Origin of the sequence: Salinimonas profundi, from assembly GCF_014750655.1 — a bacterium.
Classification (GTDB): Bacteria; Pseudomonadota; Gammaproteobacteria; order Enterobacterales; family Alteromonadaceae; genus Alteromonas; species Alteromonas profundi_A.
The window spans coordinates 1-57,671 of record NZ_JABBXD010000007.1 but is presented as its reverse complement, the minus strand read 5'-3'; the positions used below and the strand labels follow the sequence as shown (position 1 = coordinate 57,671).

53 protein-coding genes and 1 other RNA gene (1 of these 54 running past the window's edge) are annotated in these 57,671 nt (G+C 49.7%); 32 read left to right on the top strand and 22 right to left on the bottom strand.

Annotation, left to right across the window (positions count from 1 at the left end):
* From HHX48_RS12600 to HHX48_RS12585, 4 genes are all read left to right on the top strand, one after another.
* Positions 1-989, top strand: partial view of a TonB-dependent receptor family protein gene (locus HHX48_RS12600; RefSeq protein ID WP_191025639.1) — the 3' portion only. The gene continues 1,231 nt to the left of window position 1, outside the view; only the last 989 of its 2,220 coding nucleotides appear in the window; the start codon falls outside the window, past its left edge; the stop codon is at positions 987-989.
* Positions 990-1,007: 18 nt separating this feature from the next.
* Positions 1,008-2,018 carry a sterol desaturase family protein gene (locus HHX48_RS12595; RefSeq protein ID WP_191025637.1) on the top strand — a complete coding sequence of 337 codons (1,011 nt, stop codon included), beginning with the start codon at positions 1,008-1,010 and terminating at the stop codon, positions 2,016-2,018.
* A 252-nt stretch (positions 2,019-2,270) separates the two neighbouring features.
* On the top strand, positions 2,271-4,043 hold the full coding sequence (locus HHX48_RS12590) for a DUF5666 domain-containing protein (protein ID WP_191025635.1): 1,773 nt from the start codon (positions 2,271-2,273) through the stop codon (positions 4,041-4,043).
* Between the two features lie 159 nt (positions 4,044-4,202).
* A complete protein-coding gene (locus HHX48_RS12585) occupies positions 4,203-4,778 on the top strand; it encodes a manganese efflux pump MntP (RefSeq protein ID WP_191025633.1) in 576 nt (191 codons plus the stop codon).
* A gap of 41 nt (positions 4,779-4,819) precedes the next feature.
* Here HHX48_RS12585 and HHX48_RS12580 read toward each other — a convergent pair whose 3' ends face one another.
* A complete protein-coding gene (locus HHX48_RS12580) occupies positions 4,820-6,445 on the bottom strand; it encodes an endonuclease (RefSeq protein WP_191025631.1) in 1,626 nt (541 codons plus the stop codon).
* A 211-nt stretch (positions 6,446-6,656) separates the two neighbouring features.
* Between HHX48_RS12580 and HHX48_RS12575 the strand changes: the two genes are divergently transcribed.
* The 3 genes from HHX48_RS12575 to HHX48_RS12565 are packed head-to-tail and all read left to right on the top strand — an operon-like array spanning position 6,657 to position 10,833.
* Positions 6,657-7,316, top strand: coding sequence for an ABC transporter ATP-binding protein (locus tag HHX48_RS12575; RefSeq protein ID WP_191025629.1), 660 nt, complete (start codon positions 6,657-6,659; stop codon positions 7,314-7,316).
* Positions 7,313-9,772, top strand: coding sequence for an ABC transporter permease (locus HHX48_RS19085; protein WP_191025627.1), 2,460 nt, complete (start codon positions 7,313-7,315; stop codon positions 9,770-9,772). The genes HHX48_RS12575 and HHX48_RS19085 overlap by 4 nt, the downstream gene beginning before the upstream one ends.
* Positions 9,769-10,833, top strand: coding sequence for a lipocalin-like domain-containing protein (locus tag HHX48_RS12565; protein ID WP_191025625.1), 1,065 nt, complete (start codon positions 9,769-9,771; stop codon positions 10,831-10,833). The genes HHX48_RS19085 and HHX48_RS12565 overlap by 4 nt, the downstream gene beginning before the upstream one ends.
* Here the strand turns inward: HHX48_RS12565 and glsB are convergent.
* The 3 genes from glsB to HHX48_RS12550 all read right to left on the bottom strand — a co-directional run bounded on the left by glsB (position 10,827) and on the right by HHX48_RS12550 (position 14,675).
* Positions 10,827-11,735, bottom strand: coding sequence for a glutaminase B (glsB, locus tag HHX48_RS12560; protein ID WP_191025864.1), 909 nt, complete (start codon positions 11,733-11,735; stop codon positions 10,827-10,829). The genes HHX48_RS12565 and glsB overlap by 7 nt on opposite strands.
* 180 nt (positions 11,736-11,915) lie before the next feature.
* Positions 11,916-13,223 (bottom strand): short-chain fatty acid transporter, encoded by a 1,308-nt coding sequence (locus tag HHX48_RS12555; RefSeq protein WP_191025623.1) that lies wholly within the window; start codon positions 13,221-13,223, stop codon positions 11,916-11,918.
* A 174-nt stretch (positions 13,224-13,397) separates the two neighbouring features.
* Positions 13,398-14,675: a GGDEF domain-containing protein gene (locus HHX48_RS12550; protein ID WP_191025621.1), complete on the bottom strand. Its 1,278-nt coding sequence runs from the start codon at positions 14,673-14,675 to the stop codon at positions 13,398-13,400.
* 812 nt (positions 14,676-15,487) lie between these two features.
* On the opposite strand from HHX48_RS12550, the gene HHX48_RS19080 reads away from it, so the two are divergent.
* From HHX48_RS19080 to HHX48_RS12470, 16 genes are all read left to right on the top strand, one after another.
* Positions 15,488-16,354: a helix-turn-helix domain-containing protein gene (locus HHX48_RS19080; protein ID WP_191025619.1), complete on the top strand. Its 867-nt coding sequence runs from the start codon at positions 15,488-15,490 to the stop codon at positions 16,352-16,354.
* Between the two features lies 1 nt (position 16,355).
* The gene (locus tag HHX48_RS12540; protein ID WP_191025618.1) at positions 16,356-17,795 is read left to right on the top strand and encodes a L,D-transpeptidase family protein; all 1,440 of its coding nucleotides are present in this window, start codon (positions 16,356-16,358) and stop codon (positions 17,793-17,795) included.
* 131 nt (positions 17,796-17,926) lie between these two features.
* Positions 17,927-18,154: a Flp family type IVb pilin gene (locus HHX48_RS12535; RefSeq protein WP_191025616.1), complete on the top strand. Its 228-nt coding sequence runs from the start codon at positions 17,927-17,929 to the stop codon at positions 18,152-18,154.
* A 69-nt stretch (positions 18,155-18,223) separates the two neighbouring features.
* A complete protein-coding gene (locus tag HHX48_RS12530) occupies positions 18,224-18,760 on the top strand; it encodes an A24 family peptidase (RefSeq protein ID WP_191025614.1) in 537 nt (178 codons plus the stop codon).
* A 26-nt stretch (positions 18,761-18,786) separates the two neighbouring features.
* Complete coding sequence (locus HHX48_RS12525; protein ID WP_191025612.1) at positions 18,787-20,139, top strand: ATP-binding protein; 1,353 nt, start codon at positions 18,787-18,789, stop codon at positions 20,137-20,139.
* A gap of 10 nt (positions 20,140-20,149) precedes the next feature.
* Complete coding sequence (cpaB, locus tag HHX48_RS12520; protein WP_191025610.1) at positions 20,150-20,983, top strand: Flp pilus assembly protein CpaB; 834 nt, start codon at positions 20,150-20,152, stop codon at positions 20,981-20,983.
* Positions 20,980-22,470 (top strand): type II and III secretion system protein family protein, encoded by a 1,491-nt coding sequence (locus HHX48_RS12515; protein ID WP_191025608.1) that lies wholly within the window; start codon positions 20,980-20,982, stop codon positions 22,468-22,470. The genes cpaB and HHX48_RS12515 overlap by 4 nt, the downstream gene beginning before the upstream one ends.
* Positions 22,470-22,724 carry a hypothetical protein gene (locus HHX48_RS12510; RefSeq protein WP_191025606.1) on the top strand — a complete coding sequence of 85 codons (255 nt, stop codon included), beginning with the start codon at positions 22,470-22,472 and terminating at the stop codon, positions 22,722-22,724. Before HHX48_RS12515 ends, HHX48_RS12510 begins: the two co-directional genes overlap by 1 nt.
* Positions 22,725-22,733: 9 nt before the next feature.
* Positions 22,734-24,047, top strand: coding sequence for a TadE/TadG family type IV pilus assembly protein (locus HHX48_RS12505; RefSeq protein WP_191025603.1), 1,314 nt, complete (start codon positions 22,734-22,736; stop codon positions 24,045-24,047).
* On the top strand, positions 24,040-24,498 hold the full coding sequence (locus tag HHX48_RS12500) for a TadE family protein (RefSeq protein ID WP_191025601.1): 459 nt from the start codon (positions 24,040-24,042) through the stop codon (positions 24,496-24,498). Before HHX48_RS12505 ends, HHX48_RS12500 begins: the two co-directional genes overlap by 8 nt.
* Complete coding sequence (locus tag HHX48_RS12495) at positions 24,495-24,962, top strand: TadE/TadG family type IV pilus assembly protein (RefSeq protein ID WP_191025599.1); 468 nt, start codon at positions 24,495-24,497, stop codon at positions 24,960-24,962. Before HHX48_RS12500 ends, HHX48_RS12495 begins: the two co-directional genes overlap by 4 nt.
* Positions 24,963-24,993: 31 nt before the next feature.
* Complete coding sequence (locus HHX48_RS12490; RefSeq protein ID WP_191025597.1) at positions 24,994-26,223, top strand: AAA family ATPase; 1,230 nt, start codon at positions 24,994-24,996, stop codon at positions 26,221-26,223.
* Positions 26,223-27,542 carry a CpaF family protein gene (locus HHX48_RS12485; protein WP_191025595.1) on the top strand — a complete coding sequence of 440 codons (1,320 nt, stop codon included), beginning with the start codon at positions 26,223-26,225 and terminating at the stop codon, positions 27,540-27,542. Before HHX48_RS12490 ends, HHX48_RS12485 begins: the two co-directional genes overlap by 1 nt.
* Positions 27,543-27,552: 10 nt before the next feature.
* Complete coding sequence (locus tag HHX48_RS12480; protein WP_191025593.1) at positions 27,553-28,521, top strand: type II secretion system F family protein; 969 nt, start codon at positions 27,553-27,555, stop codon at positions 28,519-28,521.
* Between the two features lie 2 nt (positions 28,522-28,523).
* On the top strand, positions 28,524-29,498 hold the full coding sequence (locus HHX48_RS12475) for a type II secretion system F family protein (RefSeq protein WP_191025591.1): 975 nt from the start codon (positions 28,524-28,526) through the stop codon (positions 29,496-29,498).
* 14 nt (positions 29,499-29,512) lie between these two features.
* A complete protein-coding gene (locus HHX48_RS12470; protein WP_191025589.1) occupies positions 29,513-30,457 on the top strand; it encodes a tetratricopeptide repeat protein in 945 nt (314 codons plus the stop codon).
* 42 nt (positions 30,458-30,499) lie between these two features.
* Here the strand turns inward: HHX48_RS12470 and HHX48_RS12465 are convergent, their stop codons facing one another.
* Positions 30,500-31,486 carry a Solitary outer membrane autotransporter beta-barrel domain gene (locus HHX48_RS12465; protein ID WP_191025587.1) on the bottom strand — a complete coding sequence of 329 codons (987 nt, stop codon included), beginning with the start codon at positions 31,484-31,486 and terminating at the stop codon, positions 30,500-30,502.
* Between the two features lie 169 nt (positions 31,487-31,655).
* Between HHX48_RS12465 and HHX48_RS12460 the strand changes: the two genes are divergently transcribed.
* Positions 31,656-32,213 carry a hypothetical protein gene (locus HHX48_RS12460; RefSeq protein ID WP_191025585.1) on the top strand — a complete coding sequence of 186 codons (558 nt, stop codon included), beginning with the start codon at positions 31,656-31,658 and terminating at the stop codon, positions 32,211-32,213.
* Positions 32,214-32,298: 85 nt separating this feature from the next.
* Here the strand turns inward: HHX48_RS12460 and dps are convergent, their stop codons facing one another.
* From dps to HHX48_RS12445, 3 genes are all read right to left on the bottom strand, one after another.
* On the bottom strand, positions 32,299-32,805 hold the full coding sequence (dps, locus tag HHX48_RS12455; RefSeq protein ID WP_191025583.1) for a DNA starvation/stationary phase protection protein Dps: 507 nt from the start codon (positions 32,803-32,805) through the stop codon (positions 32,299-32,301).
* A 243-nt stretch (positions 32,806-33,048) separates the two neighbouring features.
* Positions 33,049-33,609 carry a porin family protein gene (locus tag HHX48_RS12450; protein WP_191025581.1) on the bottom strand — a complete coding sequence of 187 codons (561 nt, stop codon included), beginning with the start codon at positions 33,607-33,609 and terminating at the stop codon, positions 33,049-33,051.
* Positions 33,610-33,932: 323 nt separating this feature from the next.
* Positions 33,933-34,586, bottom strand: a complete 654-nt coding sequence (locus HHX48_RS12445; protein WP_191025579.1) for a hypothetical protein — start codon at positions 34,584-34,586, stop codon at positions 33,933-33,935.
* Between the two features lie 498 nt (positions 34,587-35,084).
* On the opposite strand from HHX48_RS12445, the gene HHX48_RS12440 reads away from it, so the two are divergent.
* A complete protein-coding gene (locus HHX48_RS12440) occupies positions 35,085-35,663 on the top strand; it encodes a DUF5610 domain-containing protein (protein WP_191025577.1) in 579 nt (192 codons plus the stop codon).
* A 219-nt stretch (positions 35,664-35,882) separates the two neighbouring features.
* Here HHX48_RS12440 and gcvP read toward each other — a convergent pair whose 3' ends face one another.
* The 3 genes from gcvP to gcvT all read right to left on the bottom strand — a co-directional run bounded on the left by gcvP (position 35,883) and on the right by gcvT (position 40,370).
* Positions 35,883-38,780 (bottom strand): aminomethyl-transferring glycine dehydrogenase, encoded by a 2,898-nt coding sequence (gene gcvP / locus HHX48_RS12435; protein WP_191025575.1) that lies wholly within the window; start codon positions 38,778-38,780, stop codon positions 35,883-35,885.
* A 94-nt stretch (positions 38,781-38,874) separates the two neighbouring features.
* A complete protein-coding gene (gene gcvH / locus HHX48_RS12430; protein WP_191025573.1) occupies positions 38,875-39,264 on the bottom strand; it encodes a glycine cleavage system protein GcvH in 390 nt (129 codons plus the stop codon).
* A 26-nt stretch (positions 39,265-39,290) separates the two neighbouring features.
* Positions 39,291-40,370, bottom strand: a complete 1,080-nt coding sequence (gcvT, locus tag HHX48_RS12425) for a glycine cleavage system aminomethyltransferase GcvT (protein WP_191025571.1) — start codon at positions 40,368-40,370, stop codon at positions 39,291-39,293.
* 138 nt (positions 40,371-40,508) lie between these two features.
* Between gcvT and HHX48_RS12420 the strand changes: the two genes are divergently transcribed.
* The gene (locus tag HHX48_RS12420; RefSeq protein WP_191025569.1) at positions 40,509-41,363 is read left to right on the top strand and encodes a LysR family transcriptional regulator; all 855 of its coding nucleotides are present in this window, start codon (positions 40,509-40,511) and stop codon (positions 41,361-41,363) included.
* Here HHX48_RS12420 and HHX48_RS12415 read toward each other — a convergent pair.
* From HHX48_RS12415 to HHX48_RS12390, 6 genes are all read right to left on the bottom strand, one after another.
* The gene (locus HHX48_RS12415; protein ID WP_191025567.1) at positions 41,360-42,097 is read right to left on the bottom strand and encodes a tetratricopeptide repeat protein; all 738 of its coding nucleotides are present in this window, start codon (positions 42,095-42,097) and stop codon (positions 41,360-41,362) included. The two genes, HHX48_RS12420 and HHX48_RS12415, sit on opposite strands and share 4 nt — an antisense overlap.
* A gap of 17 nt (positions 42,098-42,114) precedes the next feature.
* Positions 42,115-43,416: a M24 family metallopeptidase gene (locus HHX48_RS12410; RefSeq protein WP_191025565.1), complete on the bottom strand. Its 1,302-nt coding sequence runs from the start codon at positions 43,414-43,416 to the stop codon at positions 42,115-42,117.
* Positions 43,417-43,483: 67 nt separating this feature from the next.
* Positions 43,484-44,656: an FAD-dependent monooxygenase gene (locus HHX48_RS12405; protein ID WP_191025563.1), complete on the bottom strand. Its 1,173-nt coding sequence runs from the start codon at positions 44,654-44,656 to the stop codon at positions 43,484-43,486.
* Positions 44,657-44,660: 4 nt separating this feature from the next.
* Positions 44,661-45,869 (bottom strand): 2-octaprenyl-6-methoxyphenyl hydroxylase, encoded by a 1,209-nt coding sequence (gene ubiH / locus HHX48_RS12400; protein ID WP_191025561.1) that lies wholly within the window; start codon positions 45,867-45,869, stop codon positions 44,661-44,663.
* Positions 45,870-45,872: 3 nt separating this feature from the next.
* Positions 45,873-47,180: a Xaa-Pro aminopeptidase gene (gene pepP / locus HHX48_RS12395; protein ID WP_191025559.1), complete on the bottom strand. Its 1,308-nt coding sequence runs from the start codon at positions 47,178-47,180 to the stop codon at positions 45,873-45,875.
* On the bottom strand, positions 47,181-47,747 hold the full coding sequence (locus tag HHX48_RS12390) for a UPF0149 family protein (RefSeq protein WP_191025557.1): 567 nt from the start codon (positions 47,745-47,747) through the stop codon (positions 47,181-47,183). It abuts the gene before it with no gap.
* 421 nt (positions 47,748-48,168) lie between these two features.
* On the opposite strand from HHX48_RS12390, the gene ssrS reads away from it, so the two are divergent.
* The 6 genes from ssrS to serA all read left to right on the top strand — a co-directional run bounded on the left by ssrS (position 48,169) and on the right by serA (position 53,013).
* Positions 48,169-48,352: non-coding RNA, 6S RNA (gene ssrS / locus HHX48_RS12385), on the top strand.
* Between the two features lie 22 nt (positions 48,353-48,374).
* Positions 48,375-49,268, top strand: coding sequence for a ribokinase (locus HHX48_RS12380; RefSeq protein ID WP_191025555.1), 894 nt, complete (start codon positions 48,375-48,377; stop codon positions 49,266-49,268).
* Positions 49,269-49,286: 18 nt separating this feature from the next.
* A complete protein-coding gene (locus HHX48_RS12375; protein WP_191025554.1) occupies positions 49,287-50,228 on the top strand; it encodes a nucleoside hydrolase in 942 nt (313 codons plus the stop codon).
* Positions 50,229-50,348: 120 nt separating this feature from the next.
* Positions 50,349-50,951, top strand: a complete 603-nt coding sequence (locus HHX48_RS12370; protein ID WP_191025553.1) for a 5-formyltetrahydrofolate cyclo-ligase — start codon at positions 50,349-50,351, stop codon at positions 50,949-50,951.
* A gap of 60 nt (positions 50,952-51,011) precedes the next feature.
* Positions 51,012-51,668, top strand: a complete 657-nt coding sequence (rpiA, locus tag HHX48_RS12365) for a ribose-5-phosphate isomerase RpiA (protein ID WP_191025552.1) — start codon at positions 51,012-51,014, stop codon at positions 51,666-51,668.
* 115 nt (positions 51,669-51,783) lie between these two features.
* Positions 51,784-53,013: a phosphoglycerate dehydrogenase gene (serA, locus tag HHX48_RS12360; RefSeq protein WP_191025551.1), complete on the top strand. Its 1,230-nt coding sequence runs from the start codon at positions 51,784-51,786 to the stop codon at positions 53,011-53,013.
* A 58-nt stretch (positions 53,014-53,071) separates the two neighbouring features.
* Here the strand turns inward: serA and HHX48_RS12355 are convergent, their stop codons facing one another.
* The 5 genes from HHX48_RS12355 to HHX48_RS12335 all read right to left on the bottom strand — a co-directional run bounded on the left by HHX48_RS12355 (position 53,072) and on the right by HHX48_RS12335 (position 56,747).
* Complete coding sequence (locus HHX48_RS12355) at positions 53,072-53,818, bottom strand: DUF481 domain-containing protein (protein WP_191025550.1); 747 nt, start codon at positions 53,816-53,818, stop codon at positions 53,072-53,074.
* A gap of 90 nt (positions 53,819-53,908) precedes the next feature.
* A complete protein-coding gene (locus tag HHX48_RS12350) occupies positions 53,909-54,724 on the bottom strand; it encodes a DUF481 domain-containing protein (RefSeq protein ID WP_191025549.1) in 816 nt (271 codons plus the stop codon).
* Between the two features lie 57 nt (positions 54,725-54,781).
* Positions 54,782-55,606, bottom strand: coding sequence for an HDOD domain-containing protein (locus tag HHX48_RS12345; RefSeq protein ID WP_191025548.1), 825 nt, complete (start codon positions 55,604-55,606; stop codon positions 54,782-54,784).
* A gap of 66 nt (positions 55,607-55,672) precedes the next feature.
* Positions 55,673-55,957, bottom strand: a complete 285-nt coding sequence (locus HHX48_RS12340; RefSeq protein ID WP_191025546.1) for a DUF1289 domain-containing protein — start codon at positions 55,955-55,957, stop codon at positions 55,673-55,675.
* Positions 55,958-56,036: 79 nt separating this feature from the next.
* On the bottom strand, positions 56,037-56,747 hold the full coding sequence (locus tag HHX48_RS12335; protein ID WP_191025545.1) for an SIMPL domain-containing protein: 711 nt from the start codon (positions 56,745-56,747) through the stop codon (positions 56,037-56,039).
* Positions 56,748-57,671: the final 924 nt, after the last annotated feature.

The window sequence follows — 57,671 nt, the reverse complement described above, 5'->3', positions numbered from 1 at the left end:
ATTATTTCATGCGTTCAGGCGAGCTTGAGCTTACCGGCGAGCCAACCCGGGCGACCACCACCAATACAGAACAAACTGATGCGTTCTCTGTCTATGCCAGCGACACCGTATCGTTTGGCGCCCTTGCCCTGACCGCCGCTATTCGCGGAGAGTTCATTGACGGCGAGTATCAGAACAGAGCACCGGGGTTTGCTCAGGACTTTCAGAATAAATCCACGCGGATATGGTTACCTGCAATCAGTGCGTTTTATCAGCTGACCGGCGAGCATGCCTTATTTGCCGGTTTTCATCAGGGATTTGTGCCCACCAGCCCTATTCAGTCAGCGTCTATTGATGTTGAGCAAAGTAACAACTTTGAAGCTGGCTGGCGCTTTATTCAGCCTGCGCAGCGTATCGAGCTGGTTGGCTTTTACAATGACTATTCAAACCTGATTGAGTCCTGTTCCATTTCAGCCGGATGTGATACCGATACCACGTTCCAGGCCGGGGATGTGGATGTTTACGGTGTTGAAGCGTCTTATCAGCGTCAGTGGCAGGTCATGAATAACTGGTCGTTACCACTTAATGTGACTTACACCCACACACAATCGGAATTTAATCAGACGTTTTATTCTGAATTTGCGCAGTGGGGATTTGTTGAAGAAGGCGCATCGGTGCCTTACTTGTCTGAGAACATGCTTTCAGTGAGTCTGGGACTGGTCAGCGATAAGGTTGATATCCATATTCTGACTTCGTATTCTGACAGTATGCCTGAGTCAGCCCAACAGGCGCTTACCGGCGACGTACGTGACAGCACGCTGGCAGGCAAGGAAACTGATGCATTATTGAACGTGGATGTTTCAGCCGGTTACCAGCTAACCCCACAAAGTCGGGTTTATGCCAAGGTTACCAATCTGCTGGATAACGAGGATATTGTCAGTCGCCGGCCGTACGGTGCGCGTCCGAATATGTCCCGCCAGTTTCAGCTTGGTGTTAAATACGCATTTTAAACGCTTAGGGAGCCAGTAATGACAGACCTGCTGCTGACAGAATTCGGACAAATGGCGAAAGCGGTTTTGGATCCGAATAGCAGGCTATTTGCTGGCTACCTGCTTGGTGCACTGCTAATTGGCGTGCTGGTAACAGCAGCGCAGTTTGGCCTGCGCGGACAACAGGGTGCTGTGAGACAGCTGTTTAATCGCAAGGTCTGGCTGCATCGCTCCGCACGGCTAGATTACCAGCTATATGTGATAAACCGCCTGGTCAGGGCGCTGTTATGGGCGCCGATTGTTCTGACCATGGTGCCTATCGCGCTGGGAATCAGCGATGCGCTGGAAAGTGCGTTCGGCTACCAGCCCCCTGTCTCTCAAAACAGCGCCATTGTGATCAGCGCGTTTACCCTGATACTGTTTCTTTTCGACGATTTCACCCGCTTTTTACTGCACTGGATGATGCACAAAATTCCGCTGTTATGGCATTTTCACAAGGTGCATCACTCCGCTCAGGTACTGACGCCGATGACCGTGTACCGCTCCCATCCTGTCGAGAGCTTTCTTTACGCAACACGGATGGCCGTTGCTCAGGGGTTTGCTGTGGGCATCAGTTATTATTTTTTCGGTACCGCGCTTTCCATGTTTGATATTCTGGGGGCCAATGCACTGGTATTCGCCTTTAACATGCTGGGAAGCAACCTGCGCCATTCCCATGTCAAATGGCGCTGGGGCAAGCTGGAGAAATGGTTTATCAGCCCGCTACAACACCAAATCCATCATAGTACCAACCCAAAACATTTTGATAAAAACTTTGGTACCGCTCTGGCTGTCTGGGACAGGCTGTTTGGCTCACTGGTGATATCTGAGCGGGCTATGCGCTTACGCTTTGGATTGGGCAGACGGGATAAAGGGCACTATAATGTTGTTCAGGCATATATGCGTCCATTTCAGGATATCAGCACTTCCGCCTGTCGCAAATTTACGCTAAAGCGCTCGACTGAGCATTCGTCGCCTTCCGTTAATACTGAATCTAATAACGTATACTGAGCAATACAGTCTGTTTTCTCCTGCTGCATAAAGGGACTGCCACCTCATTAGCCTCTTACTTAAGAAAATCTGCAAATTACATTAATCATAACTAATTAATTAAAACCGCTACTATTCAGACACATAGAGAATTCCTGAGATAATCTGGTTATACTTTCCTGTGCGCACTTATAGCTTGCTATACCGCTAAGTTATTGTTTCAAAATTGTAAACGCATACCCTTTACCTCACTGTAACAATGAGGTTTTGATTATGACGTTCGGAAAATCCCTGCTTGCACTGGCAATTGCCACTACACTGACAGCCTGCGGTGGGAGCGATTCAGGCTCTGAAAATACCGCCAGCGACACCCCCGACACTGCACCACCTGCTGAACAATCGCCGTCCGATGCGACTGTCGTTGAAGGCGTAGTGACCGGATTTGGCAGTGTGTATGTCAATGGCAAACGCTACGTGTCAGATGGTGCTGCTTTTACTATTTCAGGCAAAAGCGGGGCTCAGGAGTCCGGACTGAAAATGGGTATGGTGGTTCGCGTGCTGGCTACCCAGTCTGAGGATGGCACTGATCCTCAGGCAACAGAAATTGTTTATGAGGAAACGTTACAAGGCGAAGTCAGCGCCATTGATAATACCAATGCCCGGTTTACCGTTGCAGGTCAGAATGTCTATTTTGATGATTTGACTGAGTTTGATGAAATTGATGCGCAATCACTGAGTGTGGGAGACCGGGTTGAGATGAGCGGCTACGCTACCGAAGACGGCTTTTACGCGACCTTTGTAAAACTTGAAACCGAAGATTTGGGCGTGAAACTTACCGGGGCTGTCAGCAGTCTTGATACTGACCAGAAGACATTCATGGTTGGCCAGCAACTTATAGATTACAGCCAGGCCACCTTTGACGATATGGTAGTTGAAGATTTGGCAGATGGTCTGATGGTGAAAGTGGAAGGTGCGCTGAGTGACGATACGTCGGCGGCACTGATTGCAACTGAAATTGAAAACAACTCAGACGACGACAGAGATGATCTCGGTGAGATTGACGATGTCGATATCGCCGGTGTTGTTACCAGCTACGACGAAACTGCGGGCACCTTCAAGGTCAATCGCTATGACTTTGCACTTAGCGATGAAACAGAATTCGAAGACGGCGACCGCGCTGATTTTGCTCAGAACATCTGGGTAAATATCGAAGGCAGCCGGGTGGAAGAAAACTGGGTTGCAGAGAAAGTCGAGTTTAAAAAGCGTGACAGCAACACGAAAACTGAAGGCATGGTGACCAGTGTAGATACTGACTCACAGGCATTTGTTGTTAACGGGATCACCTTTGTAACCGATGGTGACACCCAGTACGAGGATGAATCTGAGCTGGAGGAACGTCGCTTTACCTTTGACGACATCCTGGTTAACGATTTACTCAAAATCGCTTCTAGGGAAGCGGATGACGGCACCGTTATAGCGCTTAAAGTGAAGCGCATTGATGAGGATGATCGCGAAGGAAAAATTAAAGGAAACGTCATGCAGGCAACAGCAGAAGGCATGACCGTTGCTGGCGTTCAGGTTAGCTTTACGCAAGATACCGAGTTTGAAAGTCGCGACGACATGACTCTGGAAGATTTCCTGACCTACGTAGAACAACATAACGCTGTACGCGTGAAAGTTGAGGGTGATTACAACGACACGAGCCTGGTAGCAGAAGACGTCAAGGTGATGCCGTCAAAAGGCAAATCGGGTAATGGTAGTGATGATGACGATAGTGATTCTGACGAAGCGGATAACACTGACGTATCAATGGAAGGTCAGGTAGAAGCTATTGGTGAGCAAACCATCACCGTCAATGGCTACGAGCTGCAATTTGATGAAAACAGTGAACTGGAAATCAATGACGAAACCGTTGATGCTCAGACCTTTATCGCTGCGCTTGAAGTCGGCACTGTGGTGGAGTTTGAAGGCACAGTTACCGGTGAAGGTGTTGTGTTGGTCGATGAGGCAGAAACCGAAACACAAGATGACACTGAAGCGGGCTAAGCTGCCCTGACGTAAGCAATACTGATAGACAGCGCAGTCAATATACTGCGCTGTTATTTTTCCATTCACCCGTCAAAATCACTGCTATATCCTCGCTACGCTTACGCAAATAATCACTTCTGTGCGACAATACCTCAAAATACTTACTATCACTTATTTATGAATTTTTTTGCTCTACTGGCCCTGGCGTTTGCCATGTCTGCCGATGCATTCGCTGCTTCGCTGGGTAAAGGCGCAACATTACAGCACCCGCGTATTCCCAATGCGCTTAAAACCGGATTAATTTTTGGCACCATTGAAGGGCTGACACCGATTATCGGTTGGTTGATAGGAACAGCGGGGGCTGTTTTCATTGAACAATGGGATCACTGGGTCGCCTTCACTCTACTGGGCGCGCTCGGGTTACACATGATCATCAATAGCCTGAAAGATGGTGACGATGACGATGACAGCGATTGTTCATCAGCAGTCACGCAGCATGCTATTGGCGCGACCATCTTTACTGCAATCGGCACCAGCATTGATGCGATGACCGTGGGCGTCAGCCTGGCGTTTGTCAGTGTGAACATTGTGCTTGCCGCTGTGTTAATTGGCCTGGCAACGGCAACCATGGTGACCATTGGCACGCTTGCCGGACACCGGCTGGGAAAATATATCGGCAATAAAGCGGAAGTGTTTGGTGGTGTAACATTGATGATCGTTGGCGCATCTATTCTCTATACGCACCTTTCCTGACACAAAAAACGCCTGCAAAATGCAGGCGCTCAGTAGGTTTATCAGTTACCCCAGATTTCACTGACCAGCTCAGGATGGTCAACAAATGGGTTGCGGTTCCCCTGGAAGCTGTAAGCAGCATCGTTTCGATCGCGTTCTGCCTGACTAACAGGATCCTGCGCATGCCATTGCTTAAGCATGGCCAGGAACCACGACTCAAATACCTGCGAGTCGGTTCCGTTTAGCACTGCATCACCGTATGCTGAGATCGTCTCCCAGTTAGCAATATTTGCTTCGTAACGGGTTGCCATATAAAAGTAGGCGCGTGCGACATCACCTTTAAACGCATCGATAGGCTCAAACACCGTCCCACTGTAGCCTAGCCCGGATATGGCATTGCCCAGCTTAGAACCGTTAGCAGATACATAGCTGGCACTGCCCACCTCACCATACGGAAAACTGCTGCGACGACCGTTAACATAACCATCTGTCGAGAACACATGGTGAACATCGGTATTCATGGGCGCTACCGCACCGCCAAACCAGCTGCGCGGAAACGCATGCTCACGATTGTAACAATCGCCCTCACCACTGTAAGTGCCGCACTGGTCTGCGCCAGCAGTGAAATTATACGGGTCATTTCCGGTCGGGTTTTCTGAATAAAAATCCAGAATACTGCCATCATTTTCATAGTACTTATCGTCGCCGTAGCTTTGATAGAATGTCCACAGGTCTGAGTAAGTCTGCGTGTTGTGACCACGGATAATATTGTAAAGCTCCGTTTTCAGTGCATACCCGGTCAATCCGTCCGCGCTACTGTAGTAGCCACTAAGATCTGAACCGCTACCGCCGGTACTGCCCACTGAAAATGATGTGACATCCTGTGCAACAAACTGCCCACCGCTGGCCAGGGTTTGGCCCCCAACCACCAGTGCGTATTGTCCGCTGCCATAACTGCAGCAGATCCCGTCACCATAACTGTCTGAGACCGTTAGCGTATAGTCTCCATCAGCCAGACACACAGCGGTATCTGTGGTGGTATTACTGGCATACCCGCTGCCACTGACGATTTGTTGTCCACCGCTATTTGAGATCTGCCAGCTGGTTTCGCTGCCGTAGTTATCTGTAGTCAGTGAAAACGTCCCGCTGTTTTGCGAACATCCGTCCCCGCCACTGCCGGTTGCAGCCGGGCTGAAATTATCAATATAGACGCGCTCTGCGCCATCAAAACCGGCTTGATCATAAAACCGAAGGCCAACTTCAATGGTTTTCGATGTCGATGCGGTGTAACTGTAAGACAGCTTTTGCCACTGACCAGTGAGCGTGTCGTCTGAATAGTTTTGATATCCATCCACATACAGTCTGGCCGCAAGATTGCCTTCGGTATGGTACACCCACACACTAAACTCATAATTCTTACCGGCTTCCACTGCAATACTCTGGCGAAAATCAGTATCACTTTGTGCACCGGTTAGTACGTCGATGGTGGCGGCAGCATTGCCCGAGTAGGTCAGGCTGTTACTCTGACTAACGGTGATCCCCGAATCAATTGTTGTCCAGCTGTCCGGACCACTGGCAGACCAGCTTTCAAAATCTGCATTGGCGATTTGCGCGCTGGCCGCTAAAGGCAGCAAACTTACTGCTGCAACCAATGGTCGCTTTACTGAAAATGTTAAAAGACGTTTCATAGCGCTTCCTGTTGTTATGCCAGTTCCAATGAAAATGGCGTTGTTGGTTATTTAGCAGCCAGTACCTTGGCACAGCTTTATGACAAAGATAATAAAAAGCACGTATAATTTTTTGCCCGATTGGTATATTTGTGCACACCTCTACTGGGCTTTGCGTTCATTTACCCCGTAGTCAGCACTGTGCCTGTAACTTCTTTATCGCGCTCAATTTATGATAAATATCAACGCAATCAGTAAGCGATATTCTCATGCCGATGCGCCGGTGCTCAATAATTTGAGCCTGACGGTCAGTGATGGTAATTCGGTAAGCATCCGGGGGGCATCGGGTTCGGGAAAGTCGACCCTGCTTTCGCTCATCGCCGGGTTTGAATCTCCTGATAGTGGCTCTATTACCATTGGCAGCCAGACACTGCCATTCTCATCGGAAAAAAATGCGGACATATTCCGACGCCGTGAACTGGGGGTCATTTTCCAAAGCTATAACCTGATTGAGTGTCTGAATGTCTGGGACAACATTGCTTTCACCTGTCGCCTGAAGGGCAACAGCGACGACAGTTACCAGCTTCATATCATGGCGTTGCTGGGGATTACTCACCTTAAAAATAAACCGGCGCATCAGTTATCAGGCGGTGAGCAACAGCGTGTGGCTATCAGCCGGGCGTTGGTACATAAACCCACACTGGTATTAGCTGATGAGCCGACCGGGAATCTGGATGAAGACACCAGCGACACCGTCTCTGACGCACTGTATTCGCTGTGCCGATCGCTTGATACCACACTGGTGGTCGTCACACACAGCGAGGATGTAGCACGAATGGCAACACAACAATGCTGGCTAAGGCACGGTCAGCTGCACAGTGAGCCGGCGTGATCAATCGTCTCAGGCTGGTGCTGATTACCCTGCTGAAGCTGGCCAGATTCAAACCCTGGGAGCCGGTACTGATTATCATCGCGCTACTGATTGCAACCGGCGGCGTATCCTCGGTCTGGCTTATCAATGAGGGGGCGCGACAGGGTGACATTGCTTCACAAACGCCTTCGGTGTTTGCCAATGCCCACATAACAGCGGCACACGACGATATCCCTCTTACCCGAAACGACTATGTCAGCCTGCGTCGAGCCGGATTTACTGAATGGATCGCGCTCAGTGAGGATACGCGCCCGCTGACATGTGCAGATGACTCAGGGGTGGGTAAACAGGTGGATGGTCTGGATATCATCGGTGCTGATACCCAGGTAGCCCAATCATGGCTTGTAACCAGTGAGCGTTATAGCGCATCGGAAGCAACTACCGGAATTGTCGCTTTTGCCTCACCGTCAACGGCAGCACGATACGCTTGTCCGGGTGGAATAATCAGAAAAACGGGCCACACCATCGCGTCTGTCAGGGCAGTAAACGGCCTGCCAGATGATGTACTGGTAGTGCCTATCAACGCATTTTACACCGGCCAGGTAACTCCCAAAACCCATCCGCTTACAGCACTTCTTGCCATTGAAAATATAGATCCTGAACGCCAGCAGGCAGTTAAGGCTGTGCTGCCCGAGCATCTGCAGCTGGAACAAGCTTCCACGACGCTAAGCAAGGGCAATTTGAGCGAGAGCTTTCGTCTGAATTTATGGGCGATGGGTGTGCTGATGGCAGTGGTAGCATTATTTATCGTATTGAATGCCATGCTACTGATGTATCGCTCCCGTCTGTCGGTCGCCGTGCGCTTGCGTCAGATGGGCGTCAGTGCCCGTCTGTTACAGGCGGCTTTACTGGCCGAGCTGGCGGTTTACTGCTTGATCAGCACACCAATAGGTGTCATTGCCGGTCTATACCTGACGCGTCAGCTAACGCCGGTATTGCAACAAACATTTTCAGCATTATTCGATTCTGCATTTATCAGTCCGGCACCATTTTTGGTACAGACCATCTCTGGTGCACTGCTTATCACCTTCGTTGCACTGAGTATCTTTTGTGTTATCACAGGGCGGCAACTTACGCGGGCCACCGCAACTGCATCGGTCCGTTTTTCTGAGTGGCCACTTAAATGGCGGATCGCTATAAGTGCAGCGATTGTTCTTGTGACCGGGCTACTGGTGTGGTTAGCCGATACCACACTGTCTGCACTTGTCAGCGTGGCGGCTGTATTACTGGGTGGCAGTGCGCTCATCATACTCTGGCTGCCACATTTAACCCGGCGTATCAGAGATCTTGTGCCCCCGCGTTATGTATTGCCAAATTATGTGGCGGCCAGCGCGATAACATTGTCAGGCAAAACCCGGCTGGCAGTATGTGCTTTTTTTATCGCGCTCAGTGCCAATATTGGCATGAATGTGATGACCGACAGTTTCAGACAGGCAACCGAAAGCTGGTTATCACAACGCTTATCTGCCCCGGCTTACCTGTACACAGAGCAATCCTACGAAAAGGTCGCCGCTACCCTGCCGGATGCGCAGGCGGTATTTCGGGGAACTACAAGTATGGCTTCGCGCAGGGTGACGGTCAGAAGCTTTCCGGGATCTGAAAGCGCGCGCCAAAGTCTGGCATTAGATGCGGTGATTAACAATGACCCCGAGCAGGCATGGCAGGACTTTACCCGGGGCAAAGCGGTATTTGTTAATCAGCAGTTTGCCTTAACATTTAACAAAAAGATTGCCGATACCATTGCCCTTGATGCGGTTTACCCTGGTGATAAATCGCGCGGCACCCCTAGCCTGGCGTCACAATCTTACCAGATAGCAGGTATCTACCCGGATTACGGTAACCCTGACACACAGGTACTGCTGCCGGTTTCACGCTTTGCCCCTGCTGAAGGATTTTCCGGTGTGGTTGCCCTGTACGATGAGACAGCGGCTTCTGAGGCAACGCTCTCTGCGCTGGGCGAGACGTATGACGCTTCAAAGTTGATTGCCCGTTCAATGCAAACCTTTGATCGGACCTTTGTGGTTACTGATGCGTTGAATATATCCACCTTGCTGGTCGCCGGTTTGTGTTTTGCCATTTCTGTCAGTGTGCTGATGATGGACCTGCGGCCACAACTGAGTGTGCTGCGGGCGCTGGGTGTGCATCAGTGGCAGATAAAACTTACGTTGCTGGCCCAGTACATGGTGTTTTGTTTACTAACGGCATTACTGGCGGTGCCTTTCGGCATTCTGCTGGCCTGGGTCTTTATCAGTCGGGTGAATCGCTATGCATTTTACTGGTATTATCCGATGGATATTACTTTGTCGGTATTAATGCAAAGTGTATTTATCAGTCTGGTCGTTGTGCTTTGTGTGTTGTTGTTACCGGTTGGCCGTATAAAAGCAAACGTAGATTTAAGGCAGGAGGCAGCAGTGTGAAAGCGGTGTTTTTTATCCTTATGTTGCTCGTTCTCATGGCCTGTTCAAAGGATAGCGAACGGACCAGCCTGTTTAGCGGCGCCGGCGAGAGCGCAGCGCGCGCACAGGTCACATCAAAAAATCCCGTCAGTTTGCCTGCCGATCATGCCAGCCACCCCGCCTACGAACTTGAATGGTGGTATTTAACCTTTGTTCTGAAAGATGCGCAGGAAAGGCCATATGGCGTTCAGTTTACCCTGTTTCGTTTTGGCACCGATTCAGGTTTTGTCAGCAACTGGTCCAACGCGCAACAGTGGATGGGTCATGCATCGTTACATTCTTTAAACGATCATGCGTTCGAGTCACGCTTTGCAGCAGGCGGTGTGGGTAATGCCGGCGTTGGTTCAGCGCCCTTTAGTGCCTGGATAGATGACTGGCAATGGCAAAGCGACAGCGATGCGCCCTTCCCGGCCACATTACGTTTTCGCATTAATCAGCACACTCAGCTTTCTTTAACAGTAAAAGATAACGGCCCCTATATCAGGCATGGCGATAATGGCGTGAGTGTAAAATCCAGAGATGGTAAGTTCAGATCCTACTATTACAGCCAGCCATTTTTAACGGCGACCGGCGCCATAACACATCAGGGGACGCAAAGGGCGGTGTCCGGTGAGGCCTGGTATGACCATGAGTGGACCAGTCAACTGGCTCGCCGGGAGGCGCTGGGCTGGGACTGGTTCTCTGTTCATTTTGACAATGGCGATAAACTCATGGCGTTTCAGATGCACGTTGATGACGCCGTACCTTATACCACCGGCACTTATATAAAGCATGATGGGACAGCCCGGACTCTGACCGACAGCGATCTAACCATTAGGCCTACCGGCTACGAAACCATCAACGAAAAGCCTGTCCCTGTAAATTGGCAGATCACCAGTCAGGCGCATGACATTAATATCTCTGTTTCGCCCTTCAAGTCAGGTCAGTGGAACCCGGGACAATTTGCATATTATGAGGGCCGGGTAACGGTATCAGGCACTCATAAAGGATCCGGTTTTATGGAGCTAACCGGCTATCAGTAAACTGACCATTTGATATGTTTGGTCAACGAGGTCAGCGCCGCTACACCCAGCGCCGAGTTACCCATATGATTGAGTGCCGGAGAAAAAACGCAGATGGAAAAACGCCCGGGTACCATTGCGATAATACCACCGCCTACCCCGCTTTTGCCTGGCAACCCTACCTGAAACGCAAAGCTTCCCGCCTCATTATACATACCGCTTGTTGCCAGCAGCGCATTGACCTGACTCGCTTGTTTGGGACTTAAAATCTGTTCTCCGGCACATTGCGAATATCCACGGTTGGCCAGAAAGCTCGCGCCACGGGCCAGATCAGCACAGGACATTTCAAGCGCACAGTTGTAAAAATAACTGTGCAAAACATCTTCCACTTCGTTTTCAAAATTATTGAATGCTTTCATCAAATAAGCCGTCGCGGCATTTCGCGCGCGATACTCAAACTCAGAATCAGCCACGATACGATTAGCATTAATTTCCGGGTTCCCCGACAAACGTCGAACAAAGTCGCGTACCGCGAGATGGGGCGAGGCGAAACGCGACTGATTCATGTCACTGATGACCAGCGCGCCGGCATTGATAAACGGATTTCTGGGAATACCATTTTCATACTCAAGCTGCACCAGAGAGTTGAAAGGTAAGCCCGACGGTTCGCACCCAACTCTGTCCCACAATCCGTCCCCGTAATGATTCATGGCAAGCACCAGATTAAATACCTTTGAGATACTTTGAATCGAAAAAGGGACTTCGGCATCACCAACGGTATATACATTTCCCTCATTATCACAAATAGCGATGCCAAATTGGCGCGGCTCCACACATGCCAGGGCAGGAATATAGTCTGCGACCTTGCCCTGTCCAAGCATGGGAAATACTTCCTGATAAATATTGTCCAGTAACGACTGCATCGTATCCGTCATACACCACCTGGCTTGCACAGCCCCTTTGTTAATTCAGTTTTAGTCAATGCACAGTAAATGCCGGTGCTGTATACGGTACCGGAGCAAAAAGTGTTTGATAGAGAAGGAATTAGAGAGGCCATATCAATATACGCCCCAGCCAGGATATTCCACAGTTGTCGCTTGCTATTACACCCACATCAAAACGGCACTGATGATGACCCCGGTGATTAACAGCTGGACCAGACAAAATCCCATGATATCGCGGGCTTTGAGTCCGGCAATAGCCAGCACCGGCAGTGCCCAGAATGGCTGAATTAGATTGGTCCAGGCATCTCCCCAGGCGACTGCCATGGCGACCCGGTTGATTTCAGCACCCAGATGCTGTGCGGCTGGCAGAATAACCGGTGCCTGAACCGCCCATTGCCCGCCGCCAGAAGGCACAAAAATATTTACAATACCGGCACTAATAAAACTCAGTACTGGCAAGGTCTCTGCGCTGGCAAAGCTGATCAGCCATTGTGACATACTTTGCGCCAGCCCGGACTGCACCATTACCGCCATTATGCCGGCATAAAAGGGAAACTGGATAACGATGCCTGCACCACCCTGGATGGCTTGTTGCAGGCTATGCAACAAGCGCCGCGGTGTACCATGTAACACGATGGCGCTAAACAGAAATAAAAAGTTCACAATATTGAGATTCAAACCACCACCATCGACAAAATAAAATGCCAGGTAGCTCAGCCCGGAAAAACCCACTAGTTGCGCAAGTATCATGCTGTTTTCAAGCTTGTCTGCCGGTCGCTCATTACTGGCGTCAGGCATGCCTGATTCCTGGATTTTTTGCGTGTCGACGTAAACACTGTCGCGCTCGTTAGGCAACATCAACCGGTTTACCAGCGGAATAGTCACAAATAAAACCGCCAGCAAAATCAGATTGAAGCTTGCAAAGATTGTATCGCTGGTACTGATTACGCCGATCTGTGAGGCGGTAAAATGGCCCTCGGTGGCAATGGTTAAAGGGACTGACCCCGCCAGCCCGCCATGCCATACCACAAAGCCGGAGTAAGCACTGGCTACCAGTAGACGATAATCAACCTGGATCCGTCGTGCCAGTGCTTTAGCAAACAGAGCGCCGACAACCAGACCAAACCCCCAGTTCAGCCAGCTGGCTGATAACGACACCAGGCTAACCAGAATAATGGCGCTCCCGGGCGTTCGGGCCAGTGATGCCAGTTTGTCCAAAATACCTTTCACCAGCGGTGTACTGGCGAGCATAAACCCGCTGACCAGCACCAACAGCATCTGCATTGAAAAGGTCAGCAGGCCCCAGAATCCTTCTCCCCATTGCATTATCACCGCATCGGGAGATTGTTGCTCCACCAGCATTGCAGCAAGAAAAACCACCAGCGTCAGAAGTAACACAAAGATATAAGGATCTGGCAGATAACGATCCACCAGTTTTACGAAGGGGCGTGCAGCAGCGTGTAGCATGAGGACGTCTTTTATCTTGTTATCAGTGTGTTAACCATAACGAAAACTGCACATAGCCGACAAGTAAAAGCGAAGCACGTCACACCAAATTATTGCTGTACCGGGATATTGCTGGTTCAACGGCTGTCACTGTATCTGTTAAACCATTTCAATCCCGGTCCGGGTTGCTGTTGATTACGACAGTGTCGAGCATACTTTATTGCGGCCTCTTTGCTTTGCCTGATAAAGATACTTGTCGGCACGGGATATGGCACTTTGCAAGTTGCTGCTGCGGCACTCTGTCACACCGAAGCTACAGGTAATGTTGATATCGGCGATGATTGATGCAGCAATTTGTTGACGAAACTTCTCCGCCAGCTGACTGGCGTCGCCCAGCATGGTGTGTGTGCAGATGATGAGAAACTCCTCACCGCCCATTCTGATCAGCAAATCGGAGTGCCGTATGGAGCCCTTAAGCATGTCGCACAATGCAACCAGCACCTCATCGCCTTTATCATGGCCATAACTATCGTTAATTTTTTTGAAATGATCGACATCAAAATAAATCAGGCTGTGGGTATCAGAGTTATCGATATCATTCAGCTTTAACATCAACATGGCGTGGGTCAGGCCGGCACGATTAAGCACACCAGTAAGGGGATCAGTCTTAGCGACTTCAGACAACTTTTGTTTTTCCACGTATAGCTGACTGTTTTCAGCATGCAACTTCAGGTTTTTTGCTTTGTGTGCTTTGGATGAACGGTACAGCCCAAGTAAAAGTCTTACAGAAAAATACGCGGTCACCAGAATCCAGCAGGCGATCACCATAAAATACATTTGCGTTTTACTGATGGCTTTGCCGGTCAGTGTGGCAGAGCGCAGGGTAATGGAAACGGGGCGGCTTTGCGTATTATCGCCGGTGGTTAAACGAAGCTTAGTCACATTTTTCAGGTTGACCTGTCCCTGCAGCGCATCGTCCGGAAACTGATAGATCCACCATGAAGGTACAAAAAAACTGGTTACAGGTATGGAATAGGATGACTTATCGGTCAGAACAGTCAGCGGATGCATATTCGCCCGCTCTCGTTCTTCAGGCTGAAACTCTTTATTCAGAAAGTAAACCAACAAGGTATCATTCACAGGCGTGGCATATTCAACATCAAGCTCAAGAGTTGTAAACCGGGTGATATCCACCCCCTGATTTCTGGTCGCAATATTCAGAGTGAAGCCGCAAAAAGCATGGGTAAAATCGTTATGGTTTACATTGCACTGTAACGCCACACGTTCGCCGTTCTTCGAAACCGTACCCGCGCTGGTGCCACCATTAATACGGTCGGAAAAAACCGTGGCTGACCGGCTGGCAGCGGGAACTAAGTCATGTTGGATATTCATGCCCACATGTTGCCACACCATCAGGGCAACCGTAGCCACGCCCAGCATAAGAAAAATGCTGGCTATATTTAATGAACGCATAATAATCAGTACTACTCCAGCTGATTATACTACCTGCGGCAGCTTATTTTTGGGTAATTCGAGGTTAAACGAATGTTTCAGGCTCACCGGCCATAGCATAAAGCCTAGTTCTTTTTCTTTATATTATCCGCTGATTATAAAATTTTTCTTAACGCACATAAATGTTTGTTCAGGCATTGCTGTTTTACTACACCAAAAGGATGAGGAAAAAAGGCAGCGGGTGAAAATTTTTACTAATCAAAACACGCGATTGGCAATCTTACCCCTCCTCTTTATCGACCAAAATTTGAGCTGAAATAGACTTGCCAGGTTTTAGCGTATTCGCACCTGAAATGGTAATAAACGCCGGAAAATTGAAAAATAATATTTGATCAACCGCCAAACCTGCACTAGTCTAATTTTTAACCACCCGAAAGATAAGAAAAAGTTTACGTTTAATCACTTTTTCGAAAAATCTGACAAAAAGCTAACCGCGTGGTTATCATCAAACTTTCATGCCTCTTTTATGCTTCAGGGCCTGAAATGTAAGCGTGCGCTAACGTTTTAGATAAATACAACCCGGAAGTGTCATAATTTTTTACAAGCTCAGGATGCACCCCGACGCCCAGTACTTTTATCCTAATGAAAAATAATGATAAAAACATATTGGTGCGAAACATGCTGTACAAATTTCGAACAATAACGAGTGACGGTCAGTCTTTGGTATCTTGTAGTAGAAAAAAGAGAATAATAATAAGAATAACATCGCGGCATTTTTCATGAGTACGGCTTGTCTGCTTACCGTCCATAATTGATAAGCTAAGGGTCTAGCTGTGAGCAAGAATAATTCACTACTAACGATCACCGGCACTCAGCCTGTACTGATAGAAGAAGTCAGTACCATGATTGACGCCTACCTTCCCGTGGAAACTTGCGGATTTTCAGAGTTTACCTTTGAAAACCAGAATGCATCGCCGGTAATGGCGTATGTCATGGGCGATTTAACCGCAAAGCACGCCTACAATCTGAACGTGTTAAAACAACAGGGGTGCCAGTATTTACTGGTGTTTGCAGAGCACCTGACTGTCCCGGCCATGTGTGATTTGTTGCGCTCACACGTAAGCGATGTGGTGCTCATCCCGCTAAGACTTTGTGATTGTGAGCGACTGCAGGACAGCATTTTGCCCCTGCTTGGGCAGGACGCCGCCAGGCTAAGTGTGCCAGCGCAAAGCCCCGCAGAAATGCTCACTACCCAGAATGTGATTAATTTTGAAGAAATTATCCAGCTTATTGAGCAACATTTCTGTGCCAAGCTGTCTTTGCAGCGTATTGCCAGAGAGCTGAATCTGAGCCCCAGTCGCATCAGTCACTTGTTTAAAGATGTCTGCGGTATGGGCTTCAGACACTATCTGACGTATCGTCGTCTGGAGGAAGCAGAAACGCTGCTCATTGATCCCAAAGCCAGTATTACCAGCGTGGCCTTCGGGCTGGGATTTTCCAGTCCGTCGCATTTTTGTCGGGCATTCAAAGAATCGTTCGGGCTGACACCGAAAGCTTATATGTCGGGAAACCGTCAGTTTCAGGTCGATGAACACTTCAATCGTTATCAGCATTTGCGACTGACGATTCTGCCAGAAATCAGCCGGCTTGCGGGACAGACAGTGCCGCCCTCGCGTATGCATCTCAAAAGCGTAGGCTGAAATGCGCCGGGGTGTCAGTGCATTGCTGATCGGTGTGCTGTTGATTATACCTTTTCAGGCTGCCAGCGACGAGAATTCCGACAAAACACACCAGGACTTGTGGTTTGACGCGCATCATAAACTCAATTTGTCCGGTGTTGAGCTGGTCAGCCTGTTAGCCGATCTGGGCATGCGCGACAGCGCGGTACTGTTGCCCATAGAGCAGACCAACCCAACTGCTACTTCACAACAGCTAACGCGGCAGTTGATGGCTATCAGCCAAATTAAAATCGGCCATCAAATTACCACCGCTTCGCTGTCAGCCGGGCAAATCATGCAGGCACATGCCAGCAACTCGCTGGCTGCGTTGATCGATAGTCAGCTCCCCCAGTTTACAGAAGTCGTGCAGTTAAGGCGGGCCATTGTCACTATGCGTCAGCGCGCCCTGCTCCCCTGGCCTCATATCGATGAACATTTCTCTCCACGTTTGGGACAGCGTCACCCTCAGGTTACCGCACTGATTACCATGCTAACCCGGTTGGGCGACTATTCTGACACGCACGCCAAATCAATGGGGTTTACCCCGGCGGTAAAACGAGCTTTGCAACGTTTTCAGGCGCGTCATGGCCTGGCTCAAAGCGGACGCCTTGATAAACCCACGCGGGAAAAGTTACGTTTCAGCCCATCCCAGCGCCTGGCAGTGCTTCAGGAAAATCTGCGGCGCTGGCTTTCACTGCCTGCTAAAGTCCCTGCGCAATATATTTTGGTGAATATTCCTGCCTATACATTGTATTACCGTGATAAGGGCAAGACTGTTTTCAGCATGCCCGTGGTGGTGGGACACCCGGATACGCCGACACCCATCATGCTGACAGAAATTGACAGGGTGACACTGAACCCGCAGTGGGTGCCCCCTGCCAGTATCGTACGCAATGAGTTGCTACCTCGACTGAACCGGGCTCCCCGCCTTATGCAGGCAGAAAATTTTTATTGGGTGGATCGCAATGATCGCCGCGTGGTCAAAGATATTATTAATACGCACCAGTCTGGCGAGACGCTGTATCAACGCAACTTGCTGGTGCAGGGACCGGGCCCGAGCAACGCACTGGGTAAATGGCGTTTTAATATTAAAAACAACGATGCTATTTATTTACACGACACCCCGGCTAAAGCCTTCTTCTCTGAGTCGCAGCGGGCCTTAAGTCATGGCTGCGTGCGCATCGCTGATCCGGAAAAACTGGCGCAGGTGCTGCTTAATCAACACCTGGATCTCACCGTCAGTGCAGATCAATCTCCAACCACCCGACACGTTCGCCTGTCACAGCCCGTCGCCACTTACCTGAGTTACCAGACGGTGCAAATTCGTGATGGCATCATCGAATGGCTGCCCGATATCTATCAAAAAGATGTTGCGCAATTACATACTATCATTGCGCAACGCGGTGACACATTTCGCAATTAGATATAACAACCCGCAATTTGGTGTAAGCCTTAACCGCCCCTTTCCCGCTAAGCTTTCTCTTACCAACTAATCAGAGGTTCAACACTCGTGATGATTGGGTGGATCACTCTTTTACACCTATGGAGAAAGGTATGAAAAACGCCAAAACGTTATTACAGGATTTTATTCAGGACGAGTCCGGCCTGACAGCCGTTGAATATGCGATTGCCGGTGGTCTGGTTGTCGGTGGCATGGTAACCGCGTTTGCCACATTGGGTGGCTCTGCTGAAGCGGGTATTGATGACTTATGTGAAGCAGTAAATGGTGTTGAGCCTACTGCGGGCTCTGGTGACTGCGTAGAGCCAGGTGGTGCAGGCTAAAACAATTTAAATTGCAAGCTCTGGTAAGGGGGCAACTTGCCCCCTTTCTCACTTAATAAGGAGACTGTCATGTTGTTGGTATTAACGCTGATATCCATCTGTTTCATCCTGGCCATCTTCTTTGACCTTACCACCATGAAAATTCCCAATAAGCTTTGTCTTGTGTTCATTGTAATCGGATTAGCCCTGAATATGGCGCTTACCGGTTGGCAGGGTCTGGGATACTCGCTTTTAGCAATTTGCCTGATGTTCGTACTTCTCTTTCCGTTATTTGCATTTCGGCTGCTTGGTGCAGGCGATGTCAAACTAATGATGGCAGTTGCCGCACTATCCGGACCAGCCATCGCCTTATGGTCCCTTGCCTGGGGTATCATTGCAGGCACTTTACTGGCCATTCTTCTTGGCGCACGCAAAGCCGGCCTGACGGGTGTCAGAAAGACCTTTACCCGTTACTGGCACTGCTTATACCTGCGGCGCTATTTCAAACCAGATTCTGACGAGCTGGCCTCTCAGCCCGTTCCCTATGCCCCCGCGCTGGCGGTGGGATTTGTCATTACCTGTTACCTCGATCCCGCGCTGCGAGGTGCCATCACCGCATTATTTTGATAACAACAAACCGGACAGGTGAGCCCATGTCATACCTACAGCAACAACACAATGGCAACGAATTTTCAGGAACGCAGGATACGGTGAGCGATTTATCCTTGTTTTCTGCTAATGCAGCGTCGTCTCAAACGCATAATTCCCCTGCCAGTCTGTTATCAAAGCCAACCACGGTCGAAGCAACAGGCTTACCGCCTACCCTGCTGATGGATCTGCTTATCAAACACCTGTACGTGCAACAGGTGGCTACACTGGAAAGTTTAAGTGAAAGCATACGGCTGCCGGGGCGTTTGCTGCAAACATTGCTGGCGGATGCCAAACAAATGATGTGGGTGGAAAATCGCTCTGCCACTAACCAGGCACGCTTCAGCTTAAGTGGATCTGGTAAAGCGCAGGCAGAAAAAGCGCTTCAGCACAGCGGCTATGTCGGCGCGGCGCCGGTACCGCTAAACGATTATCAGGCTATGGTGAATGCCCAAAGTCATCGTAATACACAGGTGACCAGTGGCCTGATGGCACTGAAGCTGGCCGGAGAGTCGTTTGAGAGCGATGCACTTGAGGCTATGGGAATGGCGTTGAACTCCACTAAACCGGTCTTGCTGTATGGCCTGCCCGGTACCGGTAAAAGTTATTTGTGCCGTCAGCTCATCAGGGTGTTTGACGATGAAATTTTTCAGCCGGTCGCAATCGAGGTGAATAATCAAATCATCCAGCTTTTTGATCCGCAGGTTCACCATGTAAGTCAGCGCACCAGCGATGCACCCGCCGATAGCCGTTATCAGAAAATTAAACGACCACTGATTGTCACCGGCGGCGAGCTGACCCTCGATATGCTTGAAATCAACTACGATACTACGCGCCAGCTATACAAAGCACCTTTGCAGATGAAAGCCAATAATGGCGTACTGCTGCTGGATGATTTGGGACGCCAGCAGGTCTCGCCCTCAGCGCTTTTTAATCGCTGGATTATTCCCCTTGAGGAACATAAGGATTATTTAAGTCTGACCAACGGTACCCACTTTGAAGTGCCCTTTGAACTGGTCATGCTGTTTTCCACTAACCTGAACCCGGCGGATCTGGTGGATGATGCTTTTTTACGCCGGCTCGGGTACAAAATTCAGATGCGCCCCCTCACCCGGGAAAAGTACAGCGCCTTATGGCACCGGGTCAGTAAAACATTCGGCCTTGACTGCGACCCGCAAACGCTGGACTACCTGGTTTCTCACTACCACCAGCCGGAATCCAAACCCTTTTTGCCCTGCTACCCCAGAGATTTACTCAGCATTGTTAAAGACGCTACGCGCTTTAACGAGCTGCCCCCCATCGTGACGCCTGAACTGCTTGATGATGCATGGCGCCACTATTTTGTGACCGCAATGTAAGGATAAGACGATGACAAAAAATACCTGGTTGTTCCTATTGCTGTCTGCGGTATTTGGTCTGGGCGCGGTATACCTGGCCAATAACTGGTTGTCAGATGCTACAGACCGCCCTGAAGCTAACTATGTTCAGGTGGTAGAGGCCGCACAAACGGTATCGGTGGGTACCATTTTAGAAGCGAAGCAGCTGCGCGTGCGCACCTACCCACAGGACCTGGTACCCAAGGAAACCTACACCGGCCTGGAGCAGGTCGTCGGTAAAGTTGCCAAAGAAACCCTGTATACAGGGGACTTTGTAAGGCCTGAGCGGGTTGCCGAGAAAGGTGAAGGCAGTTCATTGGCCAGCCTTATCGGTGAAAGTAAACGCGCACTGACCATACGCGTGAACGATGTGGTCGGCGTGGCGGGTTTTCTGTTGCCCGGCGATAAGGTCGATGTGCTCAATACCTTCAAACAAAAGGGCAAGTCCAACCGTGACACGGTAACCGAAGTGGTGCTGGCGAATGTAAAAATTCTGGCTATTGATCAAACCGCCCAAAATAACGAAAACCGGCCTCGTGTGGTACGTGCCGTTACCGTGGAAGTCACCCTGGAACAGGCAGAGGTACTAATGAATGCCCGCTCCCGAGGTGGATTACAGCTGGCACTGCGAAATCCTGTAGATGACAGCAAAGTGGAGCTGGCGCGATTCAGCGATCCGGTCGAAGAAGAAAAAGCTACAGTGGCTGCAGTACAGCCCGCACCAGTAGCTCCGGCACTGACTAAGCCTAAAGTTCATCTTATTCGCGGTATTGCAGAGGAAATCATTTCTGTTGAAGCAGACCAGGCCGGAGGTAGCCCACAATGAAACCGTTTCCTGACACCTACAAAGTCATTGTCGCCTTATCAATTGGTTTATTTATCTGGATGTTTGTCACCATGTCGCTGGCGCATGCCGGAGGACCGACCATGGATAAGCAGCGCATCGTGCACGTGCCTATCTTTAAATCCAAAAACCTGCAGTTAAACCGCAATGCAGAACGCGTTTCGGTGGGCAACCCCAACATTGCGGATATTCTGATTTTACGCCAGAAAGAGCTCTATGTGGTGGGTAAGAAACTGGGTACCACCAATGTGATGGTCTGGAATGAAGACGATGCATTAGTCGATGTAATCAACATTGAAATCACCCATGATCTGGTCAGCCTGCGGGAACGCTTACACACCTTTTTGCCTGAAGAGGATATCGAGGTGCATACCTCGCAAGGGCAGCTGGTATTAAGTGGAGAGACATCCTCACTGATACAAATGAACAAAGCTGTTGACCTGGCCAATGCCTATACCGAGTCAGCGGGCGGTGAAGAGGCTGGTAGTCAGGTGCTAAATCTTCTTAGTGTCGGCGGCGGTCATCAGGTGATGCTGGAAGTGGTGGTAGCGGAAATGAGTACCGAGGTTAGTCGCTCTTTTAATGTTGATATGAATGTACTGAGTATGTTTAACGACAACAACTGGGATGCCAGTCTCATTCGCGGTGCAGACTTCTACAACTTTGTGACGCAAGGTTCGCCCTATGAGTTTGCCAACGGGATTATCGGTGAATATATCGATGGCAATGTGTTTTTTAATGTCGCGCTGGATATTGCGAAAGAAAACGGTATGGCCAAAATTCTGGCTGAACCGAACCTCACAGCACTAAGCGGTCAGAAAGCCGAGTTTTTATCCGGCGGCGAGTTCCCTATTCCTGTTCCCAGAGAAGATGGTATTGCCATTCAGTTCCGTGAATTTGGTGTCGGGCTTGGGTTCGTGCCCACCGTGCTGGATAGCGGTAAAATCAATCTCAACCTGAAAGTGCTGGTCAGTGAGATCTCCAATGCGAATACCGTGGGCATTACGCCCCAGGGCACTAACAGCATGCTGGTTATCCCCTCCATTATTAAGCGCACCTCTGAAACTACCGTAGAGTTAGGCGATGGTCAGACGCTGGCCATCGGCGGACTGCTGTCAGATAACCTACGGGAAAATATCGAGCGTTTTCCCGGTTTAGGCGATATTCCCATTCTGGGTCAGCTATTTCGCAGCCAGCAATTTGTCAGCGGACAATCCGAGCTGGTGATCATGGTGACCCCTCGTCTGGTCCGTCCGTTCAACAAAGAAAATGTGACCCTGCCCACCGATGGCTTCGTGCCGGCCTCTGATTTGAAATTTTATCTGATGGGTGAACCCACCCAGTACATACCCGGCGCGGCGGGTCGCACTCAATACAATATGGAATCCCCCTACGATGTGCTGCCCGCTAACGGTGGTACTGACAGTCGCTACGGACACGATATCCGCCAGACAGAAGGAACCTTCTAATGCGCACATTACTTTTAATTGCGATCTCTGTTGTGTTTACAGGCTGCTCCCAGACGCCCCCGTATCAGCTGACCTACGCATCGCAGCAGATAAAATCGCTGCAGGTGCTGGATGCCGAGGCTGCGATTAATAACGACGGTATAACCCGCGAGCTCCAGGGAGATTACGGTAAGCATGCCGCTGAAAACTATCGTGACAGTATTTATGCCGGCAAAGAAGGTCGCGAGGTGAAAGCGCAGGGCGACGATAACTAAGGAACGATAATGACGATTCCCACATTGCATTACACAAACAAGCAACAGGGAAATGTACTGGTTCTGTTTTGCCTGGGCCTGCTGGCCATGCTGGGCACCGCGGCCATGGCACTGGATGGCGGACACCTGCTGCTCAATAAATCACGCCTTCAGTTGTTGGTCGACTCGGCGGCACTTAGCGGTGCAACCGAAATTGACCAGGGCGGCACCCATGATGATGCACGCGACGCAGTGGTAACGATTCTGCAGCAAAATCTGAATTTCGCTGAATTCAGTGAAATTGCTGACAGCCTTGACCTGTCAGCGGCTGATACGTTCAGTGATGCGGTCACCGAGCTGCTGACAGTTGAGTTTTCTGAACGTCCGGACCCGTTTTCGGCTACCAGTAGCGCCTCCGCCACCTACGTCAGAGTATCAATCAACAATATTCCGCTGGACAACTTTCTGGCGCAGGTGCTTGGGCTGGATAAACAAGTCGGTGCCGCGGCGGTAGCCGGGCCGAGCACTGCGCTGATTGAATGCTACAGCAACCTGGTCCCGATGGTGGTATGCGGGGCAAACAGTGATCCTGACGATAATTTCGGGCTGGAAATCGAACAGCTACAGCTTTTGAAAATCAGCTCCAACACCACCTCAGAAATAGGCCCTGGCAACTTTCAGCTTATCCGGTTAGATGGTGCATACGGTGCTGATGATGTCAGAAAAGCGCTGGCGGGTGAAAATTATAATGGCGAACAATGCTTTTCATCAGATCCCACCGAAGAGGACGGACAGATTGACACAGAACCAGGCAACTCTGTCGGGCCGGTGGCCCAAGGCCTGAATACGCGCATGGGCAGCTGGCAGGGCGGGCAGCTAAACGAAATCGATCATCCCCGGGATCTGAATAATTGCGAAGGCGCGCATATTCCCCTCAATGCAGAGGACGAGCTGGATACAACATCGCCCGAATACGCCAGCGCCTATCGCTATGCAGATTATCTCTCTGATACCCAGATGGCTGATTCCGGGCCGGGAAGTTGCAGTAATATTGATCATGATGGCGATATCGTATCGCCTAATCCGGCGAGGGTTGAACGGCGCGTGTTACAGCTGCTGGTAGGCGACTGTGATGGTGCAACAAACGGTGCCGATGAACTGGGATATCTGGGATCTGCCTGTTTCTTTTTAACCCAGGCGGTCATGCAAAAAGGTAACGAAGCCTACGTTATTGGCGAATATATCGAAGCCTGCAACAGTAAAGGCATTCCTTCCGGCGAAGCAGAAGACAACGCCGGACCCTACAAGCTGGTGCTCTACCATGCGGGGAGGACTGATGCGTAATCACAAGCCCATTTCAAAGCAAAAAGGCGTCGCCGCTGTGGAATTTACGATCATCGCGCCCTTTATGTTTCTACTGATATTTGCCACTGCCGAATTCGGGCGTTTGTTCTATCAGTACAATGCTCTGACCAACTCGGTGCGCCTGGGTGCGCGTTATATTGCCGATATTGCCATTAAAGATAATACCGGTAATTTCTCGCTAACGGATAATGATCGGGCCAAAGCAACCAACCTGATTGTCTCTGGCGATACCAATGGTCAGTCTGAGCTGTTGCCCGGTCTTAACCAGGCTATTTTTGACTACCAGTTAAATGGCGACTTTATTACCGTCACCGCCTCATACAACTGGACGCCTATCTTTTCCGACACGCTGTTCAGCTTGTCTGAAGACAATGCCATCTCTCTGGATTTTCCCATGGAAGTCTCCTACACGATAAGGGTATTGCCATGAGACGTCATCAGCAAGGGGTATACACCGTTGAGTTCGCTATTGTAGGTGCCGTCTTTTTCATGGTGCTGTTCGCTGTTTTTGAAGTGGGACGACTGTTCTTCACCTGGAATGTCGTCACAGAAGTCAGTCGTCGGGTCGCGCGGCTTGCTGTGGTTTGTGATTTCGACCAGGAAAATCAGCTGGTAGACGAAGACGCTGTGCTTTATGCAGTGGGCGATCTGGCCCCCCTGCTACCCAATTTTACCGCGGCGAATGTGTCTGTCAGTTATTTATCTGAAGAAGGCGCCGCTGCGCTGGCCTATGGCCAGGTTGAAATGGTACGTGCCGAAATTGTGAATTATCAACATCAGTTTTTAGTACCGGGGCTGGCACTGACGCTTAATTCGCCAAACTTCGCCTCTACCCTGCCCCGTGAAAGCCTGGGTGTGACCCGCTGGGGCTATACCGTCTGCGACGGCAATTAACCCCGGAAATATTATGGAAGAGGAAAACAGTATGAACGATCAAAGCGCCTCACATGTGATAGACCATCCGGCCAAGTCGTCCAAACCTGTCATCAGGCAACCACTGAAAACCCGCCTGCGTGTCCTGGTGGTTGACCCTCATGGCGAACTGGCCACCTTTACCGATAGTGCGCTGATTCAGGATCGCATGCTTGAGATTACCCAAAGCCCCTTTTTGCCTGCTGATTCCTCAGTGTTCCACCTTGCACTTCTTCACCTGGGTACGGATAAACATGAAAACAGTCAGTTGCTGGAAAAGCTTTCCAGCGCATTGCCCCACCGCATCATTGTGTGCCGGGATCTGACCAGCGACATCGCCAAGCTGGCTGTGCAGTTTAAAGTGGATGACTTACTCACATTATCAGACTTGCCCGACAGTATGTATCCGGCGCTCTCACTGGTTGCAGATGCTATTAGTGAAAACGTCACTATCGCGCCACAAACCACGATCATCAATGGTAAAGCCGGTTCCGGCGCCACGTTTATCACTTGTTGTATGAGTGAAATTTACGCTGAAATGCGCAATAAAGCACTGGCGCTGATTGATGCTGACTTTAATTATGGCTCGCTGGCGCACGGACTGCGTCTGAAAACCGACTATTCCATCGACAAAGCTATCAATGAGCTGGACAAGCTGGATGAAGCCGCAGTGCATTCTATGATGGCGCACAGAGACAATATTCACCTTATCGCAAACGCGCCGTTTTCCCGCCTCAAACCTGCGGCCAGAACCCCTGAACAACTGGATAAACTGTGCTGGAAGATTCGCCAGACATTTCCTGAAGTGCTGGTGGATATGTCCAAAGGACTTGAGTATCAGACGTTACCGCTACTGTCACAAAGCTCCACCATCTTCGTGGTAATGCAACTGAGCGTGGCCGGGCTTCGCGAAACACAAGCCATGCTCAAAGAGCTGAAGAATAACGTGGATATGCACGGCAAGCGTCTGGCGATTATCGTCAACCGCTATGTGGCGGGCAAAGGTGAAATTCAGCTGCCCGACGTAAAGTCGGTGCTTGGCGTCACGGATGTATTCACCATCAGTAATAATTTTGAACTGGCAAAGCTGCGTACCGATTTGGGCAAGCCGCTGGAGTCGTTGGCCAATCATAAACAGATTGAAAAAGAAGTACGCGCCATTGTGCACTTTGCCACCGGTAACACCATGGATACCAACAACAAAAAAGCCGGCTTTTTATCCCGCCTGCTAAGGAGCAAGTAATGGACGGTGAATCGCATTTTGTCGACCCTTATCAGCAGTTAACCACCGAGGATGTGGATACCAAACAGGAAATATTTAATGAGGTACTGAACCTGCTGGACCCCTCTATGCTTGAAACCATAGAGGAGGATATCGCCCGGCAGCAGATCACCGAGTGTTGTCGACGGTTGCTGGAGAATTACTCACGCCCCATCAACATGGCCACCCGGAAAATAATCACCCGGTTAGTGCTGGATGAAATCCTGGGGCTGGGCCCGCTGGAAGTACTGATGGCTGACCCCACCGTGTCAGATATTCTGGTGAACAACTACAACAATATTTATGTGGAGCGTGGCGGACGCCTGGAACGTGCCGCAGTACGGTTTTACGACAACCGGCATCTGATGAGCATTATCGATCGCATCGTATCGCGCATTGGCCGCCGGGTGGATGAATCATCCCCCATGGTCGATGCCCGTCTTGAGGATGGCAGCCGGGTCAATGCTATTATCCCGCCCCTTGCTCTGGACGGACCGTCCATGTCCATTCGGCGCTTTACAGTTGAAAAACTCAATGTCGAGCAGCTTATCAATTACGGGTCTATGACATCGGACATGGATGTACTGATTCGCGGCGCCGTAAAAGGCAAACTGAACGTGCTGATATCCGGCGGGACCGGCAGCGGCAAAACCACCCTGCTAAATATCCTTTCCGGCTACATTCCGGCAAGTGAGCGCATCATTACCATTGAAGACTCCGCGGAACTACAACTTCAGCAACCGCATACAGTACGCCTTGAAACCCGTCCGTCCAATATTGAGGGGCGCGGTGAGGTCACACAGCGCGACCTGGTAAAAAACTGTCTGCGCATGCGCCCTGACCGGATCGTGATCGGCGAGGTCCGCGGTGCTGAGGCTATCGATATGCTGGCGGCCATGAATACCGGCCATGAAGGCTCGTTAGCAACATTGCACGCTAACAGCCCCCGGGATGCCCTGGGCCGGCTTGAAAACATGATATGCATGGGTGGATTTGATATGCCTATCCGCAATATCCGGGCGCAGATTGCCTCGGCCATTGATCTGGTGGTGCAGACACAGCGGCTTGAGGATGGTAGCCGACGCATTATCAGTATTCAGGAAGTTACCGGCATGGAAGGCGAAACGATTACCATGTCAGAGTTATACAAATACGAACGGCACGGCATTGGCAGCAATAACGAAGTGATGGGTGCGTTTAAAGCGACCGGCGTGGTGCCACTGTTTCACCGCCAACTGGTGGCAAAGGGTATCGAGATGCCTCACCGCATCTTTGGTGTTGATGCGGATATCCGCTTATAGGGGTGCACTGATGAGTATTCAAATTATATTTTTAGGACTGGTATTTCTGGCGGTGGTACTGTTGTCTCAAATGCTGTTTGTGTCGGTAAACAGCCCCCAGCGCGCGGATAGCAAAGAGTTGAAGCGACAGCTTGATATTCTGGTCGAACAGGATAGTTACTTCCCCCGACAGCTCCTGCTCAATACCCGCTTAAATCAGCTTTCTGCATTTCGTCGATCACTGGAAAACATCCCCATTGTTAAGTCGTTCACGTTTAAACTGGAACTGAGCGGCTCGAAGATGCTGGGGCATGAGTTTCTGTTTATTGCTGTAATTGTCAGTACCGTACTGGCAGTGATTCTGTGGGTTCTTTCCCGTGATCTTCTGGTGTCTCTTGTTTGTTTCGGCGCTACGATGGCGGCATTCAACTTCAAACTGCAGCGTGACATTAATAAACGAATGGATCGCATTGAGGAGCAGTTTCCGGAAGCACTGGACGTGCTCAAAAGAGGACTCCAGGCAGGCTATTCGTTTAACGAAGCGTTGAAGCTGGTTTATGAAGAACTGGCCGGTGATTTAAGTAATGAGTTGAAACTGCTGTTTCAGCGCATCAATCTGGGCGCTGATCTTAAAGTGGCAATGCTTGCCTTCGTACGCCGCATTCCCAGTACCTCGGCCATGGCCTTTGCCAGTGCGGTAAATATTCAAAAAGAAACCGGCGGCAACCTGGCTGAAAACATCGAAAACCTGTCGGTGCTTATTCGTCAGCGCTTCCGGTTTCGCCGCAAAGTACGCACCTTGTCGGCAGAGGGTCGTCTGAGCGGATGGATCCTGGTGCTTTTACCTTTTGTTCTTTTTGCTGTGCTTTACCTGACAACCCCCTCATACGTGAGTGAACTGTTCACGACTGATTCCGGGCACGAGCTGCTCAAGTGGGGGCTGATCGGCATGCTTGCTGGCACGTTTTGGATTAAAAAATTACTGGAATTGGAGGCGTAACCATGGAATATCTTCGCGGACTCCTTTACTCATTCACCAGCAATGAAAATACGGTCACCATGGCCGTGCTGGGAATTGCATTGATGGCCGGCCTGATGCTGGCTATGGCGATGTTCTATTTGATCAGCGGCACCTACTCGCCCATTCGCAGACAGATTCAGCGTATGCGTTCGGTGAATGTTGAAGCGCCTGCTGAGCCTAATTATAAGCATTATCTTGAAAGCACACTGACCCGAGTGGGTGGCAGCTCTCTTTTTCAAAAAGCGCTGCAGAAAGACCAGGACACGCGCAAATTGCTCATTCACGCGGGCTACCACTCTGAAAATGCCCTGAAGATTTATTATTCTTTGCGTCTGTTGTCGCTGCTGATTGGTGTTGCGCTGGCGATGATAATCTTCCGGCTGTTTCCGGATTTAAGCACTATGGTATCGGTCTACGTCATTCTGCTGATTGTCGGCGGTTTTTTTATTCTCCCCGGCATCGTACTGACCAAACTGGCGGCAAGTCGTATGCGCAAACTTCGTCGCTATTTCCCTGATGCCCTGGACTTACTGGTGGTGTGCTGCGAATCAGGACTGGGTTTGCTGGAATCTTTTCAACGGGTGAGTAACGAGTTAAGAGCCGTACACCCCTACCTGGCACATGAATTAGGCCTGGTGGTAAAAAAAGTTAAAGTCGGAATCCCGCTTTCCCAGTCATTAGAAGAGTTTGGCCATCGTACCGGGCTGGAAGATATTCGCGGCCTGAATTCGGTGATTGTACAGAGCATTAAACTGGGAACCGGTGTGGCAGAAACCATTCGGGTTTACGCCGATGAATACCGGGACAAGCGTCTGCAGGCGGCCGAAGAAATGGCGGCAAAGATTGCGGTTAAGATGCTTTTTCCGATGATGGTGTGCATCTGGCCCTCATTTTTTATCGTTGCTATTGGTCCGGCGATGATAAAGGTAATGGAAGTGTGGGATAAGGCATTTTAAAAAAGGAAGCTGCAATGAAAACATTACTATGGTTGTTAGCCACACTGATTGTGCTTAGTGGCTGTGAGTCTACAGATAAAACCGCACAACAGGCCGAAGAGGCCAACAAGGTTCCTGTGGAGCAAATGATTACAATGGCAGGGCATTATGAGAAAGGCGGCGAATATGAAAAAGCGCTGGTGTACTACCTTAAAGCACTGGAAGAAAGCCCGGAAGATATTCAACTGGCCTATCGGGTTGCTGAACTGCACAAGCAAATGGGCAAACCCGAATATGCGCTGCATATGCTGCAACGGGTTATTGCCAGCGATCCCAGTCACACCGAGGCACTTACCGAAGCAGCGATGATCTATCTTGAAAACAAAGATGTTGCCCGCGCCACCGATTACTTCTTAAAAGTGCGGGCACTGGATCAAAAAAGGCTCAGAGAAACCACTGCACGTAAAACAGGTTTTGTCTCACTGGACAACGCGTCTCCCGTAGATGCATATAACGGGCTGGGCGTTGCGTACGATCTGAATGGCCGGTACAAGCAGGCACAGGAGATGTATGCACTCTGTCTGGAGCTGAAACCTCACGCACCTGTTATTCTGACCAACGTGGGCTATTCTTTTTATCTGGCAGGTCAGTACAGTGATGCGATTACCTATTTTCAGCAGGCCATTGAATTAAACCCGGGCCATAAGCGAAGCTGGTCAAACCTGGGGCTGGTATATACGCGGATGGGCCGGTATAACAAAGCGTTTCAAACGCTGAAACGTGTGATGAATGACGCGCAGGCTTATAACGACTTAGGGTATTTTCTGATGCTTGAGTCACGGTATGAAGAAGCAGAGTACTTCTTTGAAAAAGCCATTAATGCATCACCTAAATATTATAAAGTAGCCTATGAAAATTTAAGCGATGTGCGTCATCAGCGGGCGTTAGCTGAGGGCGGCGACATCAGCATGATGCCATAATAAATGCTACCGTGGAGTACCTGCCAGCAGGTGCTCCGCTGATTAAAAGGTGTAATAAAGCACCAGTGTTCCGCCTTTCAATATGCTTCCGTAATTAAAATTAACGCCAACGCCGTACTCTTTAATATAAGCATCTTCATCACGCTGTTTGACCCAACCTACTTCAGCTTCGTAGTAATGCCCCGATCCCATTTGATCCGCTAACAAGTTGCTAAGCTCAACGCGGGAAAAGCGGTATTTCATCGACTGGCCATCCGCATCGAAAAACGCCACCGGCTGGGTCACGTTCAGACTGCCGATGACATACCACTCGCTGGGCTCCACATCATGGGCCGGGTTCTCTGTATCCAGGGCAAAGCCATGCAGATAATGAAAATCGCCGGATATGGAAAAGTCTGCACCAAAGCTATCCCAGGAATATTTGAGTGATGCCACCGGCTCAAGCATGAGCATTTCCACATCGAAATTTACCAGAAGGCCGTCAAAGATATCTCTGATCTGTTGGTCCACATTAGTACGATAATCAATGCGGCTGCGATATTTCATCCAGGCCACATTAAGGTCTGCACTGGCCTGCCAGTGGTCATTAATGTCATACGTCACCCCGCCCCCCAATGAAAGCGAGATAACCCGGTCTGAAAGCTCATCGCCGCGATCGCCGATCTCTTCACCCAGAAAGAGCTCCTGTTCAATATTCACGTAAGACGCCCGCCCCCCTAATCGCCATTTCAGGTCTGCAGACTTGTGCGATGTGATATTCAGCGGAAAGTTGAACTGGTCGATACCACTGCGCAACGAGGTTGCATCCGCGGAGCCCAGTGCTGCATTGTTGGTACCAATGACATCATTGGGATTAAAGTTGAAAAAGCCTAGTTTAACCACGTCGTTATCACTGAGTAACGAGGCGGTGGCAAATGCACTCTCAACATTTTTTCCGGCAAGCTGATTAAGCTCATCAACCGCATCGGCGGATGCCGCACCGCCTCCAATTGTCAGAGAAAGAGACAGGCAGATGTTAGTCAGTCGCATTAATAAATTACCGGTTAAAACGATTTACCTTTTTACGACTACTTACACAATTTTGATCGGCCTTGCGACTGTATAGCACCCGCGCTACTGTATATAAAGCATACTCCTGAAAGGATGCATTATTCACGAGTAGCTACTCTAAAGGGATAAATCAATCAGGGAGAATCTTATGCCATCCATCCATCATCACTTTGTGTTCCTTCTACTATTAAGTACTGCGCCTGGCGCGGCGCTATCTGACGAAACCAAACCGATAGAGACGATAGAGGTAACGGGGAAAAAACCGCTACAGCTATATTTCAGTTTACGTGAAGAGAAACGACACGCGTTTATGCGTTATTTTAATGAGATTGTGCAGGATGATGACTTAAAATTTGAATGCAAACGCGTTGCCCCTAAAGGTACACGCGTGTGGCGAGAAGTGTGCAAGAGCGCGTTTGACTGGCGCATTGAAAAAGAAATAGTTGATGAAGAAATTTCCCGCGGGAATATGCTTGGTGCTGAACGAGTAGCAAAAATGGGTAACAAAGAGCAACGTGACCGTAAAAAAGAACTCACCCAGACTATCAAAACCATGCTGGCCACCAACGAAGAATTCGCTGAATACTGGAAACATTTTAAGGCCGCAGATGAAAATTTTAAAAATGCGCACAGTAAAGCATTTGGTTCCTTAAGCATGTACAGCGAAGAGGATGAAAGCGCTGAAGATAGAGAATCAGCCCCCTGATTAACACTACTTAATAACAGTGAATACAAAAAAAGGCTGACGAATGTCAGCCTTTTTATTTATTAAAACAGATTTACTAAAGCAATCAGTTTTTTAGTTCGCCGCTTGCCGACTCAATATGAGCACGGACAAACCACTGGAATTGTTCTAAAGCAGCTAATTGGCCGGTTACCATATCTTCAGAAACCGGATCTAATTCGCCCAGCACTTCAATGGCATCACGGTGATCACCATTGACGCCCGTGTAGACTTTATCCAGTGCAACGAGGTGATCGTTTACCAGCGCTCTGCCGATATCATAATCGTCCCAGCTACGAGAATCGACAATCGCTTTCGGCGTGCCCTTGGGAACGCCGCCTAATGTCGCGATGCGCTCAGCAATGGTATCTGTCATTTCACGTACTGCATCCACCTGCGGATCCAGCATTTCATGCACACCGATGAAATTCGGGCCGACGACGTTCCAGTGAATATGCTTCAGGGTCAGTTGCAAGTCCAGTAAGGCAGTCAAACGCTGCGTTAGTACTTTTACAGTGCGTGTTGCCGATTCTTCGTTCATACCCGGAGCGGTAAAGCCGTTTGTGTTACTCATAGTGTCTCCTGTTGTGGTGACTAAAATGTCATCATCTTCCCCACCAAGCGGTGTACCGAAGATGTCATCAAAAATAATCACCCATTCAAACGAATGTAAGCCGTAAAAGGATTATTATGATTACGTAATGTGGCGGGTTAAACGCAAAGCTGTGGAAATTAGCTAACAGAATTAACAGAAGGAAAAGGATGAAAATGGCCAATGAGCGGGCGCTGAGGCCCGCAAAGAAATAACCAGAAGCGGTCAGAAATGATATTGTACACCCAGCGCCAGACTGTCCCAGTCAATTTCGCCGTTATACACCTCAAGTTCTGGCATAATCTGATATTCCAATGTTGCAGAAATATGCTCAGATAGCTGATATTGCAAGCCTGCGCCGTAATTAATACCTTTTGTCTCAAAAGAATAATTGTCCAAGACGTCGCTATTACTAGTTATCTCTCTTTGCGTCTGTGAGTATCCCACCAGCGCAAATACGCTTAAGTTTTCGGTGACTGGATAAGCTCCGCGAATATTGGTCGAAATCTGCCAGTCAATTTCCTCTTTATAGAGCTGGCTTATTCCTTCGAAGAGATCATCCCTGGAATAATCTGATACGCCTTTACCCAAACGCGTCTCAAACGACCAGTACTCACCAAACTTATATCCGCCTACGATACTGACCACATTAAAATCTCTGCCATCTGCATCAATCGTCTGACGACTGATATTCCCTCCTACATAAATATTATCGGCTGCAGCGACGGCTGATGAAGAAAAAGCGCAGCCGGCGAATACCAGCGCGGCAAAAGTATTCCTTTGCATAACGTATCCTTGTAGTTAATTTAATGCTCTGCGATAACCAATAAGCAGTAAAGCTTTTGCAGAGCCGTGAGTATGACAAAAGCAGAAAGCGAATGTTCTTAAAATTATTGAGAATTGCCGTTCAGAAAATATAGAGTGAGAATAAGCAGATAAAAATCAGCAGCTTAAATTGGACTTCTGATATGTAACAAAGTATTAGCAAGCCGATTTATGCTCGAAAAACTATGATGTGATTGAAATGGCGATATTCATACGGTAGGAATAAAACAGGCCCTTTTATTACGCCAACGGAAGCCTGTATGTAGATATGTATATAGTGGAGGCTACTGTTGACGTCGGCGTCTGTACATCGCCAGACCAAAGAACCCACCCGCTAAAGCCCCGAATAGAGCAGGTTCGGAAACATCCGCTGACATAGCCATTGGCGCCGTGGCTGCCAGGCCAAACTGCGCGCCCATCAGAGTGCCTTCTTCCAGACCAAACGTATCCTCTAACAGTCCACTCGCTGCATCCAGGAAGTTAAGTGAAATTTGCGGGTTAAACAAGTCAGTGACTGCTGCAGCATCCAGCCCGGTCAAATCCAGACTGAATAAATCAACCATACCACCGCCGTTTACATCAGCAGACAAAATTGCTGTACTGGTATTAATCAAAAAGTCGCTGAGTACAACCGTAACATCATCACTGTCATCATCATTGCCCATATCGTCGGTCAGGCTAATACTGGCCCCTTCATGTTCAATGGTGCCGGCAAGTGTTGTAAAGTCTAGGTCACCGCCGGTGATATCAAACCCCAATGTCAGCGGATCTGCAGAAACCAGTTCTCCGCCAAGCAGTGCCGGAGTTATCCCAAGATCCGCTAAAGGCGCCGTCACTTCTACATTTGTCTGCCCGCCCATAATGGGCTCAGCAAATGCCGCTCCGTTACATAAAAGCGCAGCACCAACTGCCGCACCAATCATTATTTTTTTCATCATCCTAATCCTCGTTTTGCGTTGTCGTGTTCTCTTGCAGGTGGCTATACCTATCAATCCGTTACGCCGACAATATTTGATCAGGTTAAAAATTATACAAATTTAATGTTAAAAATATGATCAGTACGCAACCATATGAAATGATTATAGTGTGGATAGATCTGCTAATGCGTCGCGCGAAATTTAAACAGCTTTTTATAATCACAGCAGCTTCGAGTACGGATAGCGAATGTGTGAATCAGGTCAGGTTCACGTGTTTCTTAAATGGCATGAACGGGCCTGTTCTGCAATGACTCCTTTGTTTTTTAATAAAATTGTTCACGCATGAGTAAACCTGACCTCTGTGACGTACAGGTGCGAGTGATAGTGATCAGATTTATTTATTCCTGACGCGCACGCTATGAACTCATCAGCAGAAAGTTAAAACGCTAATTTTTATTCAAGATAGTCGCGATCGTGCCGAAAACATAAGAATAGATTTATTTAACCACAGAGGCGTAAATGCAAACCGTAGCCGCTTCCTCAAATTTCGGTCAGCAAGTTCATCAACTTAAGGCATCTCGCGCAGATGAGGGGGCTACAGGCTCTTTAGGCAAAGATGTTTCTGCCATGGCACATGCGCGCAATGCCGAACGTCAGGCTGAAAAAAATCCAACCAGTGCGGCCGATCAGGTCGATTTAACTATCACTGACAGCACTAATACTGATGGTGCCGTTACAGCAATTGTTACCCACAATATCAATGAAGCTTTACAGGCTTCTGAAGAATCAACCGGCACAACGGTAGCGCTTCGTCAGGCAAAAGAAGGGAAGTCATTAAGCGATGTACTGCGCTCAGGCTTCTCTTCCCTGCTGACTGGCTATCAACAGCAAAACCCGGAGCAATCCCCTGAAGAGGCGTTGAACAGCTTCACTACGCTAATGCAAGACGGTGTTGAAAAAGGTTTCATTGAAGCGCAAGACGCGTTGGCTAACGGCAGTGTACTGGATGAGGAGTCGGTGAATCAGTTAATGACATCAAAAGATGACATACAGGCATTGATCAATCATCTGGCCGCTGCTGTTTCAGAAAGTGCATAGTCAGTGCTAAAAAGAGTTTGACGTTAAGAGCAGCCTTCTGCCGGCCTCAAGGCGTTCAGCACATAGCCTCCAATTTAACAGGCTTGGGCACTCAGACGCTGAAGGCCAGCAGTGAAATGCATTGCCTCTTATACGGTTTAAGATACCGCCAGGCTAATAAAAAAGGCGAACCTGATGGTTCGCCTTTTTTTACCCTTTCAGCTGTCACTTTCTGACACCCTACTCGTCCCGGTAAGCCTCAATTGGCGCACATGAGCACTGCAGGTTTCTGTCACCATATACATCATCGATACGGTTGACGCTGGGCCAGAACTTATTGCGTGCAACAATCGGTACCGGATACGCAGCCAATTGGCGGTCGTAGCTACGGTTCCAGTCACTGTCACAAATGTCTGCCAGTGTGTGCGGCGCATTGTGCAGTGGGTTGTCAGTGGCATCCCACTCACCGCTTTCCACCTTGGCAATTTCCTGACGGATACTGATCATTGCTTCAATGAAGCGATCCAGCTCAAATTTCGCCTCTGATTCAGTCGGCTCAATCATCAGCGTGCCGGCAACAGGGAAGCTCATAGTGGGCGCGTGGAAGCCGTAGTCATTCAGACGTTTGGCGATATCCATCTCAGAAACACCCGAGCCCTCTTTTAACGGACGCAGATCAATAATACATTCGTGCGCCACGCGGCCGTTTTGCCCTTTGTAGAGGACATTAAAGTGACCTTCCAGTGACTTAGCCACATAGTTAGCATTCAAAATGGCGACCTGTGATGCTTTACGCAAGCCTGCTGCCCCCATCATCTTCACGTACATGTAGCTGATAGGCAAAATAGAGGCACTGCCCCATGGTGCAGCGGATACCGCGCCACAACCTTCACCGGCACCCTCAATATCCACAACACGGTGGTTAGGTAAGAATGGCGCAAGATGCGATTTCACACCAATTGGCCCCATACCCGGACCACCGCCGCCGTGCGGAATACAGAATGTTTTGTGCAGGTTAAGATGCGAGACGTCTGAACCGATGAAGCCTGGTGCGGTGATCCCCACCTGCGCGTTCATGTTGGCGCCGTCCATATACACCTGACCACCGTGGTCATGCACAATGTCACAGATTTCACGGATGGTTTCTTCATACACACCATGCGTCGACGGATAAGTAATCATCGCGCATGACAGATTATCACCAACTTCTTTTGCCTTGGCACGCAGGTCGTCTAAATCGACGTTACCGTTTTTATCACAATCGACAACGACAACCTTCAGGCTGACCATTTGCGCTGAAGCGGGGTTAGTACCGTGCGCTGAGCTTGGAATAAGACACACATTACGATGCCCTTCGCCACGGCTTTCGTGGTAGCGCTGAATCGCCAGCAAGCCGGCATATTCACCTTGCGCACCGGAATTAGGCTGCATCGACATCGCATCATAACCAGTGATACTGATGAGCCATTCAGCCAGCTCGTCAATCATTTCGTGATAGCCTTTCGCCTGGTCAACCGGAGCGAACGGATGTAGCTGACCAAACTCTGGCCAGGTCACCGGAATCATCTCTGCGGTGGCATTCAGTTTCATGGTGCACGAGCCCAGTGAAATCATGGAATGGTTCAACGCCAGGTCTTTGTTTTCCAGTGACTTGATATAACGCAGCATTTCTGTTTCAGAGTGATACTGGTTGAATACATCATTGGTCAGAATGTCGCTGGTGCGCGTCAGATCAGCTGGAATTGAGCGACTTCCCTGTGTCGTAACATCAGCATCCAGCTTTTCGACATCTAACCCATGCTCGTGCCCTATTAGTACGTCGAACAGTGCGTTTATATCGTCACGGGTCGTGGTTTCATCCAGAGAAATACCCACCGCACCGTCGATATCACTGCGCAGATTCAGCCCTTTTTCATAAGCGCGACGCAATACCGCAGCCTTGTCATCGACTTTCACTGTAATAGTGTCAAACCAGGTGCTGTGCATCAGTGCCAGCCCATTGCTGGTCAGGCCGCTGGCCAGAATATCGGTCAGTCGGTGAATGCGACGGGCGATGGTTTTCAACCCTTCAGGACCGTGATACACCGCGTAGAATGACGCCATATTGGCAAGCAACACCTGCGCCGTACAGATATTCGAGTTCGCCTTTTCACGGCGGATATGTTGTTCACGGGTCTGCAGTGCCATGCGTAGTGCCGGGCGACCGCGGGTATCTTTGCTGACACCAATGATACGGCCGGGTAACGAGCGCTTGAACTTATCGCGGGTCGCGAAGAAGGCCGCGTGCGGACCACCATAACCCATCGGAACGCCAAAACGCTGCGCACTACCCAGTGCCACATCAGCGCCCAGCTCACCCGGCGATTTCAGCATCACCAGACTCATCAGGTCTGCTGCCACCGCCACAATACCTTTTTTGGCTTGTACCGCTGCAATGATATCGCTGATATCTTTTACTTCACCAGTGGTTGAGGGGTATTGCAGCAAGGCACCAAATACATCATGCTCAGCCGCTTCTTCAGCCGGCCCACTAACGATACCAAAGCCAAACATTTCAGCGCGGGTTTCCACCACGTCCTTCGTTTGCGGATGCACATCATCAGCGATAAAGAACAGATTCGCTTTTTTGTTCTTTGACACGCGCTTGGCCAATGCCATGGCTTCTGCCGCGGCTGTCCCCTCATCCAGCAAGGATGCCGAGGCCAGCTCAAGGCCGGTCAAGTCAATGGTGACCTGCTGAAAATTAAGAATCGCCTCCAGACGGCCCTGAGCAATCTCGGGCTGATAGGGCGTGTAAGCGGTATACCAGCCCGGATTTTCCAGCACGTTACGTAAAATAACATTTGGCACATGCGTATCGTAATAGCCCATGCCGATAAAAGAGCGATTGATTTTATTTTTCGCCGCAACCGCTTTCAATGCAGACAGCGCTTCGACTTCGGTAGCACCTTCACCGGCATTAACAGGTTCATCCAATTGGATTCCTGCCGGTACGGTCTGACTGGTAAGATCTTCCAGAGACTCCGCGCCAATGGTTTGCAGCATCTGGGCAATTTCATCTTCGCCCGGCCCGATATGGCGACGAACGAATGCATTTTTCTGCTCTAGCTGAGCAAGCGTTAAAGCATTATCTGACATAGCAAAATACGCACGTGTAATTAAGAGTGAATTATAAAAGGGGCGTTTAATCAGCCCCTTTTAACAAATATGTATTGCGACGAACCTGTCCGAATTATTCTTCGTCGATTGACGCCTGATAACCGTCTGCATCAAGCAGATTTTCAACTTCTGACGCGTCGTCGGCTTTAATTTTGAACATCCAGCCATCACCGTAGGAGTCAGAGTTGACCAGCTCCGGAGACTCTTCAAGCTCTTCATTTACCGCCACGATTTCACCGCTGATAGGCGCGTAAACATCAGACGCCGCTTTAACAGACTCAGCAACGGCAATATCATCGCCTGTGCTGACCTGGTCGCCCACATCCGGCAACTCAACAAATACCATATCACCCAGCAAATCCTGAGCATGCTCAGAAATGCCTACTGTAAAGACGCCATCTCCTTCAGGACGTACCCATTCGTGAGTTGCCGCGTAGCGTAAATCTTTTGGAATATTGCTCATTGTTTTTCCTGACTTGAAGTTAAAAGTTAAAGAACACTCTTACCGTTGCGAACAAAGCTAGGCTTAACAACGTCTACTGTAACCCACTTTTTGCGCATTTCCACCTCGACCTGATTTTCAGTGCCGGCAGGAACACGGGCCATCGCAATTGCATGGCCGAGTGTTGGAGAGAATGTACCAGAGGTAATCACACCCTCGCCCTTTTCTGTTCTGATTTTCTGACCAGCACGCAAAACGCCTTTGTCCGTCATGACCAGACCGACCAGCTTATCAGTACCTTGCTCACGCTGTGCTTCTAGCGCCTTGCGACCCACAAAATCACGGTCAGCCGGTTCCCAGGTAATGGTCCAGCCCATGTTAGCTGCCAGCGGTGACACAGATTCGTCCATATCCTGACCGTAAAGGTTCATACCCGCTTCAAGGCGAAGCGTATCACGGGCGCCCAGGCCACAAGGTTTTACGCCAGCATCCAGCAAACCCTGCCAGAACTGCTGCGCACGTGCTTCGGGAACCATAATTTCGTAGCCAGCCTCACCGGTGTAACCTGTTGTTGCGATAAACAAATCTTCGGCCTGTACACCAAAAAAGGGCTTCATACCTGCAACCGCTTCTTTTTGCGCTTCGCTGAACAGAGTGGCTGCTTTTTCTTTCGCGTTAGGCCCCTGCACCGCGATCATGGCAAATTCCGAGCGCTCAGTAATGGTCACATCAAAGCCTTCCGCTTTGGCCAGCAACCAGTTCATGTCTTTTTCGCGCGTGGCTGAGTTTACTACCAGACGGTAATTAGTATCGTCAAAGTGATACACGATAAGGTCGTCAACGACGCCGCCCTCTTCATTCAGCATGCCACTGTATAAGGCTTTGCCTTTGTCTTTTAGTTTTGCCACATCGTTAGCCAGCAAATAGCGTAAATAATCTTTCGCCTGGCTGCCGGTTGCATCAACAATAGTCATGTGTGATACATCGAACATGCCTGCGTCTTGTCTGACCGCATGGTGCTCTTCTATCTGAGAACCATAGCTGATTGGCATGTCCCATCCAAAAAAGTCCACCATTTTGGCACCGGCTTCCAGATGCTTGGCGTGTAATCCTGTTTTGCTGCTCATGTATCTCAACCTTTTGATGATTGCAAAATAATGGCGCAAGTATAGGGCGACAACACTTTCGTAACAAATTGGAATTTCTTATCATTACATTTAAAAGTATAATGAACAAAGCACTTAACATCAGAATTTCAAATCTTTATGCAGCAGCTATCTTTGGACAACTTACGCACATTTGTCAGTGTGATCGAGCAAGGCGGTTACGCCAAAGCCGGTGAATGGCTGGGCCGTTCGCAGCCTGCTATAAGCCTGCAGATCAAAAAGCTCGAGGCACAGCTCGACCGTAAACTGTTCACCAAGGTCGGTCAGCGCCACGTGCCCAGTGCAGATGGCAACTGGCTATACCCAAAAGCAAAAGAATTGCTGGAGATGAATGACGGTATATTCAGATCGCTGTCGCCCGCACCATTAAGTGGCCGGCTAAGACTCGGGATCCCCAGCGAGTTTGCGTCAACCCTGTTGCCCGGCCTGATTGGCGAGTTTTCCAAGCGCTACCCGGATGTTTCACTGGAAGTGACTTCAGCGCTAAGTCGTGACTTACTGCACCGCACTAAACGCGACAGTTTTGACTTAATTCTGGCACTGGCTAATCCGGATGAAGAAACCCAGGGAGAACTGGTGCTGCAGGATGACATTGTGTGGGTAGGAGAATCCGGGCTGGCTGTGCATGGTGATGCGATATCGCTGGTTCTGGCGCCGGATGGCTGTGTTTATCGAAGCCGCGTAATAGCGCAATTGAAACAGCAAACCCGGGCGTGGAAAATCGCCTATACCAATGCTGATCTGGCCGGACTGACCGCGGCCATTCAGCAGGGTTTGGGCATTACCGCGCTGGCCCGCGCCAGTATGCCCGCCAACCTGACCGTGCTTAAGCATCGGTTTTTGCCTGATTTAGGCAAGGTAAATATTTGCCTGTTTAATCAGGACAGCCAGCATCCGGTGGTCAGTAAGACACTGGCAGAGTTCATCAAAACCCGTCTGACTAGCGCCGCTTAATTATCCTGCTGTTTTATCAGCGCTTTTGCTCTGTCCAGCCCGGCTTGCGCACGTTTGGTAAGGACTGTGGGTGCAAACTGCATGCTGGACTTTTGATCAGCCGCTTTCTGCTTTTGTTCTGCACTCAGTTCAGCTTCTACCGCTGACCGGCGGGTCTGCAGCCACTCACTGCCAGTCGATTCAGGTATCAACAGAAAATATTGCCAGGCACTGACCGGATCATACACCGGGGTTTGCTTATCACTGTATACGCCCGCAAGCGCCACCATCGCCGGGCGATACCCTTGTTTCGCAGCACGGGTTAACCATTCGAGGGCGCTGTCCCATTGCTTCTGTTGAAAGCGAACCCCGGCCACATCGTATTGCGCCAGCGCGTAGCCGGCATCGGCTGCAGCCTGCTTATACTTCATTCCCTCGTCTTTATTCAGCTGCAGGCCGTCTATCTGACCAAATTGCCCAACCAGGTAACAGCCTAGCTTATACTGACCGAGCGCATCGCCCTTTTCAGCCGCCCGGCGAAAGTACGCCAATGCTTTTGACGGCGAACGGGGGACGCCCACGCCGTTATTGTAAAGCATACCCAGATGATACATGGCTTCTGCATTGTCGCTTTCGGCCATGCTTCCCAACTGCGTTATCAGTGTATCGGGGATGGCTGTATCCTGCGCCCGGGCATGACCCACAACAAGTGCTGCGCATAACAGCAGTAGTGTCGCAAACTTCCTTGTTTTCATGACTATGGTTCCTACGGTTATTCAGTACGTAATGAAGCCAGCTCACCAATTGGCTTTTCCAGGCTCTGCGGCGGTCGGGTAAACCATTGTGGCCCTTTATCGGTGATATACAGACAGTCTTCCAGCCTGACCCCAAACTCTCCCGGAATATAAATACCCGGCTCATTGGAAAAGCACATGCCCGGAGCCAGCTTTTGCTTTTCACCTTTGACGAAATTAACCCGTTCGTGACCTTCCATACCAATGCCGTGACCGGTGCGGTGCGAAAGCCCCGGTAGCTGATAGCCAGGGCCATAGCCCTGCTCCTGGTAATACTGACGAACGCGCTCATCAACACTACCGGCGGTATTGCCCGGTTGGGCCTGCTCAAATACGCGCTGCTGACCGTCTCGCACAAGTTGCCAAACTTTTTGCTGTTTCTTGCTGGCTTCGCCAAATACAAACGTGCGGCTGATATCTGACTGGTAACCATGCACTGAACATCCACAGTCCATCAGTACCACCGAGCCCTCTTTGAGAATCTGCTCCTGTCGGGTGCCGTGCGGATAAGCAGATGCCTCGTTAAACAGGGCCATGGTCCAGATACCGCTGCCGCCTAACGTTTGTTGCGCAGACTGCATCAGCCCTTTAACATCCCCCTGCGACATGCCTGCCTCAAGGTTTTTATAAACATGGCCATAAGCCTGCAGTGTGATTTCATTTGCCTTATGCATCAGACGCAGTTCGTGGGCAGATTTATACATCCGGCAGCCCAGTGTGACCGGCTCTGCCGATACATTTTTCATATCAGGCAACAGCGGCATCAGCCCATTTAACACAAAGTAGCGAACACTTTGCTCAAAGCCGATTTTTCCTTTGGTGACTTTTCTGTCTTTAAGAATCTGCTTTACCTGCTCGAACGGGCTCTCGTGCTCCTGCCAGACACGAATATCATCACCTACCTGCAGGGTTTCTTTTACGCTGGGCGCTTCAAAAAACGGCGTCACAACGGCGATTTCGCCTTCTCTGGGGATAACCACAGCAGTGAGTCGTTCACTGCGCCACCACTGAATGCCCGTGAAATAATCCATCGCTGCACCCGGCTCGATGATGATCGCAGATATATCGTGCTCAGCCATTAAAGACTGCGCCTTACTGATACGCGATTGTCGCTCTTTTGCGGAAATTGGCTTAACTGTACCGGTGATGTCGGTGAGTTTGTTATCGGTATAAAACGCGTCGTCAGAAGTGGTTTGCGCGCCTGCTTTAACAGAAGCCGCAAGCAGTGAGGCTGACGCGAGCCCCACACCGGAAAATTTTAAAAATCCACGCTTGTCCATGAGTTATCCTGTTTATTATTTACAGGAACTATCATGCGCACCCTTTCACACCTTTGCAAATGTTGCGTTAAAATCCCATAGCCTGACTGATAAGCTTCTGTTTGAGCGCTGGTATATTATCGGTCGTGACCAGACCAATACCGCGTACCATCTTTTTGAGTGGATTGTCGCCCTCAAATAAAAGTTTGAAGCCATCCATTGCACTGACCATTTTCATCGCTTCGGCTTTTCGGGCCCGCTCAAAGGGGCGTAAATACCGTAAACGGGCGAATGGTTTGTTTTGCTGCTCAAGCTGGCGAAGTAAATCTGCCAGCGCCAGCGCATCCTGCATTCCAAGATTTGCGCCCTGTCCGGCCAGCGGATGAATAGTATGTGCCGCATCACCGATGATGACCGCGCCTTCACTGGCCCACTGCCTGGCGTACCGCATGGTTAACGGAAAAGATTTGCGCTCACTTTTAAGCGTGATAGTACCCACTTCACTATTAGTTGCGGCGGTCAGCGCGTGGGCGAACGCCTCATCATCCAGTTGCAATAACCTTTCAGCTTCCGGCGTATCCTGAGACCAGACAATGGAACAAAGATGCGGATCTTTTAACGGTAATAAAGCCAGTGGCCCGGTGGGTGTGAATACCTGTCTGGCCGTTTGTGCATGGGGTTGCGAGGTTTCAATTGTTGCCACAATCGCGGTATGCCCGTAATCGCGGAATGTAATGGGAAAGCCGACCTGCTTGCGCACATAGGAATTCGCGCCATCTGCGCCTACCACCAGCTTACAGGCAACCACGTCATCGTTTTGCAGCATCACCATCGTCTCGTGGTCGCCCCACAACACCTTTTCGATACCGCTTTGCAGCACGGTGACATTATTTTGCTGTGCTACCCGTTCTGCCAGCGCGTTAACCAACACCTGATTTTCAATGATATGACCCAGTTGCGCGCGCTGCATTTGCTCATGATCGAAGCGGATATGCCCAAAACTATCTTTGTCCCACACATGCATGTGAGTATAGGGTGAAACCCGCTCCTCTGGCAGATATTGCCATACGCCTAACGCGCTCAGCGCTTCCCGGTTTGCTTCATTGATGGCACTAACGCGGAGCATCGGCGTTTCAGGCACAGATTGCGCCAGTGGCTCCCGGCTGATAAGAGCAACATCAAGATCACTGCCGGACAATGCCGCAGCCAGTGTCAGCCCGGCCATGCCCCCTCCTACAATTGCAATATCAACTTTGTGCATAGACTTAATTTCCTGTCGTCGAGGGACCGTAGCCGGTAGTCTGGCGGACAAAGCGCTGCTGAATAGCATGCAAATTATCCATCGCTATCAAACCGATGTTGCGCCCCGCTACAAGGGGTTTCATCGTATTGGAGAAACTGCGTACCAGTGTGTCAGTCAGCCAGATAGTCTGGTCACGATCCGGCTGTCGGGCCCGGGCATAATCGCGCAAGACACTGAAACTACCGGGGTCATCGTTATTGGTCAGGGTATGGGTTAGCGTAATGACATCACGCAAACCAAGGTTAAATCCCTGTCCTGCAATCGGGTGAAGGGTTTGCGCCGCATTGCCAACCACCGCAACACGATGCGCGATCAGACGGTCAGTGTGCCGAAGTGCCAGCGGGTACTGCTGTCGTTCGCCGGCCTGGCGGATAGTACCGTGGCGATAGCCAAATGCTTTTTGCAGCGCCCGGATAAACTGTGCATCCGTCATAGCAACCAGCTGCTCAGCAAGCTCTGGACGAACCGTCCACACCACGGAAAAGGTGTTTCCTGCATTTTTTTTATCGGTGTTGAACGGCAAAAATGCAAGTGGGCCGTCGGGGGTAAACCGCTCATAGGCTTTGTTCTGATGAGGCTCTGACAGTGTAACATTGCAGATCACCGCGACCTGGTCATAGGGTTCAGCGCGTCGTTCAAACCCTAGAGACTCAGCCAGTGTTGACCGCCCTCCATCAGCCAGCACCACCAGACGGGCCGATAAGGTTTCACCGTTACTAAGACACAGCGCAACCTGCTCATTGCTTTGTTGTGCTGATTTTACAGACGTGTTTTCGATACGTTTAGCCGCATGACCTATCGCGCTATTAAGAATCGGGCCCAGAGCACTAAGCGCAATGACGTGTCCAAACGCATCAAGCCCGAACGCGTCGGCATGCAGGTTACATAATCCGGCAGCGCCTTTATCAGAGACCTGAATATGCTGGATGGGCGCAGCATTACTCTGCGAGATATCGGCGCCCAGCGCGGTAAATTCATCCACCGTGCGCCGCGCCAGGGCAATGACGCGGGCATCGAACCCCGGATGCTGCTGACTGTTATCCAGCGTATTAGCATCAATGACCGTCACACTAAACGCGGTACGCTGAGTAATACCCAGCGCGAGGGCGCTGCCTACTGTGCCGCCCCCGATGATTGCTATATCCGTCCGTGTCGCTGTCTGTTCAGTCACTGTTTATCTCTTTAGTGCCTCAATCTCTTCTATAGACTTGGGCACATCAGCGGTTAATACGTCAATGCCCGTGGCAGTAATGGCCACATCATCTTCAATTCTGACGCCGATACCACGATAAGCATCGTCTACATCAGCATCTGGCGCAATATAAATACCCGGCTCTACCGTGATAACCATGCCCGGTTGTAAGGGTCTGTCTTCGCCATCAATACGATAGTTACCCACATCGTGAACGTCCAGACCAATGAAATGACCCAGCCCATGCATGAAAAACGCACGCCAGCTCTCATTTTCCAGGTTTTCACTTAATGTTCCGCGTAAAAGACCAAGTTCGATAAGACCTTCGGTAATAATCTCAACCACCAGCAGCGTGGCTTCTTTTAAGGTGACGCCGGGGGCGATAAAATCCAGTGCTTTTTGCTGCGCTTTAAGTACCAGTGCATAGATTGCTTTTTGCGGTTCAGAGAACTGCCCTGAGACAGGGAAGGTACGGGTAATATCTGCCGCGTATCCCATGTACTCAGCACCGGCATCAATCAGTACCAGATCCCCGTCTTCCAGCGCTTTATTATTTTGCGTGTAATGCAGCACGCAGGCGTTTTCACCGCTGCCGACAATGGTTGAGTAGGCCGGAGTGCGCGCGCCAGCCATCGCAAATTCGTGGTGTAGCTCTGCCTCAAGCTGGTATTCATACATACCCGGTCGGGCCGCTTTCATCGCTCGGGTGTGCGCTGCAGCCGATATTTTACCCGCTGCTTTCATCACCGCGACCTCACACGCCGACTTGAACAACCGCATTTCGTGTAAAAGCGGGCGGATATCCTGAATTGATGGCGGCGCACAGCTTTCTTTTGGCGCATCGCGCAATGCCGCCATCGCCTCTAAAAATAGTGTATCGGCATGCCCGTGCTGCCCCAATGCAAAATACACGTGGTCATGACCGTATAGCCACTCCATCAGCACTTCCGGTAATTCAGACAGGTCGTACGCCTCATCCAGGTCAAAACGGGCAATAGCCGCTTCAGCGCCAAGCCGGCGGCCCTGCCAGATTTCCTGTGACTTATCTTTGGGCTGACATATCATCGCCGAAAACGAGTGCTGATGCCGCTCATGATTAGATAGCAGCAGCCAGGTGTCTGGCTCATCAAAACCGGTCAGATACCAAAAGTCGCTATCCTGACGAAACGTGTATTCGGTATCCCGACTGCGGGTTACCAACCGGGCGGCGGGAATAATACAAACACTACCCGGGGCGCACTGTGCCAGCAAACGCTGCTGACGCGCGATAAATTCTTGCTGGCTAATCATTTAATGTACCGACGGTGTGTCTTTTTGATCATCGAGTAAAGAACGACCAAGCTCGCTAAAGCACAGCAGCGCTGATACTTTTACATACTCTACAACTTCGTACAGCGCTTTTTCCGATTCTTCATCGGCTTCCATGGGCTCTTCCATGCGGGAGATATCAGAAAAATCGTTGATGGCTTCTCGTACATCAGCAGAGCATTGCATCAGATCCTGCTGGTGCAGCCCGAAACCAAGCATAAATCCCTGCACCCAGTTAATTAGCGCCACACCGCGATCGTTAATCGGCGTCTGGTCATCAGGTAGCATCAATTGCAGACTGAACTCACCTTCAAGTAGCTGTTCGCAGGTCTGACTGTAAAGCTGTTCAAGATTAAAACTCACTGCCTGAGAGAAAGGTTCGCCCTGATTGGTGGTATCGGCCAGTACCGACTGCCACTTTTGGTCAGTCAGAGACATCCCCCCACACAACATGCCACACATGATTCCGTGAATTTCAGCCGCATCAGCATTTACGGAATGCTGAAACAGTATATTGGTTACGTTGTCATAATCGAGTTGTCTGTCCACGGGTTACCTTTTTGCAATGGAGTATTTTACACGTCTAATCCTAGCAAAAAGCGGGGTTAAAGCCTAGCGCGACACTTGCTCCGCGTTCGGTCTGTTATGCATTTGCTTACCCGCTTTACAGTATGATGCTATCAGACATTTTGTTTGCGTTTATACAATAACAGCATAACGCTGCCCTTTCGTTTACACCGATTATCTATTAAGATCTTATCCAGCAGTTATTTCTTTGACCATTTGGTTAAGTTTTGGTTGAAATTTTTCAGCGCAACAACATAATCGTGGCATCTGTACCGACACTGCGTATGAACGTGAGTCGGTGTCATTTAAAATGGTAAGCGTAACCAATTGTATAGCGACGGCGACTGATCTCTTCACGCGCCTGCGCGTTTCATATACCCTGTAGCGCTTTATAATTGATCAATGTCTCCTGGGATGTTTGCCAGTTCATTTCATGTCCCTGGCCGATGCTTTAAAAAAAGGAAGTTGAACTTATGACTATTGAGCAAGCTCGGCGCGTATCGAGAAGCCTACGGTCATGATGATTCTTCCGCCGTGAACCTTTCGGCTCACGGGCGAAAAATGAACAGCGGCATTCTGGGAGACGCCCTCTTTCGACGAGAAGAAGAAATGGCTGTAATTAATTTCGGTTCCATCAATATCGATCATGTTTATTCGGTGGACCATTTCGTTAAACCAGGTGAAACCCTGGCCTCATCAAACTATCAGCAATTACTGGGTGGCAAGGGTGCCAACCAGTCAATCGCACTGGCTCAGGCCGGTGCTGATGTGAAGCATGTTGGTAGTATTCACGAATCCGACGCGTCTTTTAAACAGACACTCATTAAAAATGGCGTGGACTGTCGCTATGTTAGCTGCCATGACGTGCCTTCGGGTCACGCCATTATTCAGGTTACACCTAGTGGCGAAAACGCCATTGTGCTGTTTGGTGGCGCCAACCAGACTATTACGCCTGATACGGTTAAAAAAGCGCTGCTGGATACAGGGTCATCTGACTGGGTACTAACCCAAAACGAAACAAGCTGTATCGATGAGGTGCTTACACAGGCGCGCGACAAAGGCTTAAAAGTGGCATTTAATCCGGCGCCGATGAGCGATAATGTTCACGACCTGCCATTAGATTGTGTAGATCTGCTGATCGTTAATGAGACAGAAGCAGCAGCCATCACCGGGCAGTCATCGCTGGATGATATCGTGGCCTGTTTTCAGGAAAAATGGCAGCACGCTGAAGTACTGATTACGTTGGGTAAAGAAGGCGTGATGATGATCCGAAAAGACACTGTGGAAAAAGTACCGGCATTTGAAGTCGACGCCGTTGATACCACTGCTGCAGGTGATACCTTCATCGGATATTTCCTGTCTGCTTACAGTAATCACACAGATGCCAGACAAGCCCTGAAACGTGGCTGTGCCGCTTCTGCTTTGGCTGTCACCCGCCAGGGTGCCGCTCAATCTATACCCTCTCAGAAGGAAGTCGACCGCTTCCTGGCAAAGAACGCCTGATTTTTGGAATAACAACGAATGACACATAAAATAATTTTAGATACCGACCCGGGTATCGATGATGCGATGGCTATCTTTTTTGCGTTTCAGTCACCAGACATTGAGGTGCTGGGCCTGACAACGGTGTTTGGCAATGTGCCTGTGGATATGGCAGCTAAAAATGCCATCACATTGTGTAAGTTGGCAGAAAAAGACATCCCGGTTACCAAAGGTGTAGGTATGCCGTGGGTTGGCCCCGAATCTTCTTACGCACATTTTGTTCATGGCGAAGACGGTTTTGGCAACATCAATTACCCTGCGGCGGAAGGTAAACTGGATCCGCGCAGCTCGGCACAATTTATCGTCGATATGGCGCGTCAGCATCCAGGTGAAATTACGCTGGTTGCCATTGGCCCGCTAGGCAATCTTGCGCTGGCTTTGCGTCTGGAGCCTGAACTTCCCAAACTGGTTAAAGGCGTCAGCATTATGGGTGGTGCGGCATTTGTTCCTGGTAATGTCACACCGGTGGCAGAAGCTAACATCTGGAATGATGCGCACGCGGCCGATATCGTTTTTTCAGCCGACTGGGACATTGCCATGTTCGGCCTTGATGTGACCAACACCGTTCGTTTTAAAGAAGCGTTTGTTGATACACTGGCGCAAAAAAATGAAAAGCTGGGTGGATTTGTCCAGCAGGCTGCGCAGTTCTACATTGATTTTTACACTAAAGAAGGCGACGAGCGTGTATGTTGCTTCCACGATGCCTTCCCGTTGGCGCATCTGATTCAGCCTGATCTTTTTGAGATGACAGAGGGCAATATCCGGGTTTCAACCGACGATTTAAACAGAGGGCAAACCATTGTCGCCCCCGTCGGTAGCACCGCCAGCCCGCTGTGGACAGAAGCGCAAACGGTCAGTGTTGCGACAAACGTTGACGCACAACGATTAGAAGCCTTGTTCGTAGATACCTACGCCAAATAATCCAATTTATTGATAGTATTTAAGCCGGCATTTCGCCGGCTTTTTTATTTGTCGGTCAGGGTGTTGCATTCGCTTAGTAGCATCGTATGCTAGGCATTTTCAAACTGGGATCATTACCCTATGACGGACTTACCAGGTCGTGGGCAATTGCGCCAGCAGCTACGAGAAGCCCGACGCGCGCTATCACCCGCCCAACAGCAACAGGCCTCGTCGATGTTGGCCGGGCAACTACAATCTCTGTCTCGCTTCACAGAGGCACGTCGCATTGCGGCGTACCTCGCCAACGATGGTGAGCCTGAACTGACGGACGTTATCTCGCACTGCCAGTTATCTGATATTGCGGTTTCGCTGCCGGTATTACATCCACTGACTCATAAACATTTGCTGTTTCTGGATTACCACGCCGATACACCTATGCGTGTAAATCGCTTTAACATTGCAGAGCCAGCGCTTGCCACCCGCTCCATCCGTTTGATAGAAGAACATGATCTTATCCTGATGCCGTTGGTCGGCTTCGATGCGCAGGGAAACCGTCTGGGCATGGGTGGCGGATTTTATGATCGCACGCTGGCACACCACCGTGATAACCCGCATCGACCGCTACTGGCGGGTATTGCTCATACCTGTCAGCAGGTTGAACAACTGCCTGTGGCGCCATGGGATGTTCCCTGCGATATCATTGTTACACCCGATAAAATATGGCTATTCGATAAAAGCATGTAAACAGGCTCAAAATACGTATAACTTGCGGTACACTTTGCGCTAACAGAATAAGGAGGGTGTATGGACCAGAATCAGAAAAAAGAAGCGGTTGCCAAGGCGGCACTACAATTTGTGAAGCCAGATACTATCGTGGGAGTCGGTACCGGCTCCACGGTCAATTATTTCATAGACGGACTTGCCGATATGAAAAACGATATCATTGGCGCGGTATCCAGTTCCAATGCCTCCACCGAGCGTCTTAAAAAGCACGGTATTCAGGTCTTTGACCTTAACGAGGTGGATGATCTTGATGTCTATATCGATGGCGCCGATGAGGTTACCGAACATAAGCATATGATAAAAGGTGGTGGCGCGGCGCTGACGCAGGAAAAAATTGTCTCTGCTGTAGCGCGTCAGTTTATTTGTATCGTTGATGACTCCAAACGCGTTCCGATGCTGGGTAAATTTCCGCTTCCTGTAGAAGTGATTCCCATGGCACGTTCTTATGTAGCCAGAGAGCTGGTCAAACTTGGTGGCGACCCGGTCTATCGCCAGGGCGTAACCACCGACAACGGCAATGTGATACTGGATGTGCACAACCTTGAGATTCTGAATCCCCGCGAACTGGAAGCACAAATCAATAATCTTGCCGGCGTGGTTACCAATGGGCTTTTCGCCATGCGCGGAGCGAATGTTGTGCTTTGTGCAGATGATAACGGCGTTAATCAATACGATTAACGGGCGACTTCGATGTGGCAGGTATAAAAACCGAACTTATCCTTTTCAGCCTGCCCGACTTCTGATACGTTTAGACGTCCAGATGTCTTTTACTTTTTATTTTTGAGATGCGTTCATGAGCAAAGTGTCATTACCCAAAGAGAAAATCCGTATCCTGTTACTTGAAGGGGTACATAAAAGTGCGGTCGAAACCCTGCAGAACAGCGGGTATACCAATATAGAGTATCTCAAAACCTCATTGCCTGAAGATGAGTTGATTGAAAAAGTGAAAGATGTTCACTTCATCGGCATTCGCTCGCGAACACAGTTAACCGAGGCGGTCGTCGATGCTGCAAGTAAATTGGTGGCCGTGGGCTGTTTTTGCATCGGCACCAATCAGGTCGATTTGAATGCAACGCAACAACGCGGTATTCCGGTTTTCAACGCACCGTTTTCCAATACGCGTTCAGTGGCTGAATTGGTGCTGGGGCAGATCATTTTGTTACTAAGAAAAGTGCCCCAGAAAAATGCCATGGCACATCGCGGAGAGTGGGACAAAACTGCCGATGGTTCATTTGAGGCGCGGGGGAAAACACTGGGGATCATCGGATACGGTCATATTGGTACGCAGCTGAGCATCCTCGCCGAGCATTTGGGAATGCGCGTACAATTTTATGATATTGAAGATAAGCTGGTACTGGGTAACTCCACTCAGGTCAAGAGCCTGGATAAGCTGCTTAAAACCTCTGATGTGGTGACACTTCACGTCCCGGAAACAGCGCAAACAAAAGATCTGATAAACGCTGATACGCTGTCCAAAATGAAAAAAGGCGCGATTCTGATTAACGCTTCACGCGGGACGGTGGTAGATATTGATGCGCTGGTTAAAGCCCTTGAGTCAAAAGCACTTAGTGGTGCCGCCATCGACGTCTTTCCGGTCGAGCCTAAATCTAACACCGAAACTTTTGAATCACCGTTACGCCAGTTTGATAATGTCATTCTAACGCCGCACGTTGGCGGAAGTACGCAGGAAGCGCAGGAAAATATTGGGGTAGAAGTCGCGGGTAAGCTGGCCAAGTACAGTGATAATGGCTCTACCCTTTCTGCCGTAAACTTTCCGGAAGTATCGCTGCCTGACCACCCGGGCCGTTCTCGCTTACTGCATATTCATGAAAACCGGCCGGGCGTAATTATGCAGATTAACCGCACGTTTGCAGAACGTGGCATCAACATTGAAGCACAATACCTGCAAACCACTGCTGATGTCGGGTATGTCGTCATTGATGTGGAAGCCGATAAAGCTTACGACGGTCTTGCGCAACTGATGCAAATTGACGGCACCATCAAGGCGCGTTTGCTTCACTAAGACGGTTTTTCAATAAAAAAGCCAACCCGAAGGTTGGCTTTTTTGTATACAAAATAGTTTACAGGAAGCTATAAACCAAAGTAACCGCAGTTTCGGTATCCAGCTTCTCTTTATCAGCCTCAACATTTGAGTTGTGGTTTAAAGACACACCGACTTTCAGCGAAAGATTACCGCTTATCGACGCAGTTAGTGCCGTTTCTGCGGCAGACTTGGTGTTTTCGCTACCAACTTCCGTACTAACTGTTTGTGTGAATTTTGCTGTATCAGAAATCAGCCACTGGAATGCACTGGATGCACGAACGATAATGCCATTTTGCGATTCACCGTCCTGTGTTTCGTTAAATGCGTAACCCGGACCGATTGAGTACTCAAACGATGTCGTGTCATCCTGCCATAGCTTGTGGTTCCAACCCGCTGCGATGGTAGACTGATAGTTGTACGAGCTGAAGCGATCGTCTTCGTACGAGGCAAATCCAAACAAACGGTAATCAGGATTATCCAGTTTGTAGTTCGCCTGCGCCCGCGCATCAAAACGTTGAGCAGACGTTCTGTCTTCCTCAACACCTTCGTCATTCTCAACCGCTTCTTCTTTATACAGGCCGCTCAGGCTGTAATCGTTACTCCAGCGCTCAAGCTCCTGGTGCGACTCAATTGAGCCATTCACTGAGGTCGTATCGGTATTACCTGTGGTAAAGATGAAGCCCAGGCCACCTTCCAGCGTTAAAGGTTTTTGCTGTGTCTGGGCGGATGCCGCAGCCGAAAAAAGCGCACCGATAACAGTGACGGCTAATACTGTTCGTTTCATGTTGTTCCTCGTAACATTCCAAAAAAATGACCCAACAGCGCTTGTTGGGCCTTATTATTCGTTAAGCATTCGCTCACAGGCATCCCTGTTCTAAAAAAAGCGATAAACCACAGACAAAGAGGTTTCGGTATTCAGCCCGGAAATATCGCCAATCGGCTGAGTCTCATAAGCCACCACGAATGACAGCTTCATCGCCAGAGAGTCAAATAAATTTGCCGATAGTGCGGTTTCTGACCGCGTCTTAATATTATTCGCGCCTATTTCAGCGCTTAAAAATTGCCTCAGCCGCGAGCCAGTATACCACTGATACTGGTACTCGCCGGATGCGCGCAAAATCAACCCGTCATTGGCATTACTTACCGTATCATCTTCCGCTTTTACAAAGCCATAACCGGGTCCAACACTGTAACGAAACATGCTTTCGTCAGTATTCCACATACGATGTGACCAACCGCTGGCCAACGTTGCCCGATACTCGTAGCCATTAAAGCGATCATTTTCGTAATCGGCATACATAAAGAGGCGGCGACCAGGCATTTCCAGCTTATAATCAAACTGGGCGGTTCCATAAAAGCGCTGCGCGCTCACCCTGTCCTGCTTTTCGCCATCAGACTCAACTTCTGTTTGCTTATACAGAAAGTCTAATGAATAATTATTGTTCCAATTCAGTGTTTCGTGTTCTGAGATAACACCCAGTTTAAGTGACGTCGCATCAGTATTTCCACTGGCATTGAGCACACCGATCTCGCCATCGAGCGAAAAAAGCTCCTCAGCTTCGTCCTGGTTAAAGGTAAACTCAGTATGATACAGCGTTTGTATCAAATTTTTGTCGGCTGCCTGCACCGGGAAACTGCTGGCAATAGCCAGCACTGTGCCCCAGAACCAGGCTTTAGGTTGGTTTAACATAAATGGGTTCGAATGACATTTAGCGCAAAGTATTCCATCCCTGGCCGATTGTTTTTATTAGTTAATTAATGAGGCGATTTTACTGGTTTCCTGGTTTGCATAAATCACCGCATTGCCCAGTGCCTCACCCTCAATATCCAGACTATTTGCAATAGCCGGCGTAAAGAGATCGATATTCTCTTGCCCATCCTGGCGTTTTTCACGGATTGTAACCCGCTGAGCACATGCTAATAAAGCGATGTCCACTTCATTGGCTTGTTTTTGTACATTATGAAGATTTCTGACCGGATAAAAAAGCGGTAGTGGCAACTGCCAACGCTCCAGAATCAGTCCGCTTAGATGTGCAAAGTCAAACCCAAAGACAAGCTGCTGCTTTTCCCAAGGCAACAGCTTGCTGTCTTCTGATAAATACTGCTGATAGCCATCAGCATCGTATTTTGCCATCACCAGTTCACTCAGATTATGCAGAATCCCCGTAACAAAAAAACGCTCGCTGCCTCGCAGTCCGACATGCCGCGCCAGGTATTTTGCGGCCATGCCGCAATAGACAGACTCATTCCAGTGCTTTTCCTGATCAATCAGATGACTGTCAAAGGTCTTAAAAGCGGCATTGGCGGTTTCTGCTACAGACAGATTGTACAACGCCTCACCACCCACAACATTAACTGCACGACTGATTGAGTCAATTTGTGAAGGAAAGCGAAACAGCGCACTGTTAGCCAGTTTCAGAATTTTTGCCGTGAGCGACGGGTCCACCGAAATCAGGCGAGCGATATCATCGGCGTCAGAGCGATGATCATCAAGCACTTCGCGAAGCCGTAAACAAACATCAGGCAACGTAAAGGAATTGGCCGCGTAGGCAACAAGTTTTTCTAACGTCATGAAAGTAAACCACCATAAATGTAGCGCCATTATATCAGGGCTGCGCGACGATCGGGCTAAATTTCGTTAACTGTTATTATCAAACAAATCGAACTGAGACTGAACCGATACCGGGCTTTCTTTTTCGGCGTGCCGCTTTTTGCGCAACGCTGCTTGCTTGCGTCGGTAGCAGGCAGCCACGATTTTGCGCCGGGTCGGGGCATCTACCTGTAACCAGTACAACCGCTCATCCCTGCTACGAAAACAGCCTTTGCAATATCCCCGGGGCCCCGATTGGCACACACCAATGCAAGGGCTGGGCACATCAAAAAATTCCAGCTGCGCCGGTTGGGAAGAAGTCGAATCAGTCATCTTTGTTGATAAACAGCCCGTTTATAATCACCCACGCAGTATAGCAGTGAACAGGCACCTCATCGCAAGTCCGGATGCATTAGTCGACCAGCGTATACTGGATTGTCGAGACCACCCTGATCTTTTTGATATGAGGGTGCTGCTTATCTCTGGCGCTAATTGAAAATTGCCCCTGATTCGCGCGTTTTATTTTTCCCAGCTGACTGTCCGAGTCTTTAGCAAATTTTTGCGCTACTTCCCGTGCATTCAGGGTCGCCTGCTCTATCATTTCCGGCTTCACTTCGTTGAGGCGGGTGAACACATACTCTGTTTGCGCCTCGTAACTTTGAGTAGATAAAACAATCCCTTTTTCTACCAACTGGCTACTGGTGCTCATTAATTTACGAATATCTTCAACACGATCTGAATAGACCGTCACCGTCTGATTGGCTGTATAGCGAAACTGAACATTTGCGTTTCCGCCATACTGATTGGCCAGCTTGTCGGTAATCGCCGGTTCGCCAATACTGATTTCATTTTCCTGCACGCCAGCGGCTATCAGAAAATCTTTAATCTGTGCCGATTGCGTCTCGATGGTTTTATAAAGTCCAGCCACGTCGTTGTCGGCAACGGTAAACTGCAATGGCCAGATTACTGTATCAGCCAGGTACTCCTTTTCAGACAGTCCTTTTACGGTAACCACCCGGTCCCAGGCTTTAAACTCAACCATAGCGCGACCCAATAGCAGTGCTAGAAGACTTAGGCCGATGATAATACCCGCCGCTAAAATAACTGATGATGCTTTGCTCACATATTTCTCCCGTTTGTAGATACTGATTTAAGCATATGCAAACAATCGGTCCGATGAGAGATGAATTATGGCAACAGCGTGGCTTTTTATTGTTTATGCAAACAGCCATCGGAAGGCTTAACAGCCCCGGCCGTGTTGACGGCCAGCAAGCAGAGGGCGTTGCGCCACGCCCTCTGCACGCCCCGCGGAACCCAATCGCAAGGCCGCAGTGCCAGCCTGTCCACACTTGGTCCACGGTTCATCGATATCTTTCTATCGCCAACTTTTGATTATTCGAAGAAGCATCGCTTTTTGTAGCCTTAACGCTCAGCAGATAGCCGGAGCAGAATAAATAAAAACAAGGCTCATCATGGATGATGAGTCAGGGGGAACAGGGGCATGGATGCCCCTTTTACCCCGGTTGTTTTTATCTGCTCCGGTTATCTGCCGCTTTGAGCGTTCAGACAAAGGGGGAGTCCAGAGGGGAAACGCTCTTACCCTCTGGTCGTTGCCGGTCGACACCGGCGAAAGTAGATACAACTGCGAAATCTCAGTTAACGAAGCAATTCAAAAGAAGCACTTTTTATAAAGCTCTTAAATACCTTGACACCAGAGTGTAAACAGCCCTGGCCGTGTTGACGGCCAGCAAGCAGAGGGCGTTGCGCAACGCCCTCTGCACTCCCTGCGGAACCCATCGCAAGACAGCAGTGCCAATCTGCCCGGGAAAATAGCACCGCAGTGTAAGGGGCCTCCTGCCCCTGACACTACTGATGCCTCATCCCTGATGCGTCTGCTATTTTCTTACCCGGACAGCCTGCCACTCTTGCTCCACGGTTCATCGATATCTTTCTATCAACAACTATTGTTCACTCGAAGAAACATCGCTCTTTTGGGCCTTAACGCGCAGACGGCACGACTGAACAGATTAAGTAAAAGTAAGATGCA

Coding starts and splice junctions, on each gene's coding strand:
- HHX48_RS12595 (WP_191025637.1), top strand. CDS start 1,008: ATGACAGACCTGCTGCTGACAGAATTCGGACAAATGGCGAAAGCGGTT.
- HHX48_RS12590 (WP_191025635.1), top strand. CDS start 2,271: ATGACGTTCGGAAAATCCCTGCTTGCACTGGCAATTGCCACTACACTG.
- HHX48_RS12585 (WP_191025633.1), top strand. CDS start 4,203: ATGAATTTTTTTGCTCTACTGGCCCTGGCGTTTGCCATGTCTGCCGAT.
- HHX48_RS12580 (WP_191025631.1), bottom strand. CDS start 6,445: ATGAAACGTCTTTTAACATTTTCAGTAAAGCGACCATTGGTTGCAGCA.
- HHX48_RS12575 (WP_191025629.1), top strand. CDS start 6,657: ATGATAAATATCAACGCAATCAGTAAGCGATATTCTCATGCCGATGCG.
- glsB (WP_191025864.1), bottom strand. CDS start 11,735: ATGCAGTCGTTACTGGACAATATTTATCAGGAAGTATTTCCCATGCTT.
- HHX48_RS12555 (WP_191025623.1), bottom strand. CDS start 13,223: ATGCTACACGCTGCTGCACGCCCCTTCGTAAAACTGGTGGATCGTTAT.
- HHX48_RS12550 (WP_191025621.1), bottom strand. CDS start 14,675: ATGCGTTCATTAAATATAGCCAGCATTTTTCTTATGCTGGGCGTGGCT.
- HHX48_RS12540 (WP_191025618.1), top strand. CDS start 16,356: ATGCGCCGGGGTGTCAGTGCATTGCTGATCGGTGTGCTGTTGATTATA.
- HHX48_RS12535 (WP_191025616.1), top strand. CDS start 17,927: ATGAAAAACGCCAAAACGTTATTACAGGATTTTATTCAGGACGAGTCC.
- HHX48_RS12530 (WP_191025614.1), top strand. CDS start 18,224: ATGTTGTTGGTATTAACGCTGATATCCATCTGTTTCATCCTGGCCATC.
- HHX48_RS12525 (WP_191025612.1), top strand. CDS start 18,787: ATGTCATACCTACAGCAACAACACAATGGCAACGAATTTTCAGGAACG.
- cpaB (WP_191025610.1), top strand. CDS start 20,150: ATGACAAAAAATACCTGGTTGTTCCTATTGCTGTCTGCGGTATTTGGT.
- HHX48_RS12515 (WP_191025608.1), top strand. CDS start 20,980: ATGAAACCGTTTCCTGACACCTACAAAGTCATTGTCGCCTTATCAATT.
- HHX48_RS12510 (WP_191025606.1), top strand. CDS start 22,470: ATGCGCACATTACTTTTAATTGCGATCTCTGTTGTGTTTACAGGCTGC.
- HHX48_RS12505 (WP_191025603.1), top strand. CDS start 22,734: ATGACGATTCCCACATTGCATTACACAAACAAGCAACAGGGAAATGTA.
- HHX48_RS12500 (WP_191025601.1), top strand. CDS start 24,040: ATGCGTAATCACAAGCCCATTTCAAAGCAAAAAGGCGTCGCCGCTGTG.
- HHX48_RS12495 (WP_191025599.1), top strand. CDS start 24,495: ATGAGACGTCATCAGCAAGGGGTATACACCGTTGAGTTCGCTATTGTA.
- HHX48_RS12490 (WP_191025597.1), top strand. CDS start 24,994: ATGAACGATCAAAGCGCCTCACATGTGATAGACCATCCGGCCAAGTCG.
- HHX48_RS12485 (WP_191025595.1), top strand. CDS start 26,223: ATGGACGGTGAATCGCATTTTGTCGACCCTTATCAGCAGTTAACCACC.
- HHX48_RS12480 (WP_191025593.1), top strand. CDS start 27,553: ATGAGTATTCAAATTATATTTTTAGGACTGGTATTTCTGGCGGTGGTA.
- HHX48_RS12475 (WP_191025591.1), top strand. CDS start 28,524: ATGGAATATCTTCGCGGACTCCTTTACTCATTCACCAGCAATGAAAAT.
- HHX48_RS12470 (WP_191025589.1), top strand. CDS start 29,513: ATGAAAACATTACTATGGTTGTTAGCCACACTGATTGTGCTTAGTGGC.
- HHX48_RS12465 (WP_191025587.1), bottom strand. CDS start 31,486: ATGCGACTGACTAACATCTGCCTGTCTCTTTCTCTGACAATTGGAGGC.
- HHX48_RS12460 (WP_191025585.1), top strand. CDS start 31,656: ATGCCATCCATCCATCATCACTTTGTGTTCCTTCTACTATTAAGTACT.
- dps (WP_191025583.1), bottom strand. CDS start 32,805: ATGAGTAACACAAACGGCTTTACCGCTCCGGGTATGAACGAAGAATCG.
- HHX48_RS12450 (WP_191025581.1), bottom strand. CDS start 33,609: ATGCAAAGGAATACTTTTGCCGCGCTGGTATTCGCCGGCTGCGCTTTT.
- HHX48_RS12445 (WP_191025579.1), bottom strand. CDS start 34,586: ATGATGAAAAAAATAATGATTGGTGCGGCAGTTGGTGCTGCGCTTTTA.
- HHX48_RS12440 (WP_191025577.1), top strand. CDS start 35,085: ATGCAAACCGTAGCCGCTTCCTCAAATTTCGGTCAGCAAGTTCATCAA.
- gcvP (WP_191025575.1), bottom strand. CDS start 38,780: ATGTCAGATAATGCTTTAACGCTTGCTCAGCTAGAGCAGAAAAATGCA.
- gcvH (WP_191025573.1), bottom strand. CDS start 39,264: ATGAGCAATATTCCAAAAGATTTACGCTACGCGGCAACTCACGAATGG.
- gcvT (WP_191025571.1), bottom strand. CDS start 40,370: ATGAGCAGCAAAACAGGATTACACGCCAAGCATCTGGAAGCCGGTGCC.
- HHX48_RS12420 (WP_191025569.1), top strand. CDS start 40,509: ATGCAGCAGCTATCTTTGGACAACTTACGCACATTTGTCAGTGTGATC.
- HHX48_RS12415 (WP_191025567.1), bottom strand. CDS start 42,097: ATGAAAACAAGGAAGTTTGCGACACTACTGCTGTTATGCGCAGCACTT.
- HHX48_RS12410 (WP_191025565.1), bottom strand. CDS start 43,416: ATGGACAAGCGTGGATTTTTAAAATTTTCCGGTGTGGGGCTCGCGTCA.
- HHX48_RS12405 (WP_191025563.1), bottom strand. CDS start 44,656: ATGCACAAAGTTGATATTGCAATTGTAGGAGGGGGCATGGCCGGGCTG.
- pepP (WP_191025559.1), bottom strand. CDS start 47,180: ATGATTAGCCAGCAAGAATTTATCGCGCGTCAGCAGCGTTTGCTGGCA.
- HHX48_RS12380 (WP_191025555.1), top strand. CDS start 48,375: ATGGCTGTAATTAATTTCGGTTCCATCAATATCGATCATGTTTATTCG.
- HHX48_RS12375 (WP_191025554.1), top strand. CDS start 49,287: ATGACACATAAAATAATTTTAGATACCGACCCGGGTATCGATGATGCG.
- HHX48_RS12370 (WP_191025553.1), top strand. CDS start 50,349: ATGACGGACTTACCAGGTCGTGGGCAATTGCGCCAGCAGCTACGAGAA.
- rpiA (WP_191025552.1), top strand. CDS start 51,012: ATGGACCAGAATCAGAAAAAAGAAGCGGTTGCCAAGGCGGCACTACAA.
- serA (WP_191025551.1), top strand. CDS start 51,784: ATGAGCAAAGTGTCATTACCCAAAGAGAAAATCCGTATCCTGTTACTT.
- HHX48_RS12355 (WP_191025550.1), bottom strand. CDS start 53,818: ATGAAACGAACAGTATTAGCCGTCACTGTTATCGGTGCGCTTTTTTCG.
- HHX48_RS12350 (WP_191025549.1), bottom strand. CDS start 54,724: ATGTTAAACCAACCTAAAGCCTGGTTCTGGGGCACAGTGCTGGCTATT.
- HHX48_RS12345 (WP_191025548.1), bottom strand. CDS start 55,606: ATGACGTTAGAAAAACTTGTTGCCTACGCGGCCAATTCCTTTACGTTG.
- HHX48_RS12340 (WP_191025546.1), bottom strand. CDS start 55,957: ATGACTGATTCGACTTCTTCCCAACCGGCGCAGCTGGAATTTTTTGAT.